Origin of the sequence: Mesorhizobium sp. NZP2298, from assembly GCF_013170825.1 — a bacterium.
Lineage (GTDB): Bacteria > Pseudomonadota > Alphaproteobacteria > Rhizobiales > Rhizobiaceae > Mesorhizobium.
This window is the reverse complement of sequence record NZ_CP033365.1, coordinates 1,755,034-1,797,500: the sequence shown is the minus strand read 5'-3', so window position 1 is coordinate 1,797,500 and position 42,467 is coordinate 1,755,034. Positions and strand designations below refer to the sequence as shown.

The 42,467-nt window shown below is 63.9% G+C and carries 39 protein-coding genes and 1 tRNA gene (2 of these 40 only partly in view); 15 read left to right on the top strand and 25 right to left on the bottom strand.

Annotated elements, in window-relative coordinates; genetic code table 11:
• Window positions 1-1,237, top strand: partial view of a M23 family metallopeptidase gene (locus EB231_RS08730; RefSeq protein ID WP_172348457.1) — the 3' portion only. It extends 734 nt beyond the left edge of the window; only the last 1,237 of its 1,971 coding nucleotides appear in the window; its start codon lies off the left edge, out of view; it ends in the stop codon at window positions 1,235-1,237.
• Window positions 1,238-1,248: 11 nt separating this feature from the next.
• Here the strand turns inward: EB231_RS08730 and EB231_RS08725 are convergent, their stop codons facing one another.
• Window positions 1,249-2,808 carry an MFS transporter gene (locus EB231_RS08725; RefSeq protein WP_172348456.1) on the bottom strand — a complete coding sequence of 520 codons (1,560 nt, stop codon included), beginning with the start codon at window positions 2,806-2,808 and terminating at the stop codon, window positions 1,249-1,251.
• 150 nt (window positions 2,809-2,958) lie between these two features.
• On the opposite strand from EB231_RS08725, the gene EB231_RS08720 reads away from it, so the two are divergent.
• Window positions 2,959-3,591: a TMEM175 family protein gene (locus tag EB231_RS08720; protein ID WP_172348455.1), complete on the top strand. Its 633-nt coding sequence runs from the start codon at window positions 2,959-2,961 to the stop codon at window positions 3,589-3,591.
• Here EB231_RS08720 and EB231_RS08715 read toward each other — a convergent pair.
• The 8 genes from EB231_RS08715 to EB231_RS08680 all read right to left on the bottom strand — a co-directional run bounded on the left by EB231_RS08715 (window position 3,565) and on the right by EB231_RS08680 (window position 15,331).
• A complete protein-coding gene (locus EB231_RS08715) occupies window positions 3,565-5,088 on the bottom strand; it encodes a L,D-transpeptidase family protein (RefSeq protein WP_172348454.1) in 1,524 nt (507 codons plus the stop codon). The genes EB231_RS08720 and EB231_RS08715 overlap by 27 nt on opposite strands.
• Before the next feature lie 149 nt (window positions 5,089-5,237).
• Complete coding sequence (locus tag EB231_RS08710; protein ID WP_172348453.1) at window positions 5,238-5,603, bottom strand: MmcQ/YjbR family DNA-binding protein; 366 nt, start codon at window positions 5,601-5,603, stop codon at window positions 5,238-5,240.
• Window positions 5,604-5,662: 59 nt separating this feature from the next.
• Entirely contained in the window at window positions 5,663-8,269 is a 2,607-nt protein-coding gene (clpB, locus tag EB231_RS08705) for an ATP-dependent chaperone ClpB (protein WP_172348452.1), read from the bottom strand.
• 220 nt (window positions 8,270-8,489) lie between these two features.
• Window positions 8,490-9,461 (bottom strand): DUF4167 domain-containing protein, encoded by a 972-nt coding sequence (locus EB231_RS08700; protein WP_172348451.1) that lies wholly within the window; start codon window positions 9,459-9,461, stop codon window positions 8,490-8,492.
• Window positions 9,462-9,771: 310 nt separating this feature from the next.
• Entirely contained in the window at window positions 9,772-10,644 is an 873-nt protein-coding gene (gene prmC / locus EB231_RS08695) for a peptide chain release factor N(5)-glutamine methyltransferase (RefSeq protein WP_172348450.1), read from the bottom strand.
• Window positions 10,637-11,716, bottom strand: a complete 1,080-nt coding sequence (gene prfA / locus EB231_RS08690; protein WP_172348449.1) for a peptide chain release factor 1 — start codon at window positions 11,714-11,716, stop codon at window positions 10,637-10,639. The genes prmC and prfA overlap by 8 nt, the downstream gene beginning before the upstream one ends.
• A gap of 9 nt (window positions 11,717-11,725) precedes the next feature.
• The gene (ptsP, locus tag EB231_RS08685) at window positions 11,726-13,996 is read right to left on the bottom strand and encodes a phosphoenolpyruvate--protein phosphotransferase (protein ID WP_140772246.1); all 2,271 of its coding nucleotides are present in this window, start codon (window positions 13,994-13,996) and stop codon (window positions 11,726-11,728) included.
• 81 nt (window positions 13,997-14,077) lie between these two features.
• The gene (locus EB231_RS08680; protein WP_096450605.1) at window positions 14,078-15,331 is read right to left on the bottom strand and encodes an aspartate kinase; all 1,254 of its coding nucleotides are present in this window, start codon (window positions 15,329-15,331) and stop codon (window positions 14,078-14,080) included.
• Window positions 15,332-15,569: 238 nt separating this feature from the next.
• On the opposite strand from EB231_RS08680, the gene EB231_RS08675 reads away from it, so the two are divergent.
• Window positions 15,570-17,435, top strand: coding sequence for a CHASE3 domain-containing protein (locus EB231_RS08675; protein ID WP_172348448.1), 1,866 nt, complete (start codon window positions 15,570-15,572; stop codon window positions 17,433-17,435).
• Between the two features lie 156 nt (window positions 17,436-17,591).
• The gene (ubiG, locus tag EB231_RS08670; RefSeq protein ID WP_056576239.1) at window positions 17,592-18,341 is read left to right on the top strand and encodes a bifunctional 2-polyprenyl-6-hydroxyphenol methylase/3-demethylubiquinol 3-O-methyltransferase UbiG; all 750 of its coding nucleotides are present in this window, start codon (window positions 17,592-17,594) and stop codon (window positions 18,339-18,341) included.
• 101 nt (window positions 18,342-18,442) lie between these two features.
• Here the strand turns inward: ubiG and EB231_RS08665 are convergent, their stop codons facing one another.
• On the bottom strand, window positions 18,443-19,333 hold the full coding sequence (locus EB231_RS08665) for a DMT family transporter (RefSeq protein ID WP_172348447.1): 891 nt from the start codon (window positions 19,331-19,333) through the stop codon (window positions 18,443-18,445).
• Between the two features lie 108 nt (window positions 19,334-19,441).
• Here EB231_RS08665 and EB231_RS08660 point away from each other — a divergent pair, with 108 nt between their 5' ends.
• The gene (locus EB231_RS08660; RefSeq protein ID WP_172348446.1) at window positions 19,442-19,927 is read left to right on the top strand and encodes a MarR family winged helix-turn-helix transcriptional regulator; all 486 of its coding nucleotides are present in this window, start codon (window positions 19,442-19,444) and stop codon (window positions 19,925-19,927) included.
• A 4-nt stretch (window positions 19,928-19,931) separates the two neighbouring features.
• On the opposite strand, the gene EB231_RS08655 is transcribed toward EB231_RS08660, so the two are convergent.
• The 4 genes from EB231_RS08655 to EB231_RS08640 are packed head-to-tail and all read right to left on the bottom strand — an operon-like array spanning window position 19,932 to window position 22,326.
• Complete coding sequence (locus EB231_RS08655) at window positions 19,932-20,357, bottom strand: DUF1178 family protein (RefSeq protein ID WP_172348445.1); 426 nt, start codon at window positions 20,355-20,357, stop codon at window positions 19,932-19,934.
• The gene (locus tag EB231_RS08650) at window positions 20,354-21,220 is read right to left on the bottom strand and encodes a carbon-nitrogen hydrolase family protein (protein ID WP_172348444.1); all 867 of its coding nucleotides are present in this window, start codon (window positions 21,218-21,220) and stop codon (window positions 20,354-20,356) included. Before EB231_RS08650 ends, EB231_RS08655 begins: the two co-directional genes overlap by 4 nt.
• Before the next feature lie 9 nt (window positions 21,221-21,229).
• Window positions 21,230-21,499, bottom strand: coding sequence for a glutaredoxin 3 (grxC, locus tag EB231_RS08645; RefSeq protein ID WP_056576221.1), 270 nt, complete (start codon window positions 21,497-21,499; stop codon window positions 21,230-21,232).
• 26 nt (window positions 21,500-21,525) lie between these two features.
• Window positions 21,526-22,326: a ComF family protein gene (locus EB231_RS08640; protein ID WP_172348443.1), complete on the bottom strand. Its 801-nt coding sequence runs from the start codon at window positions 22,324-22,326 to the stop codon at window positions 21,526-21,528.
• Between the two features lie 64 nt (window positions 22,327-22,390).
• Here EB231_RS08640 and EB231_RS08635 point away from each other — a divergent pair, with 64 nt between their 5' ends.
• Window positions 22,391-23,263: a methyltransferase domain-containing protein gene (locus EB231_RS08635; RefSeq protein WP_172348442.1), complete on the top strand. Its 873-nt coding sequence runs from the start codon at window positions 22,391-22,393 to the stop codon at window positions 23,261-23,263.
• Window positions 23,264-23,283: 20 nt separating this feature from the next.
• On the opposite strand, the gene EB231_RS08630 is transcribed toward EB231_RS08635, so the two are convergent.
• The 6 genes from EB231_RS08630 to EB231_RS08605 form a co-directional block, all read right to left on the bottom strand.
• A complete protein-coding gene (locus tag EB231_RS08630; RefSeq protein WP_172348441.1) occupies window positions 23,284-23,466 on the bottom strand; it encodes a Flp family type IVb pilin in 183 nt (60 codons plus the stop codon).
• A gap of 110 nt (window positions 23,467-23,576) precedes the next feature.
• The gene (locus EB231_RS08625) at window positions 23,577-23,894 is read right to left on the bottom strand and encodes a hypothetical protein (protein WP_172348440.1); all 318 of its coding nucleotides are present in this window, start codon (window positions 23,892-23,894) and stop codon (window positions 23,577-23,579) included.
• Window positions 23,895-24,074: 180 nt separating this feature from the next.
• Window positions 24,075-24,497 carry a (deoxy)nucleoside triphosphate pyrophosphohydrolase gene (locus EB231_RS08620; protein WP_172348439.1) on the bottom strand — a complete coding sequence of 141 codons (423 nt, stop codon included), beginning with the start codon at window positions 24,495-24,497 and terminating at the stop codon, window positions 24,075-24,077.
• 8 nt (window positions 24,498-24,505) lie between these two features.
• Window positions 24,506-25,258, bottom strand: coding sequence for a GNAT family N-acetyltransferase (locus tag EB231_RS08615; protein ID WP_172348438.1), 753 nt, complete (start codon window positions 25,256-25,258; stop codon window positions 24,506-24,508).
• Window positions 25,259-25,287: 29 nt separating this feature from the next.
• On the bottom strand, window positions 25,288-26,529 hold the full coding sequence (argJ, locus tag EB231_RS08610; protein WP_172348437.1) for a bifunctional glutamate N-acetyltransferase/amino-acid acetyltransferase ArgJ: 1,242 nt from the start codon (window positions 26,527-26,529) through the stop codon (window positions 25,288-25,290).
• Between the two features lie 342 nt (window positions 26,530-26,871).
• The gene (locus tag EB231_RS08605) at window positions 26,872-28,089 is read right to left on the bottom strand and encodes an MFS transporter (protein ID WP_172348436.1); all 1,218 of its coding nucleotides are present in this window, start codon (window positions 28,087-28,089) and stop codon (window positions 26,872-26,874) included.
• A gap of 274 nt (window positions 28,090-28,363) precedes the next feature.
• Between EB231_RS08605 and EB231_RS08600 the strand changes: the two genes are divergently transcribed.
• On the top strand, window positions 28,364-28,963 hold the full coding sequence (locus tag EB231_RS08600) for a TetR/AcrR family transcriptional regulator (protein ID WP_172348435.1): 600 nt from the start codon (window positions 28,364-28,366) through the stop codon (window positions 28,961-28,963).
• Window positions 28,964-29,037: 74 nt separating this feature from the next.
• Here EB231_RS08600 and EB231_RS08595 read toward each other — a convergent pair whose 3' ends face one another.
• The gene (locus EB231_RS08595) at window positions 29,038-29,958 is read right to left on the bottom strand and encodes a peptidylprolyl isomerase (protein WP_172348434.1); all 921 of its coding nucleotides are present in this window, start codon (window positions 29,956-29,958) and stop codon (window positions 29,038-29,040) included.
• 262 nt (window positions 29,959-30,220) lie between these two features.
• Between EB231_RS08595 and secA the strand changes: the two genes are divergently transcribed.
• From secA to EB231_RS08575, 4 genes are all read left to right on the top strand, one after another.
• On the top strand, window positions 30,221-32,953 hold the full coding sequence (gene secA / locus EB231_RS08590; RefSeq protein WP_172348433.1) for a preprotein translocase subunit SecA: 2,733 nt from the start codon (window positions 30,221-30,223) through the stop codon (window positions 32,951-32,953).
• A gap of 408 nt (window positions 32,954-33,361) precedes the next feature.
• Window positions 33,362-34,762 (top strand): lipopolysaccharide biosynthesis protein, encoded by a 1,401-nt coding sequence (locus tag EB231_RS08585; protein ID WP_172348432.1) that lies wholly within the window; start codon window positions 33,362-33,364, stop codon window positions 34,760-34,762.
• On the top strand, window positions 34,762-36,042 hold the full coding sequence (locus EB231_RS08580) for a GNAT family N-acetyltransferase (protein WP_140772286.1): 1,281 nt from the start codon (window positions 34,762-34,764) through the stop codon (window positions 36,040-36,042). Before EB231_RS08585 ends, EB231_RS08580 begins: the two co-directional genes overlap by 1 nt.
• A 329-nt stretch (window positions 36,043-36,371) precedes the next feature.
• Window positions 36,372-37,052 (top strand): hypothetical protein, encoded by a 681-nt coding sequence (locus tag EB231_RS08575; protein WP_172348431.1) that lies wholly within the window; start codon window positions 36,372-36,374, stop codon window positions 37,050-37,052.
• Window positions 37,053-37,166: 114 nt separating this feature from the next.
• On the opposite strand, the gene EB231_RS08570 is transcribed toward EB231_RS08575, so the two are convergent.
• A tRNA-Leu gene (locus tag EB231_RS08570) sits at window positions 37,167-37,251 on the bottom strand.
• Between the two features lie 273 nt (window positions 37,252-37,524).
• Here EB231_RS08570 and EB231_RS08565 point away from each other — a divergent pair.
• Together EB231_RS08565 and EB231_RS08560 are read left to right on the top strand one after the other, a co-directional pair.
• Window positions 37,525-38,112, top strand: coding sequence for a YqaA family protein (locus EB231_RS08565; protein WP_172348430.1), 588 nt, complete (start codon window positions 37,525-37,527; stop codon window positions 38,110-38,112).
• Between the two features lie 79 nt (window positions 38,113-38,191).
• Entirely contained in the window at window positions 38,192-38,710 is a 519-nt protein-coding gene (locus EB231_RS08560) for a disulfide bond formation protein B (protein WP_172348429.1), read from the top strand.
• 177 nt (window positions 38,711-38,887) lie between these two features.
• Here the strand turns inward: EB231_RS08560 and EB231_RS08555 are convergent, their stop codons facing one another.
• Together EB231_RS08555 and EB231_RS08550 are read right to left on the bottom strand one after the other, a co-directional pair.
• Window positions 38,888-39,445 carry an HNH endonuclease gene (locus EB231_RS08555; RefSeq protein ID WP_027031236.1) on the bottom strand — a complete coding sequence of 186 codons (558 nt, stop codon included), beginning with the start codon at window positions 39,443-39,445 and terminating at the stop codon, window positions 38,888-38,890.
• A gap of 128 nt (window positions 39,446-39,573) precedes the next feature.
• Window positions 39,574-40,215 carry a DNA-3-methyladenine glycosylase family protein gene (locus EB231_RS08550; protein WP_172348428.1) on the bottom strand — a complete coding sequence of 214 codons (642 nt, stop codon included), beginning with the start codon at window positions 40,213-40,215 and terminating at the stop codon, window positions 39,574-39,576.
• A gap of 76 nt (window positions 40,216-40,291) precedes the next feature.
• Between EB231_RS08550 and gluQRS the strand changes: the two genes are divergently transcribed.
• A complete protein-coding gene (gene gluQRS / locus EB231_RS08545; protein ID WP_172348427.1) occupies window positions 40,292-41,167 on the top strand; it encodes a tRNA glutamyl-Q(34) synthetase GluQRS in 876 nt (291 codons plus the stop codon).
• Between the two features lie 150 nt (window positions 41,168-41,317).
• Entirely contained in the window at window positions 41,318-42,214 is an 897-nt protein-coding gene (locus tag EB231_RS08540) for a DMT family transporter (RefSeq protein WP_172348426.1), read from the top strand.
• Window positions 42,215-42,293: 79 nt separating this feature from the next.
• Here the strand turns inward: EB231_RS08540 and EB231_RS08535 are convergent, their stop codons facing one another.
• Window positions 42,294-42,467, bottom strand: partial view of a YihY/virulence factor BrkB family protein gene (locus tag EB231_RS08535; RefSeq protein ID WP_056576173.1) — the end only. It continues 678 nt past the right edge of the window; only the last 174 of its 852 coding nucleotides appear in the window; its start codon lies beyond the right edge, outside the window; its stop codon occupies window positions 42,294-42,296.

Here is a 42,467-nt window from a genome sequence, read left to right as displayed (position 1 = left end):
CTCCTACGACGTCAAGATCGTGCCGGAAAACGTCTCGGTGTCTCCGCGCGCCGCCATTGACGACCAGGCACCGGCTTTTGCCGAGGAAATCATTCCCTTCACCAAGGACACCGACCTCACCGAGGCCTTTGCCGATTCGGGCTATACGGGTGACGACGCGACCGGCATGGCCGAAGCAATCGCCAAGCTGTTGAACGCGCCGACGCTGAAGGCCGGAACCGTGCTGCGCGTCGGCCTCGAGGTTCACGGCGATGCCGCCAAGGTCGTGCGCACCAGCGTATACGACAAGACCACGCATATCGTCACCATCGCGCTCGACGACCGCGGCCAGTACGTGCCGGCGCAGGAACCGGAGCCGAATCCCGAACTCTTGACGGCATTCGATGATTCGTCGGCGCCCGTTGTGGTGCGCGGCAACCTGCCCAATGTCTATGACGGCATCTACCGTGCCGCCTATTCCTACGGCATGTCCAAGGCGATGACCCAGCGGCTGATCAAGCTCCTGGCGTCCGATGTCGACTTCCAGTCCCGCCTCAATCCCTCCGACCGCCTCGAAGTGCTGTTCTCGCAGCCCGATGGTGACGACCAGACATCGGACAATTCCGAACTTCTCTATGTCTCGGCGACGTTTGGCGGCACCACGCGCAACTTCTACCGTTTCCAGATGCAGGACGGCAGCACCGACTATTTCGACGAGGACGGATCGAGCGCCAAGCAGTTCCTGCTGCGCAATCCGCTGCCCGCCGGAAAATTCCGCTCCGGTTTCGGAGCCCGCAAACATCCGATCCTCGGCTATGTCCGCATGCACACCGGCGTCGACTGGGCGGCCCCGATCGGCACGCCGATCATCGCCGCCGGCAACGGGGTCATCGAGAAGGTCGGCTGGGCCGGCGGCTACGGCAAGCAGATCATCATCCGCCATGCCAATGGCTACGAAACCTCATACAATCACCAGAGCGCCTTTGCCAAAGGCATCGAGCCGGGTATGCGGGTCCGCCAGGGCCAGACCATCGGCTATCTCGGCCAGACCGGCCTCGCCACAGGCCCGCATCTCCACTATGAGCTGATCGTCAACGGCACCAAGGTCGATCCGATGCGGGTCCGCCTGCCGGTCGGCAAGGTCCTGAAAGGCGACGATCTCGTTGCCTTCAAGCGCGAGCGCGAGCGCATCGACGATCTGCTGAAGCAGGAAGATGGCAATTCACTGAAAGTCGCCAGCGCCAAGATCGAAGGCTGAACCTGCGCGTTTCAGTCTTGCCTGGTTTCCGCACGCCGCGACCACGGCAGCGGCTCTCCGGAAATTGTCGTCCACGCGATGACAGCTGAAAACAGGCAAAGCAGCGCCGTCACCCAAGACACCACGGAGAAGGCTGCGTCACTGGCGGCCAGCCGTGCCGCATCGAGCGCGGGCGCAAGTCCAGCCGGTGCCGGTTCGCCGAAGCCTGGCACGGCTGAAATCGCATTCCCGTCCAGCGCATGGGCATAGACCCAGGCCGCCAGCGATCCCATTGCCGCCACCGCGATCAGGCCGCCAATGCGCGAGACGGCATTGTTGATGCCGGAAGCAGCTCCCGTATCCTTGTCTTCCACCGCTGTCATGATCGCGGTCGACAGTGGTGAGACGACCAGTGCCATCCCGAGTCCCATCAGCGCCATCAGCGGGAACGTCCCCGTCCAGAAATTATGGATGCCGGCATGGGTGAGCAAGGCAAGTCCGGCAAAGGCGAAAGCCACGATCAGGCTGCCGCAGGCAATAGGGAAACGCGGCCCGATCCGGTCAGACAACTGGCCGACCGGTCCCGATAGAAGTGCGATCAATGCAGACAACGGCAGGAAGATGAAGCCGACCTCGGCCGTGCTCAGCCCCCAGCCGGCGATCAGCAGCATCGGCAGATAGAAGAGATTGGCCGACAGCGCGAAATAGAGAAAGAAGGTCGCTACATTGGCGCCGGCGAAAGCGCCTATGCGAAACAGGCTGAGATCGATCATCGGCTCGCGCTGTCGCTGCTCGAACAGGATGAAGACCACAAGCAGCACCGCGCCGGCGGCAATGCTCGGCCCCGCCATGTGGCCCTCGCCGCTGGAACTCATTGACGTCAGCCCATACGCAAGCGCGCCGAAGGCCAATGTCGCCAGCGCCCCACCGCCGAGATCCAGGCTGCGTTTCTCCGTCGGCGCGTCGGCTGGAATCTTGGCAAGCAGGAGATAGATCGAAATCAGGCCGAGAGGCAGGTTGACGGCGAAGATCGCCCGCCAGATGCCGTCGCCGAAAGCCGACAGAACAAGGCCGCCGAGCACGGGACCGAGTGCGGTGGTCAGTGCCGAGGCCGCCGCCCAGATACCGATCGCACGGCCGCGTTCCTTCTTCGGGTAGGCCTTGGCGATGATGGCGAGGCTGCCCGGCACCATGATCGCCGCGCCAATGCCCTGAAGGGCGCGAAACGCGATCAGCACGACGGCATTCGGTGCCAGCGCACAGGCAAGCGAGGCTGCGACAAACAACACAATGCCGGCCACGAAGGCGCGGCGCAGCCCGAACCGGTCGCCGGCGGCTCCGCCGGCAAGGATCAGCGCCGACAGCGTCAACGCATAGCCATTGGAGATCCACTGCGCCTCGGCGAGACTGGCGCCAAGATCGGCGCGGATCGCCGGCATGGCGATTGCCAGGATCGAACCGTCGATGAAGCCGAGCGCCGACGCCAGGATCGCCGCGATCAACACGTATCGGCGCCGGGATTGCGGGCAGAACGTCCCGTTCGTGACCGGCCTGGTCAGCGGAACTGCGGCGGCTTCATCTGGCGAATGCATGGCACTCTGCTTAGACCGCCGATGGGCTGGCAACAACCGGACAGCAGCTTGTAGTCCTTGAAATCAGTCATATTGCCGGGAAACATCCCGTCCGGATGCAAATGGGTCAGTCGTGCTGGATTTTTCTGGGAACCGCGGGCGGAGGAATCGATGACGCGTCCACTCGAAGCGTCGGCGGAAGGACGCGGCCGCATTGTCGGCATCACCGACGGCGTCTTTGCCATTGCGCTCACGCTGATCGTGCTCGAGATCAGGGTGCCGGCGCATGAGACTGTTCATTCCGAGGGCGACCTGCTTGCCCCCATCGCGGCGCTGGCGCCGCGCTTCCTGACTTATGCGTTGAGTTTCCTGACGCTGACCATATTCTGGTTCAGTCAGCAGGCGCGGCATGGGCTGATCGCCAAATCCGACAGACGGCTCGCCACGCTGAACCTTTGCTTTCTCGCCTTCATCGCGCTCTTGCCGTTCTCGACCGACCTGCTGGCGGACTTCCTCGAATTCAGGACCGCGGCACTGGTCTACTGGCTCAACCTGCTGATGCTCGGCGTAACCCTGTTCGCCAGCTGGCACTATGCGGAGAAGAACGGCTTTGTCGCGGAAGATGTCGACGCCGACACAAGGCGCATGGTCTACATGCGCATCGTCAAGGCGCAAATCCTGTGGGCGATCGGCGCCGCACTCTGCCTGGTCAACCCGTTGCTCAGCGTCGGCTTCATTCTGCTCGTGCAGCTGATCTATGCCGCCGCGTTGCGCGGCTCATTGCTGCGCAACGTCATCGGCTGAAGGTCCGCCGACAAACTCCACGGTAACACCCGGCGACACCAGCTTGGCGAGTTCACGCGCGTCCCAGTTGGTCAGGCGCACGCAGCCATGGCTTTCGGTCTTGCCGATCTTCGAAGGTTCGGGCGTTCCGTGGATGCCATAGGTCGGCTTGTCCAGGGCAATCCAGACCGACCCGACAGGTCCGTTGGGGCCTGGCGGAATGGTCAGGATCTTGTCGTTCTGGCCCTGCTTGAAATTGATGTTCGGGTTGTAGGTGTAGTTCGGATCGAGCGCGATGCGCGACACGGCGTGGATGCCGGTGGGCGACGGCGTATCGGCCGAGCCGATGGTGGCGGGATAGGCCGCGACCAGCTTGCCACCCGCATCGTAGGCGTACACTTCTTTCTTGGTCTTGTCGGCAACGATGCGCGCGACTGGCGTTGACACCAGCTTGCCGAAATTGGCGACCTTGATGATCGTGCCGGGGCGGTTGAAGTCGAGGCCCTTGTTGATCGATTTCAGATAGTTCTCGTCCATGTGGAAGCGCTCCGCCAGCGCCTCGGTGACAGAGGTGTAGCACATGCAGTTGAGCTGCGCCTTCTGGCTGTAGTCTTCCGGGACCGAGGCGACATAGGGGCCGGCCGCATCCTCCGCGGTGATCGTATAGTTGGCAAACGCGTCCCCACCGGATTGCGCAAGGGCCGTCTGGATGCCGACAGCATCGGTCGACTTGAGATTGCTGCCGGTGATCTCATTATAGGCGGCAATCGCCTTGTCGACATTCGAGCCGAAGCGCCCGTCGATGACGCCGGGCGAAGCGCCGCCCCGGTCGAGCAGCACCTGCAGCGCCGCTACATCCTGACGGGCGCCCAGCGACAGCGATGGGTCAACCGTGGTCTTGCCGCCAATCTTCGGCGGCAGTGCCCCTTGGTCGGCCGGCGGGGCCTGTTCCGTCGGGGTCGCGGGCTGCATAGGGTCTATCGAGGCCTCGTTCAGCGGCTGGCGCCTGATGGCGCCCGGCTTTGCCGGCTGCGGCGCATCGGGATAGTTGTTGTCATAATTGCCATCGTCCTGCGGCGCCGGCGGATAGGCTTCCACCGAATTGTCACCATAGGGGTCATATTCGTCGGCCGGCGGCGGGATGACCCGGCCTTCCTCTTCCAACTGCTTGCGGCGGAACCGCGCCATGTCTTCCGGATCGTCGAGATAGTAGCGATCGTCATCGGCGGGAGCCCGGCCCAACTCGCGCAGCCTTGTCTCGCGGCGCAACGCGCGCCGATCAAGCCGTGTCTGCGGCGGCTGGATGGCGATGACCTTGCCGGTATCGGCATCGACGATGACGCGGTTGCCGCGGGCGTCGTAGTAGATGTCCAGATTTCCGTCCTGGGCGACGAGAATGTCGCCGTCATTGGCAGCGCGGACAACCCGTGGTGCATTGTCCTGTGTCGGCGCCGCGAGCGCACCAAAAGACACAAGCCCGGCGGCAAGCGCCGAAAGGGCAAAGATCGTGCGGAACATCGTGGCCAAACTCTCCGGTCCGTAATTGCCGCCGCCCGGCGTTGTTCTTCGGCGAACCCCTTCGCCAGCAAACCAGTTACCCCACCATATGGTTCCAACATGAACCGGGCATGAAGATGGCGGGTTTCCGGCGTACAGACGAATATCAACTAGCTTGCGGCAAGGCCCAGTTCCTTGCGCGCCTGCTTGGTCAGCTTCAGGGCGACAAGGCGATGGCTCTCGCGCAAATAGTCCTTCAGCGCACCATCATCCATGCTCTGGCTTGTCCGACGCTGGATCCATTTCATGCCGCGTGAGGCAAGGTAGGGCGCGGGCCGCAGCCCCGGCTGTTCCTTGAGCACGTCATAGGCGATGTCTGAACATTTGAAGGTGACGAAGAGCTGCTCGCCCTGATCCCAACCGCCGATCGCAAACACCTTGGTCCCGACCTTCCAGACATGGGCGCCGCCCCACTGGACGACATGGTTTGTTGCGGGCAGCGAGGCGCAGAAGCTGTTGTAGTCGTCCAGCGTCATCCACGCCCTGTCATCAGTATGAAAACGCCGCGCGTCCGAAGTGGACGCGCGGCGCAGGATCAAGCCGCCGCTTCGGTCGCCACGACCGTCGGCTTCGAGCGGAAGTTCAGCCGGTCGGAGCCGGCCGTCACCTTGACGGTCGAGCCGTCGAGGATCTCGCCGAGCAGGATCTTCTCCGCCAGCGGGTCTTGCAACTCCTTCTGCATCACCCGCTTCAGCGGCCGCGCGCCATAGGCCGGGTCATAGCCCTTGGCCGCCAGCCACTCGATCGATTCGTGATCGAGCGACAGCGTGATCTTGCGATCGACAAGCAGGCTTTCCAGCCGCTTGAGCTGGATCTCGACGATGCGGTCCATATCCTTGCGGCGCAGCCGGTGGAACAGTATCACTTCGTCGACGCGGTTGAGGAACTCCGGCCGGAACGACGCCTTGACCACATTCATCACCTCGTCGCGCACGGCATCGACATCCTGGTCCTCGCCGAGATTGACCAGATATTCGGCGCCGAGATTCGACGTCATGATGATCAGCGTGTTGCGAAAATCGACCGTTCGGCCCTGGCCGTCGGTCAGACGCCCGTCATCGAGCACCTGCAAGAGCACGTTGAAGACATCGGGATGCGCCTTCTCGATCTCGTCGAACAGCACGACCTGATAGGGCCGGCGCCGCACCGCTTCGGTCAGCGCGCCGCCCTCCTCATAGCCGACATAGCCGGGAGGTGCACCGATCAGCCGGGCGACCGAGTGCTTCTCCATGAACTCCGACATGTCGATGCGCACCATGGCGCTGTCGTCGTCGAACAGGAAGCTTGCCAGCGCCTTGGTCAGTTCGGTCTTGCCGACGCCCGTCGGTCCGAGGAAGATGAACGAGCCGATCGGCCGGCTCGGATCCTGTAGGCCGGCGCGGGCGCGCCGTACCGCCTTGGAAACGGCCTGCACCGCCTCGCCCTGGCCGACGACACGCTTGCCGATCTCATCTTCCATGCGCAGCAGCTTGTCGCGCTCGCCCTGCAGCATCTTGTCGACCGGAATGCCGGTCCAGCGCGAGACGATATGGGCGACGTGGTCGGGGGTTACCACTTCCTCGACCATGCCGACCTTGCCGTCCTGGGCTTCTGCCTCCTTCAGCTCCTTTTCCAGTTCCGGAATCTTGCCATAGGCAAGTTCGCCGGCGCGCTGGAATTCACCCTTGCGTTGGGCAATGGCCAGATCGTTGCGTGCCTCGTCGAGCTGCTTCTTCAAGTCGGCGGCGAGCCCGAGCTTCTGCTTCTCGGCCTGCCACTTGGTAGTGATCTCGGTCGATTCCTCCTCGAGCCCGACAAGTTCCTTTTCCAAGCGGGCGAGCCGGTCTTTCGAGGCGTCATCCGTCTCGACCTTCAGCGCCTCGCGCTCGATCTTGAGCTGCATGATGCGGCGGTCGATCTCGTCCAGCGCCTCGGGCTTGGAATCGACTTGCATGCGAAGCCGCGAGGCGGCCTCGTCGACCAGGTCGATCGCCTTGTCCGGCAGGAAGCGGTCGGCGATGTAGCGATTGGACAGCGTCGCCGCCGCCACCAGCGCCGAGTCGGAGATGCGCACCTTGTGGTGCTGCTCGTATTTCTCCTTCAGGCCGCGCAGGATCGAGACCGTATCCTCCACCGTCGGCTCATCGACGAAGACCGGTTGGAAGCGGCGGGCAAGTGCCGGATCCTTCTCGACATGCTTGCGGTATTCATCGAGCGTGGTGGCGCCGACGCAGTGCAATTCGCCGCGCGCGAGGGCCGGCTTCAACAGGTTCGACGCATCCATCGCGCCGTCCGCCTTGCCGGCGCCGACCAGCGTGTGCATCTCGTCGATGAACAGGATGATGTTGCCATTGGCCGAGGTGACTTCCGAGAGCACGGCCTTCAGCCGCTCCTCGAACTCGCCGCGATACTTGGCACCGGCGATCAGCGCGCCCATGTCGAGCGCCATCAACTGCTTGTCCTTCAGCGATTCTGGCACGTCGCCATTGACGATGCGCAGCGCCAAGCCCTCGGCGATCGCCGTCTTGCCGACGCCCGGCTCGCCGATGAGCACCGGATTGTTCTTGGTGCGCCGCGACAGCACCTGAATGGTGCGGCGGATCTCGTCGTCGCGGCCAATCACAGGGTCCAGCTTGCCGGCGCGGGCATCGGCGGTCAGGTCGCGCGCGTATTTCTTCAGCGCGTCATAGCCCTGTTCGGCACTCGCCGAATCGGCGGTGCGGCCCTTGCGGACATCATTGATTACTTGGTTCAGCGCCTGCGCGGTGACACCGGCCTTGGCCAGGATGTCGGCGGTTTTTGCCGACTTCTCCATGGTGAGCGCCTGCAGCAGCCGCTCGACCGTGACGAAGCTGTCGCCGGCCTTCTTGGCCAGTTCCTCCGCGGTCGAGAACACCTTGGCCAGCGGCTGCGCCAGATAGAGCTGGCCATTGCCGCCTTCGACTTTCGGCATTGCCTCGAGCGCCGTCTCGACGCCGAGCTTGACGTCGCGGACATTGCCGCCGGCGCGTTCGATCAGCGACGCGGCCAAGCCCTCCTCATCGTCGACGAGGACCTTCAAAATGTGTTCGGGAGTGAATTGCTGGTGATTGCGGGAGAGCGCCATGGTCTGCGCGGACTGGATAAAGCCGCGCACGCGCTCGGAGTATTTCTCAAGGTTCATATCTGTCTCCTTCCATCACCGGCCCGCTTCGCGGCACCGGATCAGATTGCGGTGACGGACCCGCCCATTCGAGCCGGATCCTGTTCAGCCGAGATATGGTGAATGGACCATGCCGTCTCAAGGCGCATTGATATCGGTCAATGCATAATATTCCACGTCAGCCCAAACGGAAACGGCGGAGATTTCTCCCCGCCGTTCCACGTCTTGAAATGGTGTCCGATCAGTTGTCGATGTCGGCAATCACCGGCTCGGAACTGCCGTTGTCTGCCGGAACCGAGGCCACCTCGCCGGCGTCCGCATTGCTGCTGCCGGCGTCGACTTGGTCGGCACTGGCGCGTGGACGGCGCGGACGACGCGGACGGCGAGCGGCACCGCTCTCGGTGGCCGCCTCGTTGAGCTCGGCCTGGGCGGCAAGAGCCGCTGGCGAAAAACTCTCGAACAGCGGAGCCGGCTCGACTGCCGCGGCGGTCTCGGCCGGCGAACCGGGCTCTGCCTGTACTTCTGCCTGCCCCGGGAACTCGTTGCGCTGCTGAGCGCCCTGCTCGGCGGACGAAGCATAATCGCGCTGGCCATTCTGGCCATAGCCGCCATTGGGACGGCGATCGCGGTGGCGCCCGCCATTGTTGTCGCGGTTATTGTTTCGTCCGTTATTGTCGCGCCCGGCATTGTCACGCCCGGCATTGTCACGATTGTCGCGGCCGTCCCGGTTCAGCGCGACCTCCGCCGGCATGCCTTCGATCACCGGCTGCGGACCGGCGCCATGGTTGATCACGGGTACTTGTGGTTCGGAAACGGTGTTGCCGCTGTTGCCGGCCCCATTGTTCCCGGCATTGTCAAACTCGTCGCGATCCTCATCACCGTCATCATCGAAATCGTCGCGGTTCTGCTGGACGTTCTGGATCGGCATCTGCGCCTGCGCGGCGGCAATGATGCGATTATAGTGTTCGGCGTGCTGCAGATAGTTCTCCGCCATGACCCTGTCGCCGGAGCTTTGCGCGTCACGGGCCAGGGTGGCGTATTTCTCGGCGATCTGCTGAGCCGATCCACGGATCTTCACGTCCGGGCCGTTGCTCTCGTAGTTGCGCGTCAGGGGATTCGGGCCCTTGCGGTTGTTGTTGTTATTGTTGTTGCCACCGCCGCCGCCATTGTTATTGCGACCGCGCATGCGCCTGTTCTGCTGTTGTGGCCTCATTCGACTCTCTTCATCTTGAAATTTTCGAAAACTCGTCACGAACGGAGGCGCTCATGCAGCCAGCCGTTTCGTTTCTTCACCGGCGTTCGCCCGCATCAATTGCGTTGGCGCCACGTGCCATCCTGTTCCGGTTACATCACTTGCCGGACGATTCCCGCACGAAGCTTGGGCGTCGTTTGCGCAAGAAGGCAGCTATTTCCAAGGAGGACCGAATCGCTAAGAGCACTGCCTGCTTCGTCTCATCCGGTTGAGGCGACCCTAGCCGCATTCCCCGGTATTGCCAAGCGGTTTTTTCGCAGTGCGTCAAGGCTTATCCCCATTGAAAGACAAGAACCCTGTCGTTTCCGCCGAGATCGCGAAACAACTCGCCCGCAGCGTAGCCGGCTGCGCGGAATATGTCGTTGACCTCGTTGCGTTGTGTGTGGCCGATCTCGACCGCAATCCTGCTTTCTGCTTCCAGAAATGGTGCCGCTTCGGCGGCGATGATCCTGTAGGGGGTCAGCCCATCCACGCCGCCATCCAGGGCCAAGCGCGGGTCGAAATCGCGGACCTCGTCCTGCAGATTTCCAATATCTCTTGAAGGTATATAGGGAGGGTTTGCGGCAATTACATGGTACCGGCCGGAAACTTTTTCGAACCAGTCCGACCGCACCGTCGCGAACCGGTCACCAAGCCCGATTTGCACGGCATTGCGGGCCGCCGTCGCCAGCGCTCCGGCTGCGATGTCGACGCCGGTGGCGGTCGCGGCCGGCACCGCACTCAGCAGCGCCAGGGCGATGGCGCCCGTCCCGGTGCCGAGATCGAGGATGCGGCACGAACCCTCCCGCGCGGCAATCGTCTTGACGAAAGGCAGCACCGCCTCGACCAGCGTTTCGGTATCCGGCCGCGGCTCCAGCGTTTCCGGCGACAGCGCCAGGCGCAAACCGTAGAATTCACGGTAGCCCAGGATGCGATGCACGGGTTCGCCGGCGGCTCGACGCCCCAGGGCGGCGTCGATCACGGCGATGGCGTTCCTGTCGATCTCATGGTCAGGGTCGGCGATGACCTGCGTACGGGTCTTGCCGGAAAAATGTTCGACAATCAGCCGTGCGTCGAGCGCGGGATCATCGACCCCGGCCGCCACAAGCCTGGCCCGCGCTTCCCGCAGCAGCGGCCCCAGCGCCTTGGGCAGAGGGTCAGCCATCGAGGCCGATATCGGCCAGCAGCTTCGACTGGTGGTCGGCGATCAGCGCGTCGATGATTTCGTCGAGTTCGCCCATCATCACCCGATCGAGCTTGTAGAGCGTCAGGTTGATGCGGTGGTCGGTGACGCGGCCTTGCGGGAAATTATAGGTTCGGATGCGTTCCGAGCGATCGCCGGAGCCGACCTGCGATTTGCGCGATTCGGAACGCTCCTCGTCGGCCTTGCCGCGCTTCAGGTCATACAGCCGGGCGCGCAGGATCTGCATGGCCTTCGCCCGGTTCTGGTGCTGCGACTTCTCCGCCTGCACCACCATGATGCCGGTCGGCAGGTGGGTGATGCGGACAGCCGAATCGGTGGTGTTCACGTGCTGGCCGCCCGAACCCGAGGCGCGCATCGTATCGATGCGGATGTCTTCGGCACGGATCTCGATGTCGACCTCTTCGGCTTCCGGCAGCACCGCCACCGTCGCCGCCGAGGTATGAATGCGCCCGCTGGCCTCTGTTGCCGGCACCCGCTGCACGCGATGCACGCCGGACTCGAATTTCAGATGGGCGAAAACGCCCTTGCCGGAGACCGTGGCGATGATTTCCTTGAACCCGCCGGCATCGCCGTCGCTGGCCGACACCGTCTCGAACCTCCAGCCACGCTCGGCGGCATAGCGTTCATACATGCGAAACAGGTCACCGGCGAAGAGTGCTGCCTCGTCGCCGCCGGTTCCGGCGCGGATTTCGAGGATGGCGTTCTTGTCGTCGGCGGCATCCTTGGGCAGGAGCAGGATCTGGATGTCCTTCTGCAGCGCCTCGATGCGCTCCTCCACCCCCGGCAGATCCGCCTCGGCAAGCGCCCGCATTTCGGCATCGGTGCCCTTGTCGGCGAGCATTGCTTCGAGGTCGGCCTGCTCCTGTTCGGCCGCTCGCAATTCCCTGACCTTGGCCACCATGTCCTGCAGTTCCGCATACTCGGACGCCATCTTCACATAGGCATCCGGCGCCGGTCCGGCCGACATCTGCGCTTCGAGCATCTCGAAACGCTTGACGACTTGATCCATGCGATCGCGGGGCAAATTGACCATGATTTGATGCTACAACGGGATCGAGCGGTCGTCGGCAAAGGCCTGCAGCAGCGCCCGCATCGGCAGCCCCTGCGCCGGCGCCATCAGATTGTCGTCGAAGAACGCCGTCAGCTCATCCAGCGGCAATTCCGTCAGCATGGCCTTGACCGGGCCGATCGAGGCCGGTGACATCGAGATCGAGCGGAAGCCGAGGCCGATCAGTGCCATCGCCGAGATCGGCTTGCCGGCGAGTTCACCGCACAGCGTCACCGGCGTGTGGTTGCGGATGCCGGCATCGGCGATCTGCTTCAAGACGCGCAGAAACGGCGCCGACAGCGTGTCGAAGCGGTTGGCCAGTTGCGTGTTGCCGCGGTCGACCGCCATGACGAACTGGAACAGGTCGTTCGACCCGACCGAGACGAAGTCGACCGCCTTCATCAATTCGTCGAGCTGGAACAGAAGCGACGGCACTTCCAGCATCGCGCCCAGCTTGAGGCTGGTCGGCAGGTGATGAGCGAAGCGCGACAGATGCCGCACTTCGCGGTCGATGATTTCTCGCGCTTGTGCAATTTCGCCGAGCTCGGTCACCATGGGCAGCATCAGCTTGAGCTCGCGCCCGCCGCTGGCCTTCAGCAGGGCGCGGATCTGAGTGCGCAACAACCCCGGCCGGTCCAGCGTCAGGCGGATCGCCCGCCAGCCGAGCGCCGGGTTCTCTTCCTGGATCGCGCCTTTGAAGTAGGGCAGCACCTTGTCGCCGCCAATGTCGATGGTGCGGAAGGTGACCGGCTTGCCGCGTGCGGCCTCCAGCACGTCGCGATAGAGTTTTTCCTGTGCCTCGGCACGCGGAAAGGTCGAGGCGACCATGAACTGCAACTCGGTGCGGAACAGGCCGATGCCGGCAGCGCCCGCCTCGGCCAGTTGCGGCAGGTCGACGGCAAGCCCGGCATTCATCAGCAGGTCGACCTGGACGCCGTCCCTGGTCATCGACGGCTTCTTGCGCAGTTCGCGGTAGACCTCTTGCCGGCGCGCCCTGAAACGCACTTTTTCGGCATAGGCGGCTTCGAGATCGGACTGCGGCCGCAGATGGATCGTGCCTTCCTCGCCGTCGACGATGATGGCATCGCCGTTTTCCGCCATCGAAACGGCGCCCTTCATCTGGCCGGCGACCGGAATGCCCATGGCGCGGGCGACGATGACGACATGGCTTGTGGCCGCGCCATCCTCCAGCACCAGCCCGCGCAGCTTGTCGCGAGGGTAGTCGAGCAATTCGGCGGCGCCCATCGAGCGGGCGACGATGATGGCGTCCTTCGGCAGCGAAGCCGCGACATCTTCCGGCCCGCGTCCCATCAGCTGGCGCAGGAGCCGGTTGGCGAGGTCGTCGAAATCGCTCATCCGCTCGCGCAGATAAGGATCGGTCATGTGCAGCATGCGGGCACGCATGTCGCTCTGCACCTTTTCCACCGCGGCCTCTGCCGTCAGGCCGTTGCGGATGGCCTCTTCCAGGCGCCGCACCCAGCCGCGGTCATTGGCGAACATGCGGTAGGCTTCCAGCACCTGGCGGTGCTCGCCCTCGAAGGCGACGTCGCGGCGCTCCAGCATGTCGTCGATGGAGAGCCTCAGCGACCCGAGCGAGCTTTCCAGCCGCCGGACCTCTTCCTCGCTGTCCTCGTTGAACAGATTGGTGACGACGATGCGCGGCTCGTGCAGCACGACATGGCCAAGCCCGACGCCATCGTTGAAGGACAGGCCGGTGAAGCTGACGGGGCGGCGCAAGTCGAGTTCGAGGCCGGGTCGGGTCAGCCGCGCCAGGTCGCCGGTGGCGATCATCTCGGCGATGACCATCGCCGTGGTTTCCAGCGCCTCGACCTCGTCGTCGCGGTAATGACGCATGGTCTTGTTCTGGACGACGAGGACGCCCAGCGTGCGCCCTGCCCTGAGCACCGGAACGCCAAGGAAGGAATTGTAGATTTCTTCCCCGGTCTCCGGCAGGTAGGCAAAGGCCGGGTGTTCCTGAGCATTGGAGAGGTTGAGCGGCCGCGCGCTGGCGGCGATGGTGCCGACCAGGCCTTGTCCCAGCCGCAGTTGCGCCAGGTGGACGGCGTTCGGGTTCAGACCCTCGGTGGCGTAGAGCTCGAGCACCGAATCGGCGCGCAGCACATAGAGCGAGCAAACTTCCGCCACCATGTTGGAGGCGATGTCGCGCACGATCCGGTCAAGCCGCTCCTGCGGCTCCAGCGGCTCCTGCATGAGCTCGCGGAGCCGTTTCAGCAAAACGCGCGGGCCACTGGCCTGGTCACGCATCGCGGCTTCTTCTCCAATGAAACACTTGCCGGCGCAGTTTCCGCCGCTGCCGGCACGCGCGCAACAACTGATTCAGTCTTGCTACTGCTTATCCAGACCGTAGACGGAATGCAAAGTGCGAACCGCAAGTTCGGTGTACGGACCGTCGATCAGTATCGAAATCTTGATCTCGGAGGTGGTGATGGCGCGAATGTTGATCGCCTTGTCCGCCAGTGCCTTGAAGGCGGTGGCGGCGACACCGGCATGGCTCCTCATGCCGATGCCGATGACCGAGACCTTCGACATGCCGGCTTCGGACTGCACGACATCGTAGCCGACCTCGGCTTTCAGCCGATCGAGCACGGCCAGCGCCTTGTCGACGTCCCCCGATGGCACCGTGAAGGTCATGTCGGTGAACTTGCCGTCCTCGGAGATGTTCTGGACGATCATGTCGACATTGATGTTGGCCTCGGCCAGCGGCCCGAAAATGCCGGCGGCGACACCTGGGCGGTCGCCGACGCGGCGCAGCGAAATCTGGGCCTCGTCCTTGGCGTAGGCAATTCCGGTGACGACCTGCTGTTCCACGATCTCTTCCTCGTCGCAAATGAGCGTTCCCGGAGGATTGAGCAAATCCCCCATTCCGGGCGCGTCGGGATCGTCGAAGGACGACCGCACGAAGGTGCGCACCCTGTGCACCATGGCAAGCTCGACCGAACGCACCTGCAGAACCTTGGCGCCGAGCGAGGCCATTTCAAGCATTTCCTCGAAGGAGATCTTGGCCAGCCGCCGCGCCTTGGGCTCGATGCGCGGATCGGTGGTGTAGACCCCGTCGACGTCGGTATAGATGTCGCAACGGTCCGCCTTGACCGCCGCCGCGATGGCGACCGCGCTTGTGTCGGAACCGCCACGGCCAAGCGTTGCGATGCGATTGTCGGGCCCGATGCCCTGGAAGCCGGCGATGACGGCCACCTGGCCCTCGCCGAAGCGCTTGATCAGGAACGCACCGTCAATGTCGAGGATGCGCGCCGCGCCATGCGCGTTGTCGGTCTTGATCGGAATCTGCCAGCCCTGCCAGGAGCGGGCGTGCACGCCCATGTTCTGCAAGGTGATCGCCAGCAGGCCTGCGGTGACCTGTTCGCCGGAAGCGACGACCGCGTCATATTCGCGTGCGTCATGCATAGGCGAGGCCTCGCGCGTCCAGGCAACCAGTTCGTTGGTCTTGCCGGCCATGGCCGAAACCACCACCGCGACCTCATGGCCGGCGTCGACCTCACGTTTGACGTGACGCGCCACATTGCGGATGCGGGCGATGTCGGCGACGGAGGTTCCGCCGAATTTCATCACGATACGCGCCATGGAAGCGAAATGCCTTTGACTGAAGCCGGCCCCTTGCCAAAAAACTGGGAGCCGAAAGCGGAGGAAAGCGCCCGGCTGGCGCCGGTCGCAGAATGCGCGGCCTCCTTAGCCAAATGATGAAGGTTTCGCAAGGCTGGCGGCGGAATGCCGGCGTCAACAAGACGGCATATTGCCTTCCAGGCCCGTGCCGCTTACCAGATGCTGCCCGCGGGGAATTCCTTTTGGTTCGGCATAACAGATGATTGCTCGTCTTCGACGCGCCACGCGATTGCAATCGCTCCCGCTTGTCGCCGGCTTCGCCGTGCTGGCATTGATCGTCGGCACCCGTGCCCTGCTCGTCGAGGGCCAGAGGGCCAATCGTGCCGCCGCTCGCGAGACGATCGAGTACCAGGATCTGCTTTCCGGGCTCCTCTCAATGGCGCAGGATGCCGAAAGTGGTCAGCGCGGCTACCTGCTGACCGGGGAAAAATCCTATCTCGAACCGTATCGGAAGGCCGTCGAGGCAATCCCCGGACAGCTCTCCCGCATCGATGCCATGACGGCTTCCAACGACCAACTGGCCCAGCAGATCAATCACATCAAGGACGCGCTGGCGCAGAAACAGGCTGAACTGGCCGTGACGATCGCCCTTTACGACAAGGGCGACGTGGCCGGGGCCTTGCGACTGGTCCGCAGCGGCCAGGGCAAAGCCGCCATGGACGAGGTCCGCGCCAGCATGGACACGATCCGGCGCATGGGAGGCGCCGCGGTTGCCGAGCGCGACGAGCACACCGACCAGGTCGAGACCTGGTTGCGCATCGGCTCGCTGGCGGCCCTCTTCGCCATCTTCCTGCTCGCCGCCTACACGATCCGCGAATCCCGCCGCCGCTTCCGCGAGGTCGCCACCGCCCAGGCAGAGCTGATGGGCAAGAACATCGAGCTCGGCAACGAGATCGAGACCCGCGAGAAGGCCGAATCCCAGATCCGCCAGATGCAGAAGATGGAAGCCGTCGGTCAGCTGACCGGCGGCATCGCCCACGATTTCAACAACATGCTGGCGGTGATCCTCAGCGCCATGAACCTTGCCCAGCGCAAGCTGAAGCGCGGCGAGAACGACATCGAGAAATTCATCGAGGCCGCGACGGATGCAGCCAGCCGTGCCGCCAATCTGACCTCCCGATTGCTTGCCTTCTCCCGTCTGCAACCGCTGGCGCCGCAGGTCGTCGACACCAACCGGCTGGTGACCGGCATGTCCGACCTTCTGCACCGAGCGCTCGGCGAAGGCATCCGTATCGAAACGGTTTTGGCGGGCGGCCTGTGGAAAACCCACGCCGATCCGAGCCAGATCGAGAACGCGATCCTCAACCTGGCGGTCAATGCCCGTGATGCCATGGACAATGACGGAAAATTGACCATTGAGACCGCCAACAGCCATCTCGACGAAGCCTACGCCTCGACTCATGCCGAAGTCACGCCTGGCCAATATGTGATGGTGGCGGTGACCGACACCGGCGCCGGCATGCCACCGGAGATCATCGCCAAGGCCTTCGAACCCTTCTTCACGACCAAGCCGGTCAACAAGGGCACGGGACTTGGGTTGAGCCAGGTGTTCGGCTTCGTCAAACAGTCGGGCGGCCACGTCAAGATCTACTCCGAACCGGGTGAAGGAACGACGATCAAGATCTATCTGCCGCGGTTTTTCGGGCCGGAGGAGCCAGCAGCACCCGCAGGGCGTGGCAAGAGCTCCGTCAAGGTCACCGAGACAATCCTCGTCGTCGAGGACGATGCCCGCGTGCGGGCCGCCACGACGGACGCCATGCGCGAACTCGGCTACACCGTCATCCATGCCGCAAGCGGCCCGGAGGCCCTCGAGAAGCTCGCCGCGACCTCAGGCATCGCCCTGCTGTTCACCGATATCGTCATGCCGGTGATGAACGGCCGCAAGCTCGCCGAGGAGGCAGTCGGGCGCCAGCCCGGACTGAAAGTCATCTTCACCACCGGCTTCACCAGGAACGCGGTCGTCCATAACGGCGTGCTCGACCATGACGTGCACTTCCTGGCCAAGCCGTTCACCATCGAGCAACTGGCCGCGAAACTGCGCGACGTGCTGGACAAGACCAGCTGAGGTCTGACGGATCCTGTTTGGCAGCATTGAAAAAAGCTGCCTTGACATTCGCTCCCCCACGCCCGACTTCCTAGCGCTCTGAAGCCGTTCCAGGAAAAGTGTGAAGCGGTTTTCCGTTCGGAATTGCGACCAACAAAGAGCTCTAGGAGACAATCGATGCCAGAGCCCCGACGATCGACGATCGATGCCGGAGAAGTGGAACGCTTTTCCGCCCTTGCCGCCGAATGGTGGAACCCGAACGGCAAGTTTCGTCCGCTGCATAAATTCAATCCGGTCCGGCTTTCCTATATCCGCGACCAGATAGCGTCGCGCTTCGGCCGTGACCCACGCGCCGCGCGGCCGTTCGAGGGCCTGCGGATCCTCGACATCGGCTGCGGTGGCGGTCTTTTGTGCGAGCCGATGGCACGGCTTGGCGCCGAAGTCGTGGGAGCGGATGCCTCCGAAACAAACATCGAAGTTGCGAAACTGCATGCCGCCGAAGGCAATGTGAGCGTCGACTACCGCGCCACGACGGCCGAGGACCTTGCCGACGCCGGCGAGACATTTGACGTCATCCTCAACATGGAAGTGGTCGAGCATGTCGCCGACATCGAGCTGTTCGTCGCCAAATGCGGGCAGATGGTCCGGCCCGGCGGCATCATGTTCGTGGCAACCATCAACCGCACGCTGAAGGCGCTGGGCCTGGCCATCATCGGCGCCGAATACGTGCTGCGCTGGCTGCCGCGCGGCACCCACCAGTTCGGCAAGCTGGTCCGCCCCGAAGAGCTGGAAAAGGCGCTTGGCGGCGCCGGCCTGACGATCATCGACCGCACCGGCGTCACCTACAATCCGCTCGCCGATCGCTGGGCGCGATCGAAGGACATGGATGTCAACTACATGGTGCTGGCGGAGAAAGGATCGGTCTGACCGACCAAGCGTTCCGGAATTCGTGCCGCAGGCGGCGCGGGCAGCCGGCATCCTCGGCCGCAGCCCGGTGGCGATGCCGACGACGGCACAAACTGAGACCTTCAGGCTTTCTGGTTTTGCGCCCTGGTGGTGATGAACACGCCCGCCGTGATGATGACGGCGCCGATCCAGGTCAGCAGTTGGTAGTGCTCGCCAAGGAAGATCGTGCCGGCAAACAGACCGACCGCGGCGGCGACATAACCGATCTGGCTGAGATAGACCGGGCCACCGACCGCCTGCAGCCGGAAGAAGAAGGCGAACATCGCCGACGCGGATGCGACTTGCGCGATGACGACCAGCGGCACGCCGCCGAGCGGCGCGAAGGCCCTGATGCCGAGCAGGGTGAGAATACCGGCGAGCAGCAGCGCCGCCGACGCCAGATGACTGCCGACGGCGAGCTCGATCGGGCCGGTGCCTTCAGGCCAATCCACCGTGCGGTAGATGTTGCCGGCGGCAAGGCTGACCGGAATGAGCAGGCCCATGACCACCCAGAAAAGGTCGGCCGGCTGGCCGGCCTCTCCGCGCGTCACCGCCACCATGACGGCACCGACGAAGCCGACGGCAATGCCCGCTATGCCCAGCATGTTCGGGCGCCGCACACGCAGCAGGATCGAGAACACCAGCGTGATGACAGGCGAGAGCGTGAACATGATGCCGGTGTAGCCGGCGCCAAGGTGCGGAATGGCCGAGAACATCAGGAGATTGGGAACGGCATAGGACACGGCGGCCGTGACGAAGAAATAGCGCAATTTGTGCGCGGTGAGCCGGACACGCTCCCCGCGCAACAAAAGTACGCACAAAAGCACGCCGCCGGCACCGAGCGAGATGACGAAAGCCCAGACCATGGCCGGCACGCCAGCTACCGTGGCGAGCTTGCCGAAGGGCAGCGTCAGCCCGAGCAGGCCGCCCGTGACGACCAGCAGGCCGAGCGCCGAATCCCAGAGAAACTTCATCGGATGGTCCCGTCACTCATTCGGCACTTGCGGCGCTTGGCCGGCTCTGTATCTTGAGGTAAGATAACGCAAAGATTCTTAATGTCAAGATATTTAATGGTGAGACAAATGGATCGCGCGACAAAGGCGGTCGAGCAGTGGAAACGGGAGCGGCCGGATCTGGACGTCTCGCCGATGGCGGTGCTCGGGCGATTGAACGAAGCCTCGTCGCTGATCGCGCGTGATCGCCTCGCCCCGCTGTTTGCCCGTTTCGGACTGCAGGCCGGCGAATTCGACGTGCTGGCGACGCTGCGCCGCTCCGGAGCCCCGTACGCGCTGACGCCCACCGCTCTCTATGAAGCGACGATGGTGACATCGGGCGCCATGACCAACCGGCTCGACCGGCTGGAGAAGGCCGGATTGATCTTGCGCGGCCCGCACCCCAATGACCGGCGCGGTATTGTCGTGCGGCTTACCGGGAAAGGTCTGGCCTTGATCGACGAGGCCTTGACCGCCCACGTCGCCAACGAGCATGAAATTCTCGCCGGTCTAAGCGACGCCGAACGGGAGATGCTGGCCCGGCTGCTTGGCAAATTGATCGCAAGCGTGAGCTAACCGCTCAGTTGCGGTCGTCCGGAAACACCGGGATCGGCATGAACTCGACGCCGTCCTCGGCAAGGCTCTTGGCCTCTTCGAGCGTCGCCTCGCCATAGATGCCGCGCGGATCTGTTTCGCCGAAATGGATTTTCCGCGCTTCCTCGGCGAACTTGTCGCCGACATAGTCGGCATTCTCGCGCACCTTCTCGGCCATGGCCTTGAGTTGCGCCAGGGCCCGTTTCTGCGCCTCGCCCATGGCGAGCGCGATGGTCTCCTGCTTGCGGGCCGTCGAAACCGCCGGCGCCATCAGGGCCTTCTCTACCTTGTGCGAGCCGCAGCTGGGGCAATCGACAAAGCCGCGCTTCTTCTGGGTATCGAAATCGTCATTGCTGCGAAACCAGCCCTCGAACTCGTGCTCGTTTTCGCAGATCAGGGAAAAGCGGATCAAGAGGCAGCACCCCTGAGGCGCGGCGCGTCGACCTCGCCGGCATTGATGTCGAACTCCCGCGCATTCTTCAAATTCGGGATCTTCTTGCGCGCCGCAAGCGACTGCGCCGGGTCGATCTCGGCGACGATCACCGCCGGCTCGTCATGCGCGGCTTCGGCGATGACGCGGCCCCAGGGATCGACGATCAGCGAATGGCCATAGGTCTCGCGGCCATCCTCGTGCAGGCCGCCTTGCGCGGCGGCGACCACAAAGGCACCGTTCTCGATGGCGCGCGCCCTCAGCAGCACATGCCAGTGCGCCTCGCCGGTCTGGCGGGTGAAGGCGGCGGGCACGGTCAGAATATCGGCGCCGGCCAGCGCCTCGGCGCGGAACAATTGGGGAAACCGCAGGTCGTAGCAGACCGCAAAGCCCAGCCTGGCGCCGGCAACCCCGGTCACGACGGCCTCGGTGCCCGGTTCATAGGCTGAGGATTCGCGCCAGCTCTCGCCATTGTCGAGGTCGACGTCGAACATGTGGATCTTGTCATATGTGGCGAGCGTGGCGCCATCCGGGCCAAACAGCAGCGCCCGGTTGGCGAGCTTGCCGTCGGCGCGCAGGATGGCTGTCGAGCCGATATGCAGGAAGACCCCGAGTTCGCGCGCCAACCCGCGCGCGGTCGCCACGATGATGTCCTTGTCCTCGGAGGTGAAGGAGGCTGCGCGCGCTTGCTTGTCGCGGATCAGCGCCCCGGTCATTTCCGGCGTCTGGATGTAGGTAGCGCCCTGGCCTGCCGCTTCACGCACCAGCCGCTCTAGATCGACCGCATTGCGCTCGGGACTTTCGCCTGAACGCATCTGGACGGCGGCAGCCTTGAAAACACCCATCATCAATCCTCAAATCGTCGCGCCGTTGGCGAGCAGTTTGTCGAGCCGGCCTTCGGCCTCCAGCTCGTGGAGGTCGTCGCTGCCGCCGACATGCGTCTCGCCGATGAAAATCTGCGGAAAGGTCGTGCGGCCGTGAGCGCGCGAGATCATCTCCTGGCGCAGCTCCGGCGAAAATGAAGCGTCGTGCTCGGTATAGGCAACGCCCTTGCGCTCCAGCAGCCGTTTGGCTGCCGTGCAGTAGCCGCACATCATGCGCGTATAGATCGTGACATCCACCATGACGAATTTCCACTTTCGTTGCCGACTTATATAGTCGCGGACTCGTCCGCCCGGAAGTCCCCCGGCAACACGCGGGCAAAGGTCAGCACGTCGACGGCTCCGGCGCCCCCTTTTTTCAGCGCCTTGGTGGCGGCGCGCACGGTGGCGCCGGTCGTGTAGACGTCATCGATCAGGAGCACCCTGCGGCCGGCGATCTCGATTTCCGCCTCGACCGGCACCCGAAAGGCGGCCCGCACATTCTCCTCGCGCTCCTGCCGCTCCAGCCCGACCTGCTGGCGGGTGAGTTTCACGCGCCGCATGGCGGCGGGCGCGAAAGACAGCCCGCTGAGTTCGCAGACCGCACGCGCCAATTCCGCCGATTGGTTGAACCGTCGCCGGAAAAAACGCCGCCAGTGCAGCGGCACCGGCACAACCACATCGGCTTCGGCGATGAGATCGGCGCCCGCCCGCACCATCCAGCGCGCCATCCAGGGCGCAAGATCGGTGCGATCCTGATATTTCAGGCCTTGCACCATCTGGCGGGCAACGCCGGAATAGGCGACGGCTGCCCGCGCCCGTTCGAAGGGCGGCGGATCGGCGATCGCCTCGGCCGACAGAAAGCCCTCGCCCATATGGTGGGTGAACGGCGTGCCCATCACCGGGCACCACGGCCGTTCCAGGAGCCGCAGCTTCGGCCAGCAGGCGCCGCACAGCACCCCGGGTTGCGAGACATGACGGCGGCAGCCGGCGCAGACCGGCGGAAACAGGATACGCGCCGGCCAGCCGAGGGCCGATCGGGTGAGGTTCCTGATCCCGATGGACTTGATCTCTGGCATCGGATCGGCCACGTGGTTGGTTCTCCGTGCCATCATACCAACTATATCAGGGCGTGGACAAACAAGGATCCGCCCGTTGCAGCCTATTATCGATACCTCACTGTGGCTGGCGCACAAGTGGCGTGCGCTCACCCATCCGGTCGACGGTGCCGATTTCCTCATGAACCGCGCCGCCGAGGACCTTGCCGACCGGCTGGGTGCCGTCGAGCGCAGGTTCGGCAAGGCCGCGGTGCTGTTTTGCCAGACGCCGGCCGCGGCCAATGTGCTCGCCGCGAGCGGCAAGGTGACGGAGATCGTCCGCGTCGAGACGGACGCGGTTTTCCTCGATGGTGCCGCCGGCTTGGTCGCACCGCTGGAAACCGTGCCGTTCGAGCCGCAAAGCCTCGATCTGGCGGTGTCGCTTCTGTCGCTGCAGGCGATGAACGACATTCCCGGCATGCTGATTCAGATCCGCCGCGCGCTGCGGCCGGACGGGCTTTTCCTCGGCGCCTTCGCTGGCGCCGGCACACTCAGTGAGTTGCGCGAGTGCCTGCTTGCGGCCGAGACCGAACTCTATGGCGGCGTCAGCCCGCGCGTCATACCCTTCACCGACGTGCGCGATGCCGGTGCGCTGCTGCAGCGCGCCGGTCTTGCTCTGCCGGTCGCCGACGTCGAGACCGTGAGGGTGCGCTATGCCAATTTGTTTGCCCTGATGGCCGACCTTCGCGCCATGGGCGAAACCAGCGCCCTTGCCGATCGCAGCCGGCGGCCGGGCACGCGTAGACTGTTTGCCCGTGCCGCGGAAATCTACGCCGAGCGGTTTTCCGACCCCGACGGTAGAATCCGGGCAAGTTTCTCGATGGTGTGGATGTCTGGCTGGGCCCCCGATGCGTCGCAGCAGAAACCACTGAAGCCCGGTTCAGCCAAGGTCTCGCTGAAGGCTATACTGGAGGGTTCCGGCGAATCCTGATGCGCTCGTCGCGATTGCGGTCAAGGCGAAGCGAAGGCGTTCGAAAGCCTGCTGGTGTTGTCGCTAAACAGCCAGGTGATCGAGTTGAAGACCTGGCCGATACCGCCGATGATCGTCAGCGACAGCACCGCGACGATCAGGGCGTACTCGACGACTGTGGCGCCGGTTTCATCTGCCAGAAAACGCAGAAGCATTGTTTTCATAACCTCGATCCCCCTTGCCTGGACTTTACCGCCGATCTGTTAAGAAAGGTTAATGGCAAAGCCTTAACAGGCGGTGAAACCGCCCCCGTCTCCAAAATATCTTAACCATGTCAGCAGTCGCCGCTGGTCCTGCCGTCGGAACCGATGATGCAGACTGAATCGGGCTGCGGCTGCAGCACGCTGCGGCGCACCGTGTAGGTGCCGCGATGGCTGATCGAGCCGGTCGCCGTCATGTCGAGACCGCCGGAAAAATCATCGCGCGCCGATTGCGAGTGCGTCTGGCGGTCGAGGAAAGGGGTCGCGATCAGCGCCAGCGCCGCCGCGGCCGACCCGAACAGCAGCGTGATGCGCAGGATGCCCATGCCCGCATCGGCGGCACGAAAGCTGCGGTCGGGCCGGATCGAATCCCAATCCCTGTCCAGGCTCATACGATCGCTCCCCAGCGAATTGGCGACGCGGCCGCAAGGACACGGCCATGCATCAATTTTTCATGATGAGATAAATCTTCCATTAACGCTGGCTGATATGGACCGTGGTCCCGATCGTCAGAGCAATTCGAGGAAAAGTGTGAAGCGGTTTTCCGTCCGGAATTGCGTCAAAACAAATCCTCAGAGCAGATCGATGAGGAACGGAATCAGCGGCGCGTCGGCCGGCGGCATCGGATAGTCGCGCATCTGCTTTGGCCGCACCCATTTCAGCGCCTGCCCTTCCCTGGGCTGCGCAATGCCCCGGAAGCGGCGGCACACAAACAGCGGCATCAGGAGATGGAAGTCGTCATAGGAATGGCTGGCGAAGGTGAGCGGCGCCAGGCACGGGATCTCGGTCTCGATGCCGATCTCCTCATGCAGTTCACGGACGATGCATTGTTCCGGCGTCTCGCCGAGCTCCACCTTGCCGCCGGGAAATTCCCACAGGCCGGCAAGCTGCTTGCCTGGCGGCCGCTGCGCCAGGAGCACGCGGCCGTCGGCGTCGACCAGCGCGCAGGCCGCGACCAGGAGCAGGCGCTTGCCGGTATTCACCAGATCATTCATGCCCAACTTCATTCATGACCGGGCGGCCGGCGGTAGTGGTATCGGTAGACTTCCTCGAAGCCGAGTGAATGGTAGAGCGCAAGCGCCGGCGCATTGCCGGCCTCGACCTGCAGCCAGGCTTCGCGCGCGCCGCGTAGCCTGGCCCACTTGAGCGCCGACAGGATCAGGTTGCGGCCGTGGCCCTTGTTGCGCGCCGACTTGTCGGTGGCGACCTCGAACAGGCCGGCAAGATCGCCGTCATGCACGCAGATCAGCGTCGCCAGCGCCTCTGCTCCATCCTCGAGCGCGAACAGCCCGGCCTCGGGCTGGATGGCGCCTATGATCTCCGACAGGCCGGGCCGCAGCGAAACGTCCGAGCCGCTGACCTTGAGCGACGCGCCGATGAAGCGGCTGATGTCCTTGAGCGGAATCTGGTCCATGGCGGCGTCGAGCTGGGCATCGGCCAGCGGCAGCCGCATGACCAACGATTCGTCGAACCGGCTCCAGCCCTCCTTGTCGAGATGATTGGCCAGATCTGGGCCCGAGAGCGGCGACATGCGGAACGTCAGCGGCCTTCCATAGGCATCGAAACGGCGGCTGGCCCGGCCGATACGGTCGGCGATGTGCTGGATGTCGCCGGGATCGAGCGGGTTGACCGAATTCAGCCGCTTGGCCGGATGGCCGGCTGTCAGCCGCACCACCCAGGTGCCGTCATAATGGACGGCCGCCGCCGGCCAGGCGCGAAAGCCGGCCGCCTCGTAGCGACGCACGATCGCGAGCATGCTTGCCGGATGCCTGGAAGCCAAAACCGTCAGCTCCGATAATCGCCATTGATGACAACGTATTCCTTGGTGAGATCGCAGGTCCACACCGTTGCCTTGCCGCGGCCGATGCCGATATCGGCGCGGATACGAATATCGTCGCGCTTCATGTAGGCGGAGGTCTTTTCTTCCGAATAGGCCGGATCACGCTCGCCCTCATGCGCCAGCCGGTTGTCGCCGAACCAGATCGACAGCCTGTCGCGGTCAGCGGGCTCGCCTGCCTTGCCGACGGCCATGACGACACGGCCCCAATTGGCATCCTCGCCGGCGACCGCCGTCTTGACCAGCGGCGAATTGGCGATCGACAGCGCGATGCGCTTGGCCGAGCGGGCCGATTTCGCACCGGTGACGGTCACCTCGACCTGCTTGCGGGCGCCCTCGCCGTCGCGCACCACCTGCAGCGCCAGCGACTTCAGCACCTTGCCGAGCGCCCGGCGGAACTGGCCCAGTCGTGCATCTTTCGGGTCGGTGATCTCAGGCGCGCCGCGCTTTGCGGCCTTGCCGGTGGCGAAGATCAGCAGCGTGTCGCTGGTCGAGGTGTCGCTGTCGACGGTCACGGCGTTGAAGGTCTTGGCCGTGCCGCGCGACAACAGATCCTGCAGCACTGGGGCCGCGATCGGCGCGTCGGTGGCGATGAAGGAGAGCATCGTCGCCATGTCGGGAGCAATCATGCCGGCGCCCTTGGAGATACCGTTGATGGTGACTTCGGTGTCGCCGAGCTTGATCGTCTGCGTCGCCACCTTCGGATAGGTGTCCGTGGTCATGATGGCCTTTGCCGCCTCGGTCCACAGGTCGGGCTTGCCATCACTGACCAACCCGGCAAGCAGATGGCTGAACTTGGTTGTGTCGAGCGGCTCGCCTATGACACCGGTCGATGCCAGGAAAACCTCACTTACCGTGCAGCCGGCGGCCTTGGCCGCGGCCTCGCCGGTCAGCGCGGTGGAGTCGCGGCCCTTCTTGCCGGTGAAGGCGTTGGCGTTGCCGGAATTGACGACCAGCACCCGCGCCTTGCCGGCGCCAAGGTTCTGGCGGCAGAAATCGACCGGCGCCGAGGGGCATTTCGACTTGGTGAACACGCCGGCGACCGTGGTGCCGGCGTCGAACACCATGGCCAGGAGATCGGTGCGGTTCTTGTACTTTATCCCCGCTTCGGCGGTGGCGATGCGCACCCCTTCGATGACCGGCATCTTGGGGTATTTCTTCGGCGCGAGCGGTGAAATCGTCGTGGACATGGAGACCTCGGGCGGGAAAATCGCAAGGGAAGGCCGGTTTGCCCGATACGGCGCGCGGGCGCAAGGGCGTTTTCGCCGCGCCTGCCGGGGCGGCCAACCACGCCGGATTAAGCCTTCATTTCAAATCTGTTGGCGTCGCCGGCGCCTGTGGCGCCATGATTGCGCCCCATGGGCAGGCTTGCGATCCTCGCATGGGCATTTCTGGGGTTTTTGCCGCTGAGCGCCGACGCTGAGCCGGCGCGGCGCGTGGCGCTTCATCGGCAACGGCACCTATGCCGAGGCCGTGACGCTAGCCAATCCGGTCAACGACGCGCTCGACATCGCCGACGAGCTGGCGCGAATTCACGCGCTTTCGCGCGATATGAATTCGGTGGCGAAACAGAGCAGTCCTGCAACCGGCAGTGCCAGGCCGATCCAGGACACCAGTGGCCAGCCGCCTTGAGCATACGCCCAGCCGCCAACGCCCGAGCCGATTGCGCCGGCGATGAAGAACGTCGCCATGTAGAGCCCGTTGAGACGGCTGCGATGTTCGGCGCCGAGCGCGAACAGGTCCCGATAGCCCAGGACAAGGTTGGTCTGCACGCCGAAGTCGAGGACGATGGCGGCGGCGACGAGCAGCGCCAGCGAAAGCGGCGAACCGCTGCGGGCGATGTGGGTTACGAGAAACGCGACGGCGACGCACAACATGGCAAAGGCGGTTGCCGGCCGGCTCCATCCGCGGTCGGCGGCTCTGCCGGCGAGCGGCGCGGCGATTGCGCCGGCGACGCCGGCCAAAGCAAACAAGCCGATGCCGCGCTGCGTCAAGCTGAAATCTGGACCGGCCAGCAGCAGCGGCGTCGTCGTCCAGAACAGGCTGAAAGCCGCGAAAAGGAATGCCTGGTAGAGAGCCCGCCGGCGCAGGACCGGCGTCGTGCGCGCAATATGCACCATTGACGCCAGCAGCGCGCCGTAGCTCAGACGCGCCGTCGGCACGCGCCTGGGCAGCGCGAACCGCAGCACCACGGCCAGCAGGATCATGACGGTGCAAGAGGCGAAGTAGACCACATGCCAGGACGACAGCGCGGTGATGAAGCTGGAAAACGGGCGTGACAGCATGATACCCAGCAGCAATCCCACCGAGACATTGCCGACCACGCGGCCACGCCTTGCTTCCGGCGCAAGGTGCGCCGCATAGGGGATGAGCATCTGCACCGCGACCGAGCCAAGGCCGACAAACAGCATCGCGGCCAGAAAAGCCATTGGCTGCGTCGAAATTGCCGCGCCAAGCAAGGCGAGCGTTGCAACGGCGAGTATGCCAAGCACGAGCCTGCGGTTCTCCATGAGGTCGCCTAGCGGCACAATGAACAGCAGGCCCACCCCGTAGCCGATCTGAGCCATCGTAACGATCAGGCCCGCCGCATGTGGCGGCAGGCCAAGTTCGGCGCCGATCGGGCCGATCAGCGGTTGTGCATAATAGATATTGGCAACAATCAGCCCGCAGGCGGCTGCCAGCAGAAAGGTCATCCAACTCGAAATCGTCGTCTCGGCGGGCGCGGAGCCGGATGCGATAATGGTCGTCATGGCGATACCCATCGGAACGGAACGTTCCGATGGGTAGAACGAACCGTTCCGTTTCGTCAAGCGATGATGTATGAACATCTCAATGTGAGCATATGTTGGCATCAGCGCTTTTGCGGCCAAATGGCTTCATTTGGCGTCCGCACGAATGCTGACAGGAAAACGAGCGCTGGTGCTTCGGATGGTTCCTGTCCGAGCAAGAATGTGGTGAGGCAAAAGAGTTGCTGGCGGGTTGTTGTTCCAGCCGAGACGAGACCCGCTTCAGGAGGAACGGCCAATGAGCGAAATCGCCGATCCGGCACGCAGATCGATTGGCGCCAGGCGCAACCCCGACAGCGCCGAAGCGATTCTGGAGGCTGCCGAGGCCGTGCTGATCGAGGCCGGTTATGCCGGCTTCTCGATCGAGGCGGTGGCGCGGCGCGCCCGCGCCGGCAAGCCGACCATCTATCGCTGGTGGCCGAGCAAGGCGGCCCTGCTGCTCGAAGTCTACCAGCGCCAGAAGCGCGTCGACGTCCCCGATACGGGAAGCCTGGAACAGGATCTCGTCGGCTTCCTGGTCAATCTGTTCGCGCACTGGCGCGAGACATCGTCGGGCAACGTGTTCAGGTCGCTGATCGCCGAGGCGCAGTCGGATGAAACCGCGGCCGCGGCCCTTGCCGGTTATGCCGGAGGACGCCGCACCCACACCGGCCTGATCATCGAGCGCGCCAAGGCAAGGGGCGAGATCCCCAGCGATATCGACCCTGGCGTCGTCGCCGACCTCGTCGCTTCCTATGCCTGGCGGCATCTCTTGACCAACCGGCTCGACGAGCCTGAGGCGACGATACGCAAGATGGTCCGCTATCTCCTGCAAGGCATAGCGGCGCCCGGTGGATAACGGCATCGGCGACACCAAAAAAAAGGGCGCGGCAACCCTTGGCTGCCGCGCCCTTTTTGAAAAAACGTCCAGGCTTACTTGCCGGCTTCCATCGTATCGACGGCCTGCTTCAGCTTGGCGTCGGGGATCTCGACCTTGGCATCGGCGCGCAGCGACTTGACCAGCGCGAAATACTTGTCGCGGATGACGGCCTGCTTGGCCTGGTCCTTCACCTCGTCGAAGGCCGGCGGCTGCTTGGCCCGCTTGTCCTCGAGCTTGATGACATGCCAGCCGAACTGCGTCTGCACCGGCTGCTCGGTGTATTTGCCGACATCGAGCGCGAAGGCCGCCTTGTCGAACTCCGGCACCATCTGGCCAGGTCCGAACCAGCCGAGGTCGCCGCCATTGGACTTGCCCGAGGGATCGCTGGTGTGCTCGTTGGCGAGCTTCTGGAAATCGCCGCCGCCGTCGAGCTGCTTGATGATCGCCTCGGCCTCTTCCTTCGTCTTCACGAGGATGTGACGGGCATGTACCTCGTTGGCCGGCGGCGTGTTGGCGATTTCCTGGTCGTAGCGGGCGCGGACCTCGGCGTCGGTGACCTTGTCGACGACGCCCTTCTCGACCATCTCGCCATGCAGCGCGCGCTGCTGCAGGAAGGCCATGCGGCGCTGGAAGTCGGGATCCTTGTCGAGACCGTCGGTAACGGCCTTGGCTGCCATGACGCGGATCTCGATGGCCGCCGAAAGGGCCGCGGCGCGGCGCTGCTCGGGCGGCAGCTGCGCGAATTGCTGCGACAGCTCGCCTTCGGCAAGCACCAGATCGGCTTCAGTCAGGGGCTGGCCGTTGACCGTGGCGACCACGGCGTTCGGATCGACCGGCGCCGCCGCGGGTGCCGCCGCATCGGCCGGAGCAGCAGGAGCGGTCTCCTGCGCCATCAGCGGCGACAGGCAAAGAGCCGACAGGCCGAAGGCCAAGCCAAGGCTGGCGAGCGACGCACGGCGGAACAACAAGGACATAAGGATGACTCCGGTGAAGGATTGTAAGGAGGGATGGCTTCCAGATCAGCCAGATTGTGGCGGAATTTGGCGCGACCGGCATGGCCAGCGCGGCGTTGACATCAGTTGAGCCCCCTCTTATCTGTCCAACGACTTGGCGTCCAGAACCGTTTTCCGGGCGCTTTTTGTGTTTGCCCGCATTCAGGCGGTGCGTTCACGCGGATTTGATGGGGCCGGCCGGCGCCTGTCTCAAGATTGAGAATTCTATCGAAAGGACCATTGGATGGTCAGTCTCGGCGGTCTCGCCCGTAAGGTTTTCGGTTCCTCCAACGACCGTCGGGTCAAATCAACCCGGCCCCGCGTCGAGGCGATCAACGCCATGGAAAACGAGATGCGGGCGCTCTCCGATGCCGAGCTTGCCGGCCGCACGGAAAAATTCCGCCAGGATATCGCCAATGGCGCCAGCCTTGACGACCTGCTGGTCCCGGCCTTCGCAACGGCACGCGAGGCCGCGCGCCGCGTGCTCGGCATGCGCCCCTTCGACGTCCAGCTGATCGGCGGCATGGTGCTGCACAATGGCGGCATCGCCGAGATGCGCACCGGCGAAGGCAAGACCCTGGTCGCGACGCTGCCGGTCTATCTCAACGCGCTCGCCGGCAAGGGCGTCCACGTTGTCACCGTCAACGACTATCTCGCCACGCGCGACTCCGAATGGATGGGCCGCGTCTACAAATTCCTAGGCCTCTCGGTCGGCGTCATCGTCCATGGCCTGTCCGACGAGGAACGCAGCACCGCCTACGCTGCCGACGTCACCTACGCCACCAACAACGAACTCGGCTTCGACTATCTGCGCGACAACATGAAGTATGAGCGCGCCCAGATGGTGCAGCGCGGCCACAATTACGCGATCGTCGACGAAGTCGATTCCATCCTGGTCGACGAGGCGCGCACGCCGCTGATCATTTCCGGTCCGCTCGAGGACCGTTCGGAAATGTACAACACGATCGACACCTTCATCATCCAACTGCAGCCGCAGGATTATGAGATCGACGAAAAGCAGAAGACCTCGATCTTCACCGAGGAAGGCACCGAGAAGCTGGAGAATCTGCTGCGCGACGCCGACCTGTTGAAGGGCGAGTCGCTCTATGACGTCGAGAACGTCGCCATCGTTCACCACGTCAACAACGCGCTGAAAGCGCATCGGCTGTTCCAGAAGGACAAGGACTATATCGTGCGTAACGGCGAGATCGTCATCATCGACGAATTCACCGGCCGCATGATGCCCGGCCGCCGCTATTCGGAAGGCCTGCACCAGGCGCTGGAAGCCAAGGAGCATGTGGCCATCCAGCCGGAGAACCAGACGCTCGCCTCCGTCACCTTCCAGAACTACTTCCGCCTCTACAAGAAGCTGTCCGGCATGACCGGCACGGCGCTGACCGAGGCCGAGGAATTCGGCAACATCTACGGCCTCGAAGTCACCGAGATCCCGACCAATTTGCCGGTCATCCGCAAGGACGAGGACGACGAGGTCTACCGGACGGTTGAGGAGAAGTACAAGGCGATCGTCAAGGAGATCCGCGAGGCCAGCGCCAAGGGCCAGCCGACGCTGGTCGGCACGACCTCGATCGAGAAGTCCGAGCAACTGGCCGAGCGCCTGCGCAAGGAAGGCTTCAAGGATTTCGAGGTACTGAACGCCCGCCACCACGAGCGCGAGGCGGCGATCGTAGCCCAGGCCGGCAAGCCCGGCGCCATCACCATCGCCACCAACATGGCCGGCCGCGGCACCGACATCAAGCTCGGCGGCAACGCCGAGATGCGCATCGAGGAAGAACTGGGCGACATGCCTGCAGGTCCCGAGCGCGAGGCGCGGGAAAGGGAAATCCACGCCGATGTCGAGCGCCTGAAGGAAAAGGCGCTGGCCGCCGGCGGCCTCTATGTGCTGGCCACCGAGCGCCATGAATCGCGCCGCATCGACAACCAGTTGCGCGGCCGCTCTGGCCGCCAAGGCGACCCCGGCCGTTCGAAATTCTTCCTGTCGCTGCAGGACGACCTGATGCGTATCTTCGGCTCCGAGCGCATGGACGGCATGCTGCAGAAGCTCGGCCTCAAGGAAGACGAGGCGATCATCCATCCCTGGATCAACAAGGCGCTGGAAAAGGCGCAGAAGAAGGTCGAAGCGCGCAACTTCGACATCCGCAAGAACCTGTTGAAGTATGACGACGTCTCGAACGACCAGCGCAAGGTGGTGTTCGAGCAGCGCATCGAACTGATGGACGGCGAGGGCCTGTCGGAAACCATTGCCGAGATGCGTGAGGGCGTCATCGACGAGATCGTCGCCAAGGCCATTCCCGAAAACGCCTATGCCGAGCAGTGGGATGTCGCCGGGCTGAAGGCCGAGGTCGCCGAATTCCTCAACCTCGACCTGCCGGTCGACGAGTGGGCCAAGGAAGAGGGCATTGCGGAGGACGACATCCGCGAGCGCATCACGCAAGCCGCCGACGCCGCCGCCAGGGAGCGCGCCGAGCGTTTCGGGCCTGAAGTGATGAATTATGTCGAGCGCTCGGTGGTGCTGCAGACGCTTGACCACCTGTGGCGCGAGCACATCGTCAATCTCGACCATCTGCGCTCGGTGGTCGGCTTCCGCGGCTACGCCCAGCGCGATCCGCTGCAGGAATACAAGGGCGAGGCATTCGAGCTGTTTCAGGCAATGCTCGGCAATTTGCGCCAGGCCGTCACCGCGCAGCTGATGCGCGTCGAACTGGTCCGCCAGGCCGCCGAAGCCCCGCCGCCGGAAGCGCCCGACATGTTCGGCTCGCATATCGACGGCACCACCGGCGAGAACGATTTTGGCGACGGTGAGACCGCGCTTCTGGTGCGCCAGGACAGCAACGCCGTCGTCGCCCCCGAGGACCGCGACCCGAACAACCAGGCGACCTGGGGCAAGGTTGGCCGCAACGAAGCCTGCCCCTGCGGCTCCGGCAAGAAATACAAGCACTGCCACGGCGCGTTCGCGTAAGGGAAGCGCTCTTCCTCTCCCCGTCACAATACGGGGAGACGGTGCCCGAAGGGCGGATGAGGGCGGCGCTGAGTTCCAAGATTTGGCCTGTGTCCTCTAGCCGTATCGTCGTTGGTGTTCCGCAACACGGCGGATCTCGAAAAGCGGATTCTGGGCTTCACCCACTTAGGCGGTCGCCGGCGCTCCGCTATGGCTCCCTGCCCTTCGGGCGTTCAGCCCCTTCAAAAGGTCCACTGGACCTTTTGATCCGCCCGAAGGCGGACCGGGTCTTCACCGTTCGTCGCTCGAAAAAGCCAAATCGTTGGCTTTTCGTCCGCTGCGCGGACCGCTCCTCACCCAACCGTTTCTTAATGTGTCTCCGCTACACCAAGGCCTGAAAAAAGAGGCGGAAAACGGAGAATATTCGGGGTGCGCTTTTCCGCGGCCACGACTGCCGGGCGGTTCTTGCCGCAGCGCTTGGCGCTGCGCATGGGGCCATTGCTTGGCCGCATCGACGCCGTGCTGTTCACCGCCGATGAACGCGGCGAGGCCGGCCGCATGTCGGTCATCGCCTTCTCCATCCGCATCGTCAGCGCCGTCATCGCATTCATCAGCCAGGTGCTGATGGCGCGCTGGATGGGCTCGTTCGAATACGGCATCTTCGTACTTGTCTGGGTGACGATGGTCATCGTCGGCAACCTCGCCTGCCTCGGCTTCCACACCTCGGTCATCCGTTTCATCCCCGAATACCGCGAGCGCGGCATGATGGACGAACTGCGCGGCATCGTCGTGGCCAGCCGCCTGTTCGTGCTGATCGCCTCGACCATCATCGCCGCGCTCGGCGCGCTCGGCGTCTGGCTGGCGGCGCCCTGGATCGAAAACTACTACGTGATCCCGTTCATCCTCGGGGTCATCTGCCTGCCGATGATCGCGGTGTCGGATCTGTTGCAGGGCCAGGCCAGGGCGAACAGCTGGGCGCTTTTCGCCCTGTCGCCAACCTATCTGATACGGCCGGTGCTGATCCTGCTGTTCATGGCGCTGATGCTCTACGCCGGCTACGCCGCCGATGCCAGGACGGCGATCTTCGCCTCGATCGCCGCCACCTATGTCACCACGCTTGCCCAGCTGATCGGCGTCACCCACCGTATGGAAAAGCAGATCCCGGCCGGACCGATGAAGGTGCATTTCGCGCAATGGTTCATCGTCTCGCTGCCGATCTTCCTGGTCGAAGGCTTCTTCTTCCTGCTCACCAATGCCGACGTGCTGATGGTCGGCGCCTATATGGATCCCAACGACGTCGCCGTCTATTTCGCCACGGTCAAGACGCTGGCGCTGGTGCATTTCGTCTATTTCGCGGTCAAGGCCGGCGTTGCCCAGCGCTATGCGCAGTTCACCCATGGCGAGCCGGCTAAGCTTGCCGCCTTCGCCCGCGAGACGGTGTCGTGGACCTTCTGGCCCTCGCTGCTGATGGCGCTGCTGGTGCTGGCGCTGGGCAAACCCATGCTGGTGCTCTTCGGCCCCGAATTCACTGCGGGCTATCCGCTTCTGTTCCTGCTCGTCTTCGGCGTCGTGGCCCGCGCCGCCGTCGGCCCTTGCGAGAGCCTCCTCACCATGAGCGGCAACCAGAACATCTGCGCCGCCGTCTATGCCATGACACTGGCCTTCAACATCGGCCTCAACGTGGTGCTGATCCCGATGTTCGGCCTGTGGGGCGCGGCCATGGCCACTGCCTTTGCCATGATCTTCGAGGCCAGCGCGCTGTCCTTCACGGTGTGGCGCAAGCTCGGCATCGTCATGGCGATCTTCGTACCAGCCAAAGGAGCCGCCTGATGGCCGCCATCCCGTTGCTCGAGGAAACAAGCGGCGGCACCGCCGGCGCCATGGTCTCTGGTCTTGCCGGGCTGGCGCGCGACCCCGACCCCGCCCATATCGAAATCTTCGCCAACAACCGGCCCGAGCGCAAGCTTGCCATCTATCCGGCATCGGCCGGTTTCGACCTTGTCGAGGAGTTGGACTATCTCTGCGCCCGCACGATCGAGCCGAACGTCTTCTTCAACCCGCGCTTCCTGGCACCCGCCATGCCCCGGCTGGAGGATCGTGAAGTGCGGCTGGCAGTGATCCGCGACGGCGACGAATACCGCAACCGGCTGCGCCTCCTGGTGCCGATCTCGGTGGAGCGCCCGGTGGTCCCGCTCGGCGTTCCGGTGATGCGTACCTGGTCGAGCCCCTTCGGTCCGCTCGGCACGCCGCTGATCGACCGCGACGATCCGGTCGGCGTCGTCGAGGACTTCTTCTCGATGCTGTCGCGCCCGCATCTCAAACTGCCGAAAGTCTTCGTGCTCCCCGACATCAGGCTCGACGGCCCGGTGGCGAGCCTGCTCGGCACCGTGGCCGAAACGCGCGGCCTGACGCTGGTCACCACCGGCCAGACCCTGCGCCCGGTGCTGGAGAGCGAACTCGACGGCGACGACTATCTGAAGGCATCGCTGCGCTCGCACCATTATCGCGAGTTCCGCCGCCTGAAGCGGCGCCTTGCCGACCTCGGCAGGCTGGAGCATGTGGTGGCGCGCGGCCCCGAGGAAATCCGCCACGCCATAGAGAGCTTCCTGACGCTGGAAGCGTCCGGCTGGAAGGGCCGCGAGCGCACCGCCATGGCGATCGACCGCTTCCGCGCCGCCTTCGCCCGCGAGGCCGTGCACCGGCTCGCCGAACAGGACATGTGCCGCATCCATTCGCTGACGCTCGACGGCCGCACCATCGCCTGCCTGATCGTCTTCGTCGAAGCCGGCGTCGCCTATACCTGGAAGACGGCCTATGACGAGACGCTGGCCGCCTATTCGCCGGGTACGCTGCTGATGATCGAGGTCACCCGGCAGCATCTCGACGATCCCAACATCATGATGACCGATTCCTGCGCGGTGCCCGACCATCCGGTGATGAGCAGGTTGTGGAGCGAGCGCAAGCCGATCGGCACGCTGGTGATCGGGCTGACCACGGACGCCGACCGCCTCGCCCGCCAGGCCGCCTCGCAACTGCATCTCTACCGCGAGACCCGCAACATGGCGCGCCTGCTGCGCAATCGGATGAAGAGCCTGCTGAGACGACGCTGAATGCCGGACCCAGTCTGCGACTACCCGGCCTTTGGGTGGCTTTGTTGATCGGCCTTCTTGATCCTGTTTAGACATGTATTCGGGGACTGGATCCCCCTTCTAGCCATCGGCTAGATGGCTGCCCGGCCGCCGCGCAACCGGCTGGTGTGAGCGTGCTGTCGGTGTGGCCAATCTGCACCGCAGAGACCCTGTCGCGAGCCGTATGGGCAAAGTCGTCCACACGAATGGCACACCGTCACATAACTGTAATGGCGCGCGCCTAGCAAAATCACCGCCACATCCAACGCGCCGCTCCATCCCGATGCGCCGCTACATCTCGAGGAAAGACCATGCTTTTGCGCACCATCGTCGCCCCATTGGGCGTCTGCTTGTCCATGGCCACATCAGCCTTTGCCGCCGATCTGGTCGAAGCCCCGCCACCGGCAGCGCCGACCTGGACGATTGCAATAGAGGGGAGCCCGGAATTCTACGCCATCGACAATGGCAGCAACACCGCCCGGTCGCTTGCCGACACCTATTTCAAGCTCAGCGTTTCGCACAATTTCGACAACAATTTCGTCGGTGGCATCTTTATCCAGCCCACCTTCAAGACCGGTGGAAAATCCCAGTACTACGCCGAGGCCAGCCTCGGCTACAAAATCAAGGTCACGGATGCCTTCACCCTGACCCCCAGCCTGGGGCTCGGCTACACCTGGCACGATACGGGCATCATCAAGGATGCGGATGCCAATGCGAATGTTCCTTACTACGCCCTCTATATCGCGGGCGATTGGAAGGTCTCCAAGCAATGGACCTGGAACGTCTTCAACTTCCGCTACCGCAATGCCTTCAACACCACCTGGGAAACACCCAAGCTGGCCACCGGCTTGACCTACAGCATCGACTCCACCAACGCGGTCTATGCCAGTGTTGGCTATTCCTGGAAGAAGACCGATACCACTTCAGCCCCCTACAACGATCTCGCGGGCGACAAATGGAATATCGCGATCGGCTATAAGCACTCGCTCTGAACGGATTGGAGAGGGCGCAGGCTGGCGCTGTAGCCGGTCTTCGCCCTCAATCCTGTCGGCGGAGTTTGCCCTGCATCATGGGCAGGCGAGCAATACGGATCACTGAACATGGAATGGTGCCCCTAGCCGGGATCGAACCAGCACTCCTTGCGGAACTCGATTTTGAGTCGAGCGCGTCTACCAATTCCGCCATAGGGGCTCAGGCCGGACAGCCTGGATGGGCGCGGACTATACGGTCGGAGGCCTGTTCGTCAACTGGCCAATTCTCAGCTATCCCCGGATGCGACCAACTGCGCCTTTCGATTTCGTGGCGGCGCTGCCATTGTGCGGCGCGGAAAATCTTTCTAGACAGGCGGCGCATGAAGCGTGGCGCGTCAGAAGGGACCGACGCGCAAGCCTGTGCCTCTGTTTTCATCCCTGCCGTTGTCCTCGGGCGGCTGCGCATTTTGGACCACATGCAGTAGGAGAGCCGATGCTTCGCGGACTGTACGACTGGACCTTGTCGCTGGCGGCCCGCAAATCCGCCGAATGGTGGCTGGCCTTCATCGCTTTCGTCGAGAGCTCTGTGTTCCTGGTGCCGGCCGATGTGCTCTATCTGCCGATGGCGCTGTCGCGGCCGGATCGTGCCTATCGCTATGCGCTGATCGCCACCGTCGCCTCGGTGCTGGGCGGCATTGCCGGCTGGTTCATCGGCCACTACGCTTATGAGGCGCTGGCACGGCCGATCCTCGAATTCTACGGCAAGTATGATGAGTTCGAGCAACTGCGCACCTCGTCGGGCGTCGGCTTCATCATCCTGATGCTGATCACCTCGGGTGCGGCGCACCTGCCGCCGATCAAGGTGGTGACGATCCTGTCCGGCGTCATCGGCGTCAATCTGGCGCTGTTCATCGTGCTGGCCATCGTGGCGCGCGGCGCCCGTTTCCTGCTACTGGCCTGGCTGTTGCGCCGCTATGGCGAGTCGATCCGCGAGTTCATCGAAAGGCGCCTTGGCCTGATCGTCGGCGCTGCCGCGGCTGCCCTGATTTTGCTCTATATCCTGATCAAATACGCCCTCTGAGGCCCCGCCCTCAAAACCGGGTGACGGTTTTGAGGGCAAGCGGACCCGGCGGGTGGCGAACACAACGGACGAAAGACCCATGACAGCGACCATGAATGTCGATACCGGACGCCAGCGGACGCGGACTGCCCTGTTTCTCGCCGTCGCCATGGCCGCGACCGTCGGCTCGGCGCTCGGCTTCCAGTACATTGGCGGCTACATCCCCTGCCATCTCTGCCTGGAACAGCGCACCCCCTACTATATCGGCGTGCCGCTGATGGTGCTGGCGGTGATCGCATCGATGCTGCGCGCGCCCGCATGGCTGACGCGCGGCCTGCTGGGCATTGGCGGTCTCTTGATGCTCTACGGCCTCTATCTCGGCGTCTACCATTCCGGCGTCGAATGGCAGTGGTGGGCCGGCCCGACCGACTGCACGGCGGGCGCCGGCCCGGTGGACACCGGCGGCAAGGGCGTGCTCGACGCGCTCGACAAATTCGTGCCGCCCTCCTGCGACAAGGCGGCCCTTCGCATCCTCGGCCTGTCGCTGGCCGGCTGGAACGCCATCGCTAGCCTCATCCTGGCCGCCGTCGCGTTCCGGGGTGCGCTAGCCCGCGACTAAATCAGCGCGACGCAGAGTTCGTGCAGAAATTCGGCAGGCTGAGTCGAATGGCGCGGCTTTCGAGAACCGGAGCGGATCTTACTTAAGGACGTGAGCACAGTTCTACTGCGACGCAGTAGAACGGGGAAGCACAGAAAGCAGCGTCAGGCGGCCAGCATGGCGGATTTCTGCCGAACTCTATGGTTCGAGTTCGACATCCCAGTAGAGATAATCCATCCAGCTTTCATGCAGATGGTTCGGCGGGAACAGGCGGCCGTTGTTGTGCAGATCATGCACCGTCGGCTGATAAGGCTTCTGCAGCGGAAACATCTTGGCGTGCGCCGGCATCATGCCGCCCTTCCTGAGGTTGCAGGGCGAACAGGCGGCGACGACATTCTCCCAGGTCGTCGCGCCGCCGCGATGGCGGGGGATGACATGGTCGAAGGTCAGATCCTCGGGCGTGCCGCAATACTGGCATTGGAAGCGATCGCGCAGGAAGACGTTGAAGCGGGTGAAGGCCGGATGCCTGGACGGCTTCACATAGGCCTTCAGGCTGACCACGCTCGGCAGCTTCATGGAGAAGGTCGGCGAGGACACCGCATGCTCGTATTCTGCGACGATGTTCACCCGGTCGAGGAACACCGCCTTGATGGCATCCTGCCAGGACCAGAGCGACAAGGGGTAATAGCTGAGCGGACGGTAATCCGCATTCAGCACCAGTGCTGGAAGCCCATCCGGAGATACGGCAACCGTCACGTGTTTACCTCCTTGGTTCTAGACCCGAACGGCGCGGATACTGTAAGCCCGACATGACAGGGATGTGAAGCGGATTGTCGCTTGCCCAAAGCGTCAAAACCCCCCGATTTTTATGCTTTTTTGCGGATTCAGGACGGCGGCGCGGCGTCCCTGCCCCTGGTTTCGCGATAATAGGACCAGAAAAGCCGCGATGCGACACCTCGCCACGGGCTCCATGATTCGGCCAATGCGATCAGTGTTTTCTCCGGCGGACGCGGGTCGATGCCGAGCGCATGGCCGACCGCCGTTTGCAACGCGACATCGCGCGCGGGAAAGATGTCAGGGTGCCCGGCGGCAAACAGAAGGTACACTTCCGCCGTCCAGGGGCCGATGCCGGGCACCGCGGTCATCGCCGTGATCGCATCGGTCGCGTCGAGCGAACAGAGGTGATTGAGGTCGAGCCCGTCGGCCACGGCCTGGGCAACCGCGATGAGTCCGCGCTGCTTGGGCCGCGACAGGCCGGCCTCGCGAAACATGTCCTCACCGGCGGCAAGGATCGCCTGCGGCGTCAGCGGGTCGACCAGCTTCGTCAGCCGGCCGAAGATCGCATCGGCGCTCGCCCGGGAGACCTGCTGCGAGACGATGATCGAGGCCAGGCTCCTGAAGCCCGGCTCGGACAGCCTGAGCGGCACTTCGCCGGCCATGCCGCGCACCTTTTCCAGGCGCGGATCGATGATGCAAAGCGCATCGAGCCCGCGGGCAATGTCGTCCAGTGTCGCGATGCGTTGCATGGGTTTCCTTGTCCTGGAATGTGCCGCAAGGTAGCAACCGCCGAAACAGCAGCACAACCCGATTGCCGCCCGAGACATGACGCTCCTGACATTCCGCTTCGCGCCCAGCCCCAACGGCGAACTGCATCTCGGCCACGCCTATTCGGCGCTGCTCAACCAGAAGCTCGCCAAGGTCACTGGCGGCCGCCTGCTGCTGCGCATCGAGGATATCGACACCACGCGCTGCACGCCGCAATTCGAGGCGGGCGTGCTTGCGGATCTGAAATGGCTGGGGCTTGGCTGGGAAGAGCCAGTGCGCCGCCAGTCCGAGCATTTCGCGGAGTATCAGGCGGTGCTTGACCGGCTGATCCACGAAGAACTCGTCTATCCCGCCTTCATGAGCCGAGGCGACATCAGGGCCTTCATCGCCGACAGCGAAAAGCGCGGGCGTGACTGGCCGCGCGATCCCGACGGCGTGCCGCTCTATCCCCCCGCCGACAAGGCGCTGCCGGTGAAAGAACGCAAACGGCGCATCGCCGGCAACGAGCCTTTTGCCTGGCGGCTGGATGTCGGCGCCGCCAGGGCGCGTGTCGGCAAGGTCCTCGCCTGGACCGAATTCACCGATGAGACGCTATCCGCGACGCGCCCGGTCGAGGCCCGTCCACAGGATTGGGGCGACGTGATCGTGGCACGGCGCGACATCCCGACCAGCTACCACCTCGCCGTCATTGTAGACGACGCCCTGCAAGGCGTCAGCCATGTCGTGCGCGGACAGGACCTGTTTTCAGCCACCGGCGTGCAGCGCCTGCTGCAGGAATTGCTCGGGCTGCCGCAACCCGCCTACTTCCACCATCGGCTCATCCTCGGGCCGGACGGGCGAAAACTGTCGAAGAGCCTTGGCGACACCGGCCTTGCCAAGCTGCGCGGGGCCGGCGCGACACCTGCCGACATCAGGCGGATGGTTGGTCTGTGAGCCCAGCGAGGCTCTGGAAAGCCCTGTCGAACCCACCGCTCCGTTGAATTCCCGTGATGCATGGATCAATCGTTTCATTTTGCACGCTGCGTTGAACGGGACTAGAGCATCGCCACGGTCAACTCTCCCCAACGCGGCGGTCTCCGGAAAATGCACGGCATCAAGCGGTTCATCCCCGCAACCTTCGTCGTCCTGTGGGCGACCGGATTCATTGGTGCGCGCTACGCCATGCCATGGGCGGAGCCTTTCACCTTCCTCGCCGCGCGTTTCGTCATCGCCGCCATCCTGCTGGCTGTCCTGATGCCGGTGCTGGGCTCGAAGCGAGCCACCCGCAAGGAGGCGCTGCACGCCACCGGCGCCGGTGTGCTCATGCATGGCGTCTATCTCGGCGCCGTCTTCTGGGCCATCCACAGGGGCATGCCGGCCGGGTTTTCAGCCCTGATCGTTGGCCTGCAACCGCTGATCACGGCGGTGCTTGCCGGCAAGTTCCTCGGCGAGGCAATCCTGCCGCGCCACTGGCTTGGCCTTGGCATTGGCCTGATCGGCATCGTCATCGTGCTGTGGCCAAAACTCGGGGCGCTGGGCGGCGGCGTGACCGTCGCGACCCTGACCGCCTCGCTGGTTTCGGTGCTCGGCATGAGCGCCGGCACCATCTGGCAGAAGCGTTTCGCTTCCGGCGGCGACCTCGTGGCCGCCACCATGTGGCAATATGTCGGCGGCGCCTCGCTGATGATCCTTGCCGCGCTTGCCTTCGAGACACACACCGTCATCATCAACGGCGAACTGATCTTCGCCATGGCCTGGCTCGTACTGGTGCTGTCGCTGGGCGCCATCTTCCTGTTGATGGTGATGATCCGCGACGGCGAGATGTCAAAGGTCGCCTCGCTGTTCTACCTTGTCCCGGCGGTAACGGCGATCATCGCCTGGGCGTTGTTCGACGAGCAACTCAACGCGCTGCAGATCGTCGGCATGGCCATCACGACTTTCGGCGTTGGCCTGGCAACGGCGCGGCAGACCAGGGGAAGAATCGAGGAACTGAGGAACTGAGGAAAGCGGCCAAATCTGGTGCTGTGTGCTTCTTGTTCAATTCCTCAATTCTCGGCTCCTCAATCCGGCCGGTATCGGCTCAGCCGACTCTTGCACGCGCCTCCAGATAGCGGCTGATCGCGGCATTGAGCTCGCCGCCAAGGATGAAGATCGCCGAGACGATGTAGAGGAAGACCACCGCGATCATGATCGAGGCCAGTCCGGCATAGGTCGTCACATAGGACGAGAAATGGTCGAGATAAGTGGCGAACAT

What these genes read in the sequence shown, in the direction of transcription:
- secA (WP_172348433.1), top strand. Translation starts at nt 30,221, where the DNA reads ATGGTCAGTCTCGGCGGTCTCGCCCGTAAGGTTTTCGGTTCCTCCAAC.
- prmC (WP_172348450.1), bottom strand. Translation starts at nt 10,644, where the DNA reads ATGGCTGACCCTCTGCCCAAGGCGCTGGGGCCGCTGCTGCGGGAAGCG.
- EB231_RS08680 (WP_096450605.1), bottom strand. Translation starts at nt 15,331, where the DNA reads ATGGCGCGTATCGTGATGAAATTCGGCGGAACCTCCGTCGCCGACATC.
- EB231_RS08580 (WP_140772286.1), top strand. Translation starts at nt 34,762, where the DNA reads ATGGCCGCCATCCCGTTGCTCGAGGAAACAAGCGGCGGCACCGCCGGC.
- EB231_RS08665 (WP_172348447.1), bottom strand. Translation starts at nt 19,333, where the DNA reads ATGAAGTTTCTCTGGGATTCGGCGCTCGGCCTGCTGGTCGTCACGGGC.
- EB231_RS08615 (WP_172348438.1), bottom strand. Translation starts at nt 25,258, where the DNA reads ATGCTCGCGATCGTGCGTCGCTACGAGGCGGCCGGCTTTCGCGCCTGG.
- ubiG (WP_056576239.1), top strand. Translation starts at nt 17,592, where the DNA reads ATGCCAGAGCCCCGACGATCGACGATCGATGCCGGAGAAGTGGAACGC.
- EB231_RS08565 (WP_172348430.1), top strand. Translation starts at nt 37,525, where the DNA reads ATGCTTCGCGGACTGTACGACTGGACCTTGTCGCTGGCGGCCCGCAAA.
- EB231_RS08725 (WP_172348456.1), bottom strand. Translation starts at nt 2,808, where the DNA reads ATGCATTCGCCAGATGAAGCCGCCGCAGTTCCGCTGACCAGGCCGGTC.
- EB231_RS08650 (WP_172348444.1), bottom strand. Translation starts at nt 21,220, where the DNA reads ATGGGTGTTTTCAAGGCTGCCGCCGTCCAGATGCGTTCAGGCGAAAGT.
- gluQRS (WP_172348427.1), top strand. Translation starts at nt 40,292, where the DNA reads ATGACGCTCCTGACATTCCGCTTCGCGCCCAGCCCCAACGGCGAACTG.
- EB231_RS08540 (WP_172348426.1), top strand. Translation starts at nt 41,318, where the DNA reads ATGCACGGCATCAAGCGGTTCATCCCCGCAACCTTCGTCGTCCTGTGG.
- EB231_RS08605 (WP_172348436.1), bottom strand. Translation starts at nt 28,089, where the DNA reads ATGACGACCATTATCGCATCCGGCTCCGCGCCCGCCGAGACGACGATT.
- ptsP (WP_140772246.1), bottom strand. Translation starts at nt 13,996, where the DNA reads ATGCGTGACCAGGCCAGTGGCCCGCGCGTTTTGCTGAAACGGCTCCGC.
- prfA (WP_172348449.1), bottom strand. Translation starts at nt 11,716, where the DNA reads ATGGTCAATTTGCCCCGCGATCGCATGGATCAAGTCGTCAAGCGTTTC.
- EB231_RS08675 (WP_172348448.1), top strand. Translation starts at nt 15,570, where the DNA reads ATGATTGCTCGTCTTCGACGCGCCACGCGATTGCAATCGCTCCCGCTT.
- EB231_RS08660 (WP_172348446.1), top strand. Translation starts at nt 19,442, where the DNA reads ATGGATCGCGCGACAAAGGCGGTCGAGCAGTGGAAACGGGAGCGGCCG.
- grxC (WP_056576221.1), bottom strand. Translation starts at nt 21,499, where the DNA reads ATGGTGGATGTCACGATCTATACGCGCATGATGTGCGGCTACTGCACG.
- EB231_RS08595 (WP_172348434.1), bottom strand. Translation starts at nt 29,958, where the DNA reads ATGTCCTTGTTGTTCCGCCGTGCGTCGCTCGCCAGCCTTGGCTTGGCC.
- EB231_RS08625 (WP_172348440.1), bottom strand. Translation starts at nt 23,894, where the DNA reads ATGAGCCTGGACAGGGATTGGGATTCGATCCGGCCCGACCGCAGCTTT.
- EB231_RS08600 (WP_172348435.1), top strand. Translation starts at nt 28,364, where the DNA reads ATGAGCGAAATCGCCGATCCGGCACGCAGATCGATTGGCGCCAGGCGC.
- EB231_RS08575 (WP_172348431.1), top strand. Translation starts at nt 36,372, where the DNA reads ATGCTTTTGCGCACCATCGTCGCCCCATTGGGCGTCTGCTTGTCCATG.
- EB231_RS08715 (WP_172348454.1), bottom strand. Translation starts at nt 5,088, where the DNA reads ATGTTCCGCACGATCTTTGCCCTTTCGGCGCTTGCCGCCGGGCTTGTG.
- EB231_RS08620 (WP_172348439.1), bottom strand. Translation starts at nt 24,497, where the DNA reads ATGAATGATCTGGTGAATACCGGCAAGCGCCTGCTCCTGGTCGCGGCC.
- EB231_RS08710 (WP_172348453.1), bottom strand. Translation starts at nt 5,603, where the DNA reads ATGACGCTGGACGACTACAACAGCTTCTGCGCCTCGCTGCCCGCAACA.
- EB231_RS08630 (WP_172348441.1), bottom strand. Translation starts at nt 23,466, where the DNA reads ATGAAAACAATGCTTCTGCGTTTTCTGGCAGATGAAACCGGCGCCACA.
- EB231_RS08700 (WP_172348451.1), bottom strand. Translation starts at nt 9,461, where the DNA reads ATGAGGCCACAACAGCAGAACAGGCGCATGCGCGGTCGCAATAACAAT.
- argJ (WP_172348437.1), bottom strand. Translation starts at nt 26,529, where the DNA reads ATGTCCACGACGATTTCACCGCTCGCGCCGAAGAAATACCCCAAGATG.
- EB231_RS08560 (WP_172348429.1), top strand. Translation starts at nt 38,192, where the DNA reads ATGACAGCGACCATGAATGTCGATACCGGACGCCAGCGGACGCGGACT.
- EB231_RS08550 (WP_172348428.1), bottom strand. Translation starts at nt 40,215, where the DNA reads ATGCAACGCATCGCGACACTGGACGACATTGCCCGCGGGCTCGATGCG.
- EB231_RS08720 (WP_172348455.1), top strand. Translation starts at nt 2,959, where the DNA reads ATGACGCGTCCACTCGAAGCGTCGGCGGAAGGACGCGGCCGCATTGTC.
- clpB (WP_172348452.1), bottom strand. Translation starts at nt 8,269, where the DNA reads ATGAACCTTGAGAAATACTCCGAGCGCGTGCGCGGCTTTATCCAGTCC.